Origin of the sequence: Floridaenema evergladense BLCC-F167, assembly GCF_041929205.2 — a bacterium.
GTDB lineage: Bacteria > Cyanobacteriota > Cyanobacteriia > Cyanobacteriales > Aerosakkonemataceae > Floridanema > Floridanema evergladense.
The window spans coordinates 10,001-67,671 of the sequence record NZ_CM171625.1 but is presented as its reverse complement, the minus strand read 5'-3'; the positions used below and the strand labels follow the sequence as shown (position 1 = coordinate 67,671).

53 protein-coding genes (2 of these 53 running past the window's edge) are annotated in these 57,671 nt (G+C 39.7%); 25 read left to right on the top strand and 28 right to left on the bottom strand.

The window, feature by feature from the left end; genetic code table 11:
• The 4 genes from ACE1CA_RS00320 to ACE1CA_RS00305 form a co-directional block, all read left to right on the top strand.
• On the top strand, positions 1-1,496 hold the end of the coding sequence (locus tag ACE1CA_RS00320; protein ID WP_486517599.1) for a CHAT domain-containing protein. The gene continues 9,334 nt to the left of window position 1, outside the view; only the last 1,496 of its 10,830 coding nucleotides appear in the window; its start codon lies off the left edge, out of view; it ends in the stop codon at positions 1,494-1,496.
• Between the two features lie 250 nt (positions 1,497-1,746).
• Positions 1,747-2,715, top strand: coding sequence for a cytochrome c oxidase subunit II (locus ACE1CA_RS00315; RefSeq protein ID WP_413276943.1), 969 nt, complete (start codon positions 1,747-1,749; stop codon positions 2,713-2,715).
• 158 nt (positions 2,716-2,873) lie between these two features.
• Complete coding sequence (gene ctaD / locus ACE1CA_RS00310) at positions 2,874-4,559, top strand: cytochrome c oxidase subunit I (RefSeq protein WP_413276942.1); 1,686 nt, start codon at positions 2,874-2,876, stop codon at positions 4,557-4,559.
• A 144-nt stretch (positions 4,560-4,703) separates the two neighbouring features.
• Complete coding sequence (locus ACE1CA_RS00305) at positions 4,704-5,327, top strand: cytochrome c oxidase subunit 3 (protein WP_413276941.1); 624 nt, start codon at positions 4,704-4,706, stop codon at positions 5,325-5,327.
• 36 nt (positions 5,328-5,363) lie between these two features.
• Here ACE1CA_RS00305 and ACE1CA_RS00300 read toward each other — a convergent pair whose 3' ends face one another.
• Both ACE1CA_RS00300 and ACE1CA_RS00295 read right to left on the bottom strand, forming a co-directional pair.
• Positions 5,364-8,513: an EAL domain-containing protein gene (locus ACE1CA_RS00300; RefSeq protein ID WP_413276940.1), complete on the bottom strand. Its 3,150-nt coding sequence runs from the start codon at positions 8,511-8,513 to the stop codon at positions 5,364-5,366.
• 971 nt (positions 8,514-9,484) lie between these two features.
• Complete coding sequence (locus ACE1CA_RS00295; protein WP_486517598.1) at positions 9,485-9,613, bottom strand: hypothetical protein; 129 nt, start codon at positions 9,611-9,613, stop codon at positions 9,485-9,487.
• Positions 9,614-9,672: 59 nt separating this feature from the next.
• Between ACE1CA_RS00295 and ACE1CA_RS00290 the strand changes: the two genes are divergently transcribed.
• Positions 9,673-11,091, top strand: coding sequence for a beta strand repeat-containing protein (locus tag ACE1CA_RS00290; protein ID WP_413276938.1), 1,419 nt, complete (start codon positions 9,673-9,675; stop codon positions 11,089-11,091).
• Between the two features lie 288 nt (positions 11,092-11,379).
• Here ACE1CA_RS00290 and ACE1CA_RS00285 read toward each other — a convergent pair whose 3' ends face one another.
• From ACE1CA_RS00285 to ACE1CA_RS00275, 3 genes are all read right to left on the bottom strand, one after another.
• The gene (locus tag ACE1CA_RS00285) at positions 11,380-12,822 is read right to left on the bottom strand and encodes a DEAD/DEAH box helicase (RefSeq protein WP_413276937.1); all 1,443 of its coding nucleotides are present in this window, start codon (positions 12,820-12,822) and stop codon (positions 11,380-11,382) included.
• A gap of 107 nt (positions 12,823-12,929) precedes the next feature.
• The gene (rimO, locus tag ACE1CA_RS00280; protein ID WP_413276936.1) at positions 12,930-14,267 is read right to left on the bottom strand and encodes a 30S ribosomal protein S12 methylthiotransferase RimO; all 1,338 of its coding nucleotides are present in this window, start codon (positions 14,265-14,267) and stop codon (positions 12,930-12,932) included.
• A gap of 488 nt (positions 14,268-14,755) precedes the next feature.
• Positions 14,756-14,995, bottom strand: a complete 240-nt coding sequence (locus tag ACE1CA_RS00275) for a hypothetical protein (RefSeq protein WP_413276935.1) — start codon at positions 14,993-14,995, stop codon at positions 14,756-14,758.
• 133 nt (positions 14,996-15,128) lie between these two features.
• On the opposite strand from ACE1CA_RS00275, the gene ACE1CA_RS00270 reads away from it, so the two are divergent.
• Positions 15,129-15,944, top strand: a complete 816-nt coding sequence (locus ACE1CA_RS00270; RefSeq protein ID WP_413276934.1) for a protein kinase domain-containing protein — start codon at positions 15,129-15,131, stop codon at positions 15,942-15,944.
• A 5-nt stretch (positions 15,945-15,949) separates the two neighbouring features.
• Complete coding sequence (locus tag ACE1CA_RS00265; protein ID WP_413276933.1) at positions 15,950-18,562, top strand: protein kinase domain-containing protein; 2,613 nt, start codon at positions 15,950-15,952, stop codon at positions 18,560-18,562.
• Between the two features lie 85 nt (positions 18,563-18,647).
• On the opposite strand, the gene ACE1CA_RS00260 is transcribed toward ACE1CA_RS00265, so the two are convergent.
• Positions 18,648-18,995 carry an NfeD family protein gene (locus ACE1CA_RS00260; protein WP_413276932.1) on the bottom strand — a complete coding sequence of 116 codons (348 nt, stop codon included), beginning with the start codon at positions 18,993-18,995 and terminating at the stop codon, positions 18,648-18,650.
• Between the two features lie 130 nt (positions 18,996-19,125).
• Positions 19,126-20,088, bottom strand: coding sequence for an XDD3 family exosortase-dependent surface protein (locus ACE1CA_RS00255; RefSeq protein ID WP_413276931.1), 963 nt, complete (start codon positions 20,086-20,088; stop codon positions 19,126-19,128).
• A gap of 214 nt (positions 20,089-20,302) precedes the next feature.
• On the opposite strand from ACE1CA_RS00255, the gene ACE1CA_RS00250 reads away from it, so the two are divergent.
• Positions 20,303-20,710: a hypothetical protein gene (locus tag ACE1CA_RS00250; protein WP_486517597.1), complete on the top strand. Its 408-nt coding sequence runs from the start codon at positions 20,303-20,305 to the stop codon at positions 20,708-20,710.
• Between the two features lie 23 nt (positions 20,711-20,733).
• On the top strand, positions 20,734-22,605 hold the full coding sequence (locus ACE1CA_RS00245; protein ID WP_486517596.1) for a tetratricopeptide repeat protein: 1,872 nt from the start codon (positions 20,734-20,736) through the stop codon (positions 22,603-22,605).
• A 178-nt stretch (positions 22,606-22,783) separates the two neighbouring features.
• Here the strand turns inward: ACE1CA_RS00245 and ACE1CA_RS00240 are convergent, their stop codons facing one another.
• Positions 22,784-23,323, bottom strand: coding sequence for a glycine-rich domain-containing protein (locus ACE1CA_RS00240; RefSeq protein ID WP_413276929.1), 540 nt, complete (start codon positions 23,321-23,323; stop codon positions 22,784-22,786).
• Between the two features lie 209 nt (positions 23,324-23,532).
• Between ACE1CA_RS00240 and ACE1CA_RS00235 the strand changes: the two genes are divergently transcribed.
• From ACE1CA_RS00235 to btpA, 4 genes are all read left to right on the top strand, one after another.
• Complete coding sequence (locus ACE1CA_RS00235; protein ID WP_413276928.1) at positions 23,533-25,158, top strand: NB-ARC domain-containing protein; 1,626 nt, start codon at positions 23,533-23,535, stop codon at positions 25,156-25,158.
• Between the two features lie 334 nt (positions 25,159-25,492).
• Complete coding sequence (locus tag ACE1CA_RS00230; RefSeq protein ID WP_413276927.1) at positions 25,493-26,596, top strand: Gfo/Idh/MocA family protein; 1,104 nt, start codon at positions 25,493-25,495, stop codon at positions 26,594-26,596.
• A 235-nt stretch (positions 26,597-26,831) separates the two neighbouring features.
• Complete coding sequence (locus ACE1CA_RS00225) at positions 26,832-27,947, top strand: NAD-dependent epimerase/dehydratase family protein (RefSeq protein ID WP_413279998.1); 1,116 nt, start codon at positions 26,832-26,834, stop codon at positions 27,945-27,947.
• A gap of 120 nt (positions 27,948-28,067) precedes the next feature.
• Positions 28,068-28,919: a photosystem I biogenesis protein BtpA gene (gene btpA / locus ACE1CA_RS00220; protein ID WP_413280071.1), complete on the top strand. Its 852-nt coding sequence runs from the start codon at positions 28,068-28,070 to the stop codon at positions 28,917-28,919.
• Position 28,920: 1 nt separating this feature from the next.
• Here btpA and ACE1CA_RS00215 read toward each other — a convergent pair whose 3' ends face one another.
• From ACE1CA_RS00215 to ACE1CA_RS00190, 6 genes are all read right to left on the bottom strand, one after another.
• A complete protein-coding gene (locus tag ACE1CA_RS00215; RefSeq protein ID WP_413279997.1) occupies positions 28,921-29,694 on the bottom strand; it encodes an SGNH/GDSL hydrolase family protein in 774 nt (257 codons plus the stop codon).
• A gap of 148 nt (positions 29,695-29,842) precedes the next feature.
• Positions 29,843-30,223, bottom strand: coding sequence for a hypothetical protein (locus ACE1CA_RS00210; RefSeq protein WP_413279996.1), 381 nt, complete (start codon positions 30,221-30,223; stop codon positions 29,843-29,845).
• 201 nt (positions 30,224-30,424) lie between these two features.
• The gene (locus tag ACE1CA_RS00205; protein WP_413279995.1) at positions 30,425-31,405 is read right to left on the bottom strand and encodes an ATP-binding protein; all 981 of its coding nucleotides are present in this window, start codon (positions 31,403-31,405) and stop codon (positions 30,425-30,427) included.
• 48 nt (positions 31,406-31,453) lie between these two features.
• Positions 31,454-32,689, bottom strand: a complete 1,236-nt coding sequence (locus ACE1CA_RS00200) for a DUF445 domain-containing protein (protein WP_413280070.1) — start codon at positions 32,687-32,689, stop codon at positions 31,454-31,456.
• A gap of 92 nt (positions 32,690-32,781) precedes the next feature.
• The gene (ubiE, locus tag ACE1CA_RS00195) at positions 32,782-33,480 is read right to left on the bottom strand and encodes a bifunctional demethylmenaquinone methyltransferase/2-methoxy-6-polyprenyl-1,4-benzoquinol methylase UbiE (RefSeq protein WP_413280069.1); all 699 of its coding nucleotides are present in this window, start codon (positions 33,478-33,480) and stop codon (positions 32,782-32,784) included.
• A gap of 2 nt (positions 33,481-33,482) precedes the next feature.
• Positions 33,483-34,427, bottom strand: coding sequence for a response regulator (locus ACE1CA_RS00190; protein ID WP_413279994.1), 945 nt, complete (start codon positions 34,425-34,427; stop codon positions 33,483-33,485).
• A gap of 232 nt (positions 34,428-34,659) precedes the next feature.
• Between ACE1CA_RS00190 and ACE1CA_RS00185 the strand changes: the two genes are divergently transcribed.
• Positions 34,660-35,748 (top strand): RuBisCO accumulation factor 1, encoded by a 1,089-nt coding sequence (locus ACE1CA_RS00185; RefSeq protein ID WP_413279993.1) that lies wholly within the window; start codon positions 34,660-34,662, stop codon positions 35,746-35,748.
• 245 nt (positions 35,749-35,993) lie between these two features.
• On the opposite strand, the gene ACE1CA_RS00180 is transcribed toward ACE1CA_RS00185, so the two are convergent.
• Together ACE1CA_RS00180 and ACE1CA_RS00175 are read right to left on the bottom strand one after the other, a co-directional pair.
• On the bottom strand, positions 35,994-37,649 hold the full coding sequence (locus ACE1CA_RS00180; protein WP_413279992.1) for a glycosyltransferase family 39 protein: 1,656 nt from the start codon (positions 37,647-37,649) through the stop codon (positions 35,994-35,996).
• Positions 37,650-37,653: 4 nt separating this feature from the next.
• The gene (locus ACE1CA_RS00175) at positions 37,654-39,054 is read right to left on the bottom strand and encodes a serine/threonine protein kinase (RefSeq protein ID WP_413279991.1); all 1,401 of its coding nucleotides are present in this window, start codon (positions 39,052-39,054) and stop codon (positions 37,654-37,656) included.
• Positions 39,055-39,423: 369 nt separating this feature from the next.
• On the opposite strand from ACE1CA_RS00175, the gene ACE1CA_RS00170 reads away from it, so the two are divergent.
• Positions 39,424-41,700, top strand: a complete 2,277-nt coding sequence (locus tag ACE1CA_RS00170) for an ATP-dependent helicase (RefSeq protein ID WP_413279990.1) — start codon at positions 39,424-39,426, stop codon at positions 41,698-41,700.
• A gap of 13 nt (positions 41,701-41,713) precedes the next feature.
• Here ACE1CA_RS00170 and ACE1CA_RS00165 read toward each other — a convergent pair whose 3' ends face one another.
• The 5 genes from ACE1CA_RS00165 to ACE1CA_RS00145 form a co-directional block, all read right to left on the bottom strand.
• Entirely contained in the window at positions 41,714-42,115 is a 402-nt protein-coding gene (locus tag ACE1CA_RS00165; protein WP_413279989.1) for a helix-turn-helix domain-containing protein, read from the bottom strand.
• 373 nt (positions 42,116-42,488) lie between these two features.
• Positions 42,489-42,812 carry a hypothetical protein gene (locus ACE1CA_RS00160; protein WP_413279988.1) on the bottom strand — a complete coding sequence of 108 codons (324 nt, stop codon included), beginning with the start codon at positions 42,810-42,812 and terminating at the stop codon, positions 42,489-42,491.
• 134 nt (positions 42,813-42,946) lie between these two features.
• The gene (gene biuH, locus ACE1CA_RS00155; RefSeq protein WP_413279987.1) at positions 42,947-43,636 is read right to left on the bottom strand and encodes a biuret amidohydrolase; all 690 of its coding nucleotides are present in this window, start codon (positions 43,634-43,636) and stop codon (positions 42,947-42,949) included.
• Positions 43,637-43,719: 83 nt separating this feature from the next.
• Positions 43,720-45,105, bottom strand: coding sequence for a hybrid sensor histidine kinase/response regulator (locus ACE1CA_RS00150; protein WP_413279986.1), 1,386 nt, complete (start codon positions 45,103-45,105; stop codon positions 43,720-43,722).
• Between the two features lie 126 nt (positions 45,106-45,231).
• The gene (locus ACE1CA_RS00145) at positions 45,232-46,437 is read right to left on the bottom strand and encodes a TetR family transcriptional regulator (RefSeq protein ID WP_413279985.1); all 1,206 of its coding nucleotides are present in this window, start codon (positions 46,435-46,437) and stop codon (positions 45,232-45,234) included.
• A gap of 198 nt (positions 46,438-46,635) precedes the next feature.
• Between ACE1CA_RS00145 and ACE1CA_RS00140 the strand changes: the two genes are divergently transcribed.
• The 3 genes from ACE1CA_RS00140 to rpsU all read left to right on the top strand — a co-directional run bounded on the left by ACE1CA_RS00140 (position 46,636) and on the right by rpsU (position 48,451).
• Positions 46,636-47,484, top strand: coding sequence for an acyl-CoA desaturase (locus ACE1CA_RS00140; protein WP_413279984.1), 849 nt, complete (start codon positions 46,636-46,638; stop codon positions 47,482-47,484).
• A 347-nt stretch (positions 47,485-47,831) separates the two neighbouring features.
• Positions 47,832-48,158, top strand: a complete 327-nt coding sequence (locus ACE1CA_RS00135; protein ID WP_413280075.1) for an RNA-binding regulator — start codon at positions 47,832-47,834, stop codon at positions 48,156-48,158.
• 104 nt (positions 48,159-48,262) lie between these two features.
• Positions 48,263-48,451: a 30S ribosomal protein S21 gene (gene rpsU / locus ACE1CA_RS00130; protein ID WP_073594016.1), complete on the top strand. Its 189-nt coding sequence runs from the start codon at positions 48,263-48,265 to the stop codon at positions 48,449-48,451.
• A gap of 4 nt (positions 48,452-48,455) precedes the next feature.
• On the opposite strand, the gene ACE1CA_RS00125 is transcribed toward rpsU, so the two are convergent.
• The 5 genes from ACE1CA_RS00125 to ACE1CA_RS00105 all read right to left on the bottom strand — a co-directional run bounded on the left by ACE1CA_RS00125 (position 48,456) and on the right by ACE1CA_RS00105 (position 53,140).
• Positions 48,456-49,166 (bottom strand): ROK family protein, encoded by a 711-nt coding sequence (locus ACE1CA_RS00125; protein WP_413280076.1) that lies wholly within the window; start codon positions 49,164-49,166, stop codon positions 48,456-48,458.
• A 108-nt stretch (positions 49,167-49,274) separates the two neighbouring features.
• Positions 49,275-50,201, bottom strand: coding sequence for an ABC transporter permease (locus ACE1CA_RS00120; protein WP_413280077.1), 927 nt, complete (start codon positions 50,199-50,201; stop codon positions 49,275-49,277).
• Positions 50,202-50,283: 82 nt separating this feature from the next.
• On the bottom strand, positions 50,284-51,369 hold the full coding sequence (locus ACE1CA_RS00115) for an ABC transporter permease (protein WP_413280078.1): 1,086 nt from the start codon (positions 51,367-51,369) through the stop codon (positions 50,284-50,286).
• Positions 51,370-51,401: 32 nt separating this feature from the next.
• A complete protein-coding gene (locus ACE1CA_RS00110) occupies positions 51,402-52,613 on the bottom strand; it encodes a BMP family ABC transporter substrate-binding protein (protein ID WP_413280079.1) in 1,212 nt (403 codons plus the stop codon).
• Positions 52,614-52,744: 131 nt separating this feature from the next.
• The gene (locus ACE1CA_RS00105; RefSeq protein WP_413280080.1) at positions 52,745-53,140 is read right to left on the bottom strand and encodes an allophanate hydrolase-related protein; all 396 of its coding nucleotides are present in this window, start codon (positions 53,138-53,140) and stop codon (positions 52,745-52,747) included.
• 5 nt (positions 53,141-53,145) lie between these two features.
• Here ACE1CA_RS00105 and ACE1CA_RS00100 point away from each other — a divergent pair, with 5 nt between their 5' ends.
• The 6 genes from ACE1CA_RS00100 (at position 53,146) to ACE1CA_RS00075 (ending at position 56,177) form a co-directional block, all read left to right on the top strand.
• Entirely contained in the window at positions 53,146-53,832 is a 687-nt protein-coding gene (locus ACE1CA_RS00100; protein WP_459563682.1) for a cysteine hydrolase family protein, read from the top strand.
• Positions 53,833-53,885: 53 nt separating this feature from the next.
• Positions 53,886-54,092: a hypothetical protein gene (locus ACE1CA_RS00095; RefSeq protein ID WP_413280082.1), complete on the top strand. Its 207-nt coding sequence runs from the start codon at positions 53,886-53,888 to the stop codon at positions 54,090-54,092.
• Positions 54,093-54,110: 18 nt separating this feature from the next.
• Positions 54,111-54,308: a 50S ribosomal protein L35 gene (gene rpmI, locus ACE1CA_RS00090; protein ID WP_413280083.1), complete on the top strand. Its 198-nt coding sequence runs from the start codon at positions 54,111-54,113 to the stop codon at positions 54,306-54,308.
• A 100-nt stretch (positions 54,309-54,408) separates the two neighbouring features.
• Complete coding sequence (gene rplT / locus ACE1CA_RS00085; protein WP_413280084.1) at positions 54,409-54,762, top strand: 50S ribosomal protein L20; 354 nt, start codon at positions 54,409-54,411, stop codon at positions 54,760-54,762.
• The gene (locus ACE1CA_RS00080; RefSeq protein WP_413280085.1) at positions 54,759-55,622 is read left to right on the top strand and encodes a transporter substrate-binding domain-containing protein; all 864 of its coding nucleotides are present in this window, start codon (positions 54,759-54,761) and stop codon (positions 55,620-55,622) included. The genes rplT and ACE1CA_RS00080 overlap by 4 nt, the downstream gene beginning before the upstream one ends.
• A gap of 27 nt (positions 55,623-55,649) precedes the next feature.
• Positions 55,650-56,177 carry a tetratricopeptide repeat protein gene (locus ACE1CA_RS00075; RefSeq protein ID WP_413280086.1) on the top strand — a complete coding sequence of 176 codons (528 nt, stop codon included), beginning with the start codon at positions 55,650-55,652 and terminating at the stop codon, positions 56,175-56,177.
• A gap of 155 nt (positions 56,178-56,332) precedes the next feature.
• Here the strand turns inward: ACE1CA_RS00075 and ACE1CA_RS00070 are convergent, their stop codons facing one another.
• Both ACE1CA_RS00070 and ACE1CA_RS00065 read right to left on the bottom strand, forming a co-directional pair.
• Positions 56,333-56,605 (bottom strand): UPF0175 family protein, encoded by a 273-nt coding sequence (locus ACE1CA_RS00070; RefSeq protein WP_413280087.1) that lies wholly within the window; start codon positions 56,603-56,605, stop codon positions 56,333-56,335.
• Positions 56,606-56,619: 14 nt separating this feature from the next.
• A complete protein-coding gene (locus tag ACE1CA_RS00065) occupies positions 56,620-56,979 on the bottom strand; it encodes a helix-turn-helix domain-containing protein (protein ID WP_413280088.1) in 360 nt (119 codons plus the stop codon).
• A 288-nt stretch (positions 56,980-57,267) separates the two neighbouring features.
• Between ACE1CA_RS00065 and ACE1CA_RS00060 the strand changes: the two genes are divergently transcribed.
• On the top strand, positions 57,268-57,671 hold the 5' portion of the coding sequence (locus ACE1CA_RS00060; RefSeq protein WP_413280089.1) for a hypothetical protein. The gene runs 343 nt beyond the window's last position; 404 of the gene's 747 nt are visible here — the first part of the coding sequence; it begins with the start codon at positions 57,268-57,270; the stop codon falls past the right edge of the window.

Here is a 57,671-nt window from a genome sequence, read left to right as displayed (position 1 = left end):
AAGATTTTCCAAGTAATCCAGACAATCCAGGTAATCCAGACAATCCAGGTAATCCAGGTAATCCAGACAATCCAGGTAATCCAGACAATCCAGACAATCCCATAACCAATGAAATTACACAGGTAATTCAACAACAGGAAAATATTTCTGAGCTACCGAGAATTCCCGTTACTCAAGTTCCTCCAGTTCCCATCGATCCCATATTAGGAGTAGCAGAAGATAAATTTTCCCAAGAATTTACAACTTATTTTGGTTTACCAGTTACTAATAACATTAAAACTTTGGAAGAAATTCGCGATCGACTGCGGCGTAACGAAGCAGAAACTGGTGTAAGATCGGCAATTTTCTATATCATTTTTAATCGGGGAGAACAAGCAGGAGAAACACTTGTTACCTGTCCTCCTAGTAGAACAGAAAATAATGAATCAACAGCCGAAAATTGCCAAGAAAAAGATAGCGATCGCGTCGAATTATACTTAATCACACCGGAAGGAGAACCAGTACGTTTTCCCATTTCTAATGTTACCAAAGGACAAATAATTGCCTTAGCTAGACAATTGCAAATGGAAGTAACCGATCGCACAAAATTAAACACCGACAGTTACTTAGCTCCCGCACAAGAACTCTACAAAATATTGATTGCTCCGGTGGAAGGTAAATTACAAGAACGGAGAATAAAAAACTTAATTTTTATTCCTGATGCAGGTTTGCGATCGTTACCATTAGCAGTTTTACATGATGGAAAAGGATTTATTCTCGATCGCTACAGTATTTCTTTAATGCCTAGTTTTAGTTTAACTAATCCCCAGTTTTATAACTTGAAAAACTCTACAGTATTAGCAATGGGAGCCTCAACATTTAAAGAACAAGCTCCCTTACCAGCAGTACCAGTAGAATTATCTACTATTGCTAATCAACTATGGTCAGGAGAAATTTCCTTAAACGAAGCTTTTACCGTAAATAATCTTAACACTCAACGCAATACTGGCAAATTTGAAATCGTTCACCTCGCCACTCACGCCGAATTTAGACCAGGAAATCCCAGCAATTCTTACATACAATTTTGGGATGAAAAATTAGGATTAGATCGAGTAAGAACCGTCAAATGGAATGACCCACCTGTGCAATTATTAGTATTAAGTGCTTGTCGCACAGCTTTAGGTGATAAACAAGTAGAATTAGGTTTTGCCGGATTAGCAATTCAAGCTGGAGTTCAGTCAGCTTTAGCCAGTTTGTGGTACGTATCCGACCAAGGGACATTAGCATTAATGTCAGAGTTTTATGAACAATTAAAAACTGCTCCCATTCGCGCCGAAGCACTCAGACTTGCTCAATTAGCAATGATTAAAGGAGAAGTAGTCGTAGATAATAACGAACTAGAAGGCATCGGAAAAGCAGGAATTTCTTTACCCCCGGAATTGAGACAACCAGGAAAACTTAACTTTTCACATCCCTATTTTTGGTCAGGCTTTACTTTAATAGGCAACCCTTGGTAAGTCGATGTATTGTACATTACAAATATAATTTTGGCATCAGCTTTTAGGAGGAATTGCAGAAAAATCTACCTTTTGATTCTCCACATTTATTGGCTCTTGCATTACCTTGTTAACAGACCAAATAGCAAAACAGGTGATAGCTTGTCTACAATCAAGACGGAATCATTTACTGTTTGAGCAGCTTAAAACTCTATTTGGTTCATAGTAAATCAAACAAACTAGGCAGTAGTGCAAGCAATTATAACTACCCGTGAAAATACCAAGTAACATTACTACATTGATTGCCGGAATTATACTGACCCTCGTCAGTCTTTGGTATGGTCAAAATCATCACCTACTGCCAGAAGCGGTGTCAGAAGAAGCACCTTTGGTGGATGGTTTATTTAATATGATGATGACCGTTGCTACAGGTTTATTTCTGATAGTTGAATGTGTTTTAATTTACAGCCTATTCAAATTTCGGAAACGTCCCAATGACCCTACAGATGGGCCGCCAGTTCATGGTAACGTACCTTTAGAAATTCTCTGGACGGCAATTCCAGCAGTAATTATTCTCATCGTTGGAATCTACAGTTTTGAAGTTTATAACTCAATGGGTGGCTTAGATCCAATGGCGGCTCATGGTACTATGGCGCATCATAGCAAGAAGATGCCAGGAGCAGCGATCGCAGCCACCCTACCCGACAAAACAAACAATCAATTAGCTTTAGGTGTTGGTGCTTCCCCAGACGAACAAGGTACAAATCCAGATTTAAACATTAACGTTACAGGTTTGCAATTTGCTTGGTTATTTAATTATCCTGAAAGTGGTGTTACCTCTGGCGAATTGCACGTTCCCATAGGTCGTGAAGTCAAACTCAACATTTCTGCAAATGACGTAATTCACGCCTTTTGGGTACCGCAATTTCGCCTCAAACAAGATGCAATTCCCGGTAGAGAAACTCAACTACGATTTACACCCAAAATACCAGGTACTTACCCAGTAATTTGTGCCGAACTTTGTGGCGCTTATCATGGTGCAATGAAAACCCAAGTAATCGTAGAAACACCAGAAGAGTTTGATACTTGGCTGCAATCTCAAATCGCTGCTAATCAGGAAAACTTAAATCAAGCAGTAGCAGTAAATCCCGAAAATATGTCAACTTCTGAATTTCTCACTCCCTACGCTCAAGAAATGGGAATTAATTCAGATACTCTGCAACAATTACACATTCATTAAGTAATCGGTAGTGAAAGGGAACAATCTGGCAGCAGGGAGGTAGAACCAACCTCCCACACCTCGTTCCCAGGTTCAACCTGGGAACGAAACACAGAGGCTCCGCCTCTTAGTGCAATATCTCAGAACTACCAACTACCAAACACCAACTAGCAATTCTTATGACACAACTTCAGCTAACAGAATCAGCCAATTTAGGTCATACTGCCGAAATAAAAACTGGTGGTGATTGGCGAAAATACTTTAGTTTTTCCACAGATCACAAGGTAATTGGGATTCAATACCTTGTCACAACCTTTATTTTTTATCTGATCGGTGGAGCATTAGCTTCTGCTGTCCGCACCGAATTAGCTACTCCAGATTCCGATTTTGTCAGCCGAGAACTTTACAATAGTTTTTTTACAATCCACGCCACAATCATGATTTTTCTGTGGATTGTTCCGGCAGGTACTGGAGGATTTGGTAACTATTTAATTCCCTTAATGATCGGTGCAAAAGACATGGCATTTCCTAAACTAAATGCTGTGGCTTTTTGGATGGTTCCCCCTGGAGGAATTTTACTTTTAAGTAGTTTCTTTGTTGGTGCAGCTGGGTCTGGTTGGACATCTTACCCACCATTGAGTTTAATTAATGGTCAAGCGGGTGAGTTGATTTGGATTCTTAGCGTTCTGATATTAGGAACTTCTTCAATTTTAGGGGCGGTAAATTTTCTCGTCACTCTTTTAAAGATGCGAATTCCAGAGATGGGATTGCATCAAATGCCGTTATTTTGCTGGTCAATGTTAGCAACTTCGGCATTAGTTATTGTTTCCACTCCAGTATTAGCAGGTGCTTTAATTCTGCTCAGTTTTGATTTGGTAGCAGGAACGGCATTTTTTAACCCAACTGGTGGCGGCGATCCGATCGTTTATCAACATATGTTCTGGTTTTATTCTCACCCGGCAGTTTATATTATGATTCTGCCGATGTTTGGGATGATTTCTGATATTTTGCCAGTGCATTCCCGCAAGCCGATTTTTGGGTATCGGGCGATCGCATATTCCAGTTTAGCAATTAGCTTTTTGGGGCTAATTGTTTGGGCACACCATATGTTTACCAGCGGTACTCCCGCCTGGTTAAGAATGTTTTTCATGATTGCCACAATGGTAATTGCCATACCCACAGGAATTAAAGTATTCAGTTGGTTAGCAACAATTTGGGGAGGCAAATTAAACTTAAATAGTGCCATGTTATTTGGCATGGGTTTTGTCTCCATGTTTGTCATTGGCGGCTTAAGTGGCATCATGTTAGCCTCTGTACCCGTTGACATTCACGTTCACGATACCTATTTTGTAGTCGCACATTTGCACTACGTTTTATTCGGTGGTAGCGTGTTCGGACTCTACGCCGGAATCTATCATTGGTTCCCCAAAATGACAGGCAGAATGGTGAATGAAACTTGGGGAAGAATTCACTTTGCACTCACACTTATTGGCTTTAATTTGTGCTTTTTACCAATGCACAAACTAGGCTTAGAAGGTATGCCTAGACGGGTGGCAGAATATGACCCCAAATTTGCCACACTCAATTTAATGGCTACTATTGGAGCTTACATTTTGGCAATTTCTACAATTCCTTTTCTGGTAAATGCGATCTGGAGTTGGATGTATGGGACAAAAGCTGCTGCTAATCCTTGGAAAGCTCTAACTTTGGAATGGATGACTAGTTCTCCTCCACCAGTAGAAAACTTCCACGAAGAGCCTATTTTATGGTCTGGCCCTTACGATTATGGCATCGATTTTGAAGAAGTGGAAGAAAACAAATCAGTGGAAGAATTACTCGCTGAAGTCAAAGTAGACGTTGGCTAATACTGAGATAAGAGTACCTTGAGGCAGAGCCTCTGTTTTTCGTTACCAGGTTCAACCTGGTAACGAGATCGCCGGAGGTTCTACCTCCCAGATCTGCAAGATCTGAGTAATAGTTAAAATGACCAATAACCAAATCAGAAAATTATGCAAAGTCCAACAATTGACGAGTCTAAAACTTCTCTAAATTATCATGGTGCAGCTGAAGCAGCTAGTCATCACGAAGCACATCCCGATCATCGAATTTTTGGCATTATTGTATTTCTAGTTGCGGAAGGGATGATATTTTTAGGTTTGTTTGCTGCCTATTTAACTTTTCGCGCCGTTGCCCCTGTTTGGCCTCCAGAAGGTACGCCAGAAAGAGAGTTATTGCTACCAGGAATTAACACTGCAATTCTGATTGCTAGTAGTTTTGTGATTCATAAAGGTGATACTGCGGTAAAAAACAATAATGTGGCAAGTTTAAGAACTTGGTTTTTAATCACTGCCATCATGGGAGTGATTTTCTTAGCAGGTCAAGTTTACGAGTATAGTCATTTAGAATTTGGCTTGAAAAGTAATATTTATGCCAGTACTTTTTATGTTTTGACTGGCTTTCACGGAATGCACGTTTGCTTCGGTATTCTGTTAATTTTGGCGGTGTTGTGGCGATCGCTCAAATCAGGACATTACAGTTCGGAAAACCACTTTGGTGTAGAAGCAGCAGAAATTTATTGGCACTTTGTCGATATTGTTTGGATTGTCCTTTTCTTACTGCTTTATATTCTTTAAATTTTAAATCCCCGACCTTTCCGAGAAGTTGGGGATTTAAATTTGGACTCTAAAATTTTTTTCTAACAATTCTGTAGCAGTTTTTGCATTTAATGGTTTAGAGAAGAAATAACCTTGTCCGTACTCACATCCTAAACTTTTCAATAAAGCTATTTGCTCAATATTTTCTACTCCTTCGGCGGTGACATCCATTCCTAAAGTGTGAGCCAAAGTAACAATTAAGCGGACAATTTCTAGGTTTTCTGAGTCGGAACTTATGCTACTGACGAAAGAGCGATCGATCTTTAAAGTATCAATTGGAAACCGATGCAAATAACTCAAAGATGAATAACCAGTCCCGAAATCATCAATAGCAAAAAGCACTTTATTTTGTTTAATTTTATCTAATAAAGCTGGGACAGTTTCAGTATTTTTCATAATCGCACTTTCGGTAATTTCCAACTTCAAAGTGTTAGGTGCAATCCAAACTTCTCCTAAAATCCCTTCAATTTGTGCAGTCAAATTAGCTTGTTCTAATTGAATCCCGGAAAGATTAACACTCATCGTTAAACTGCGCTGAAATTGCCGTTGCCAAATTCGCAACTGTTGACAAGCTGTTTTTAGTACCCATTGTCCGATCGGAATAATTAATCTACTTTCTTCTGCAACTGGAATAAACTTTGCTGGTGAAACTAATCCTTTAGTTGGATGATTCCACCGAATTAAAGCTTCAAAACCCCTAATTTCATCAGTTTTTAAACAGAAAATTGGTTGATAATATAATTCAAATTCTTGGGATTGATTATCTGATTTTGCGATTAGTGCGATCGCCCTTCTTAAATCAGTATCCAACTGCAACCGAGACAAAGCATGAGTATACATATTTGCCTCAAATACCACTGGAGTCCTACCACCTTTCGCACCGTACATCGCTGTATCTGCTGCTCGCAAAAAGTCTTCTGGACGCTGATAATCAGGTGAATTGCATAAATCTTTACTAATCGCAATCCCAATACTAGCACTAGAAAATATTTCATGCCCATCCAAATTAAAAGGCAAGCTTAACTGTTGATAAATTCGGTTAGCTATTTCCTTAGCTACATTAGCATCCGAAATATCTTCTAATAAAATTGCAAACTCATCTCTACCTAAATAAGCAATTTTATCTGCTGGACGCAAACAATTTTCTAACTGTCGCGCCGTAGCAATTAGCAGTCGATCTGCTATTAAATGTCCCAAGCTAGATTTCACAATTTCAAAGCGTTCTAAGTTGAGAAAAAGCACAGCAAAATTTGGATGCGATCGAGTAATCTCCTGAGAATCCTTCGTTTCTCGTTGTAAAATCTTACCTAAATGTTCTAAAAACCAAGCTCTATTTGGTAGTCCAGTCAACGCATCATAAAAAGCATAGCGCAATCTTTCTTCCTGCGCTTTCCTTAACTCGGTGATATCTTGCACCATGAACAAATGACCATAAATTGTCCCATCAGTTTCCTGAAGTGGAGTATTCTGCCATTCACAAATAATAGTTTTTCCGGCTTTAGTAATATTTTCATTAATGCTATGAGCAGTCATATCTCCTTGACTTAACTGCAGTAAAACGATACCAAAATTAGTTTTAGCTGATTCGGGAACAATGGTAAATATATGTCTTCCCAAAATTTCTTCTTTAGTAAAACCAAAAATTGTTTCCGCAGCTGGGTTCCAATCTAAGAAATGAAAGTCAGGATCGGTAAGGATAAATCCGATCGGCATTCGCTCAATTTGTAGTTGTCTTAATTTCTGCAATCTTTGAGTCTGTTCGTAAAGTTCGGTATTGACGATCGCCATTGCACAACGCTCAGCTGTAATCTCTAAAAGATGTAGTTCTCGTTCATTATACGGATGAATTTGGCACCACCCTAAATGAATCACGCCAATACAATTACCGTTACGTTTGAGTGGTACACCCAACATTGTCCGAATCCCCTGCTCTAGAATGAATGTCAACGAAGTTGCATTCAATACTTCTATAGTAGGCTTATTTATTGTATCTTTAACATAAAGTGGTTCCATAGATTTGGCAATAGTACCTGCAAATCCTTCACCAACAGGCACTTCATAATAAATACTAATTTCTGGATGAACACCTACTCCATTTGTAAAGCGCAAATAACCGTTTTCTTTTAACAAAATTACTGCTGTGTCTGCTGATAAAACCTCCACTATTTGCTGTAACAATATATCTAATAATTGTTTCAAATCTATCGTACTCGGTACATTAGTTGTTGCTTCAGCCAGTGCTGCTAAATCTTCAATATCTTTTTTGAGTTGTTCTAATAGTTGGCTTTTTTCTTCTTCTACCTGTTTATAATCAGTAATATCTCTAGCAATATAAAGTAAACCCAAAGTGTTACCTTCAGAGTTATGGTAGACACTTTTACTAACCAGAAAAATTCGGGATTCAGGTAAATTATTTTGGTTTAAGATAGTAATATTTTGCTCATAAGTTACTGTTTCTCCTGTTGTTAATACTAAGCGATCGCTCTCCCGAATTTGCTGCGCCACTTCTCTAGGAAACAATTCCCAATCATAAGCATTTATTACTTGATTAACCGATTTTCCCAAGAATCTAGCACCTGGTTCATTAATCATCAAATATCTTCCCTGATGATTTTTTACAAACACAGCATCAGTCATACCTTCAACTATAGCCGTCAATATAGTACTACTGTCTTCTGATAATTCTTCTTCTCCTTCTACTGAATTATTATGATTATTTATCTCTTGAACTGTGCCTTGATAGTACAATACTTTTCCAAAATTATCTCGAACAGCACAGGCATTTTCTACTACACAAATAACGGTTCTATCCCGGCGGTAAATTTCAAACACTTCTCCATAAACAGTACCATTATTATATAATTTATCGATAAATTTTTCCCGTTTTTGATAGTCAACATTCAAAATTTGCCAACTACAATTAGCAATTACTTCTTCAGGATGAGTATACCCATAAATTTCTGCTAAAGCCAGATTAGCATTGATATAATCACCTGAAGGCAATACTTGATAAATTCCTTCGATCGTATGATTAAATAAGTTATAGTACTCTTGTTTACTTTGTTGCAATTGTCGCTGCAAACGACTAGTTGAGTAGTAAAGTAACCAAGCAGTAAAAACTACAAAAGTCCAATCTGCCAATATGTGTAAGTATCTTAAAGCCAAACTGTTTTTTACTAGCAAATTGAACAATTGTGAAGTCGATGAAAACCACAAACTTGATAAAAAGGAATAAATGAAGATTAATTTGCCGACTTTTCGGGGGTTTGCTTTAAAATTAATTCCTAGTAACATAAGTAATTATCAGACTTACAGAATAATGTGGTTACGTTGCTATAATTGAACTTGTCTTTAGTGAGATGGTAAATGCTATGCCTGTAGCTATGTTAGTTATAGTTTTAATGATTAGTGGTGCTTTTTTCACTCAGGTTTTAATATTCATTCCTTCAAGTCTCCTCGATTTATTTCACATTCCCACTTGGTTGCTATTAACAATTATGGTAATTTTTTTCTCATGGTTCCTAGCTGAGTAATATCTGAATATATTGTTTATAGCAATTAAATCTAACTTTTAGTGTGAATTTAGTTAAGTATAATTGATGTATAACTAATAACTAATTTTTTCAAGAATTATAAATTTTTATAAACCAGCTATGCCACCTCTGATTTGTATTCTAGTAAACACTCAAAATCTAGCTTACTGTTGGACTTGTATTTTATAAAATTGAAGAGCTTTTTTGTCCAGCTATTTGCCTGTTTTTCACTTATTGGTTACAACACTCAGATATTGATTGAAGGCAGAAGGCAGCTGAAAAAAACTAAACACCCTTACATTCTATAAAACTGCCGTAATTTTGATAAAAGTTAAATCTTTATTGTCTGTGATTATAGTAACCAAATCAACGATCGAGAGATTATATTTACAGTAAATTTATACTTAGACGTAAATTCATAAATTCTTCATAAATATTCTCCGTATTATTGCATATTAACCGCTGCTAAATAATAATAGTAGAGGTACTTACTGAAAACGAATATGCTGCTAATTTTTCTGCAAAAGAAATTTAGTTAAAAGTTAGACAGTAGGTATTCTGGACATTTAAAGCAAAATATCGGTTATCAGTTCGACCGATTACTCATAAAAACTCAAAAATCGTCAGCATTGCTGGCGATCGCAGCTTGTCATGAGTATCTGTTAATTCCCTAGACTTGGTATTGCCGATCGCAGGTATGCAAAATAACCAAGAACCATGTCTGTAACTCAAATTCAATTCTATTGCCGGAGTTTAATTCAACTTTTTGAAATATTTTGGAGCTATTTTCTATGACGACCACCTTAACAAACACAGGTTGGACTGGACTTGCAAATGGTTTGTGGAGTGACGGAGCTAACACCGTTCTCGATGCGAATGGGGGCTTTATTGTCCTCAGTGGAACTGTCGCAGATACTCGGAGTGGCGGCGACTCCCTCCAAGGAAGTGGTGGGTCTATCGGACTCAACATTTTTACTGGTGCCACCCTCCAGAAAACAGGTACTGGCAGGTTGAGCGTGACTGCCATTGGTGCAGATACTGGTATCAATAACGATGGCACTTTCCAAACTGTCGATGGCAATGAATCCCTTTCGGCAACTGGTGAGAATTTTGGTCTCAAAACTGGCGCTGGTTCCATCCTCAAGTTAGGCAATGGCGCGAATACCATCTCTGGAACTGCAACTAATACCTTCTCTGCCATCTTTGGTACACCCAACTATTACGGAATATTCAACCGAGGTACCATTGAAACTGGTCTTGGCAGTGACACTATCACTGGCATTGCTGGGGACATTGGCATCAATAACAGTCGTGGTGCCATTATCAGAACAGGCAGTAATGCTGAAGCCAGAGATACCATCACTGGCACGGGTGGGTTCATTGGTATCAATAACGAAGGCATCATCGAGACTGGTGATGGCAGAGACACCATCACTGGGAATGGCAATGGGATCAGAAATGCTGGTAATGCTGCTATTATCCGAACCGGAAATGGTAACGACACCATCACTGGCAGTGTAACAGGCGGTGGATTCTACGGTATCATCAACGACGGGCAAGCCAAAATCGAGGCTGGCAATGATAATAAGAAAATCACCGGAAGCGGATCTGTTGATGGCATCCTGAACCGATTTGGCAGCACCATCCAAGTCGGAACTGGTACTAACACAATTTCTGGAACGGGCGGTAACAGTGGTATCAACAACGCAATTTCCACGATCGTCACTGGCGATGGCGCTGATACCATCACTGGTACTGCAACTGGAACTACAGGGACTGGCATCCGTAATGAGTTCGGTAGCACCATCCAAACTGGAGGTGGTACAGACGTTCTGACTGGCAGAGGAACCGTCGGCATCTATAACGACGGCACCATCAATCTCGGTAATGGTAACAATACGGTCGCTGCCTTAACATCCGCTGGGACAGTAGGAACCATTACTGGCACGGGTAATATCATTTTCGGCACTGACCAAGACCGTCTCCGGGGTTTTGGCACTGGCAATTTCTCTGGTGGAGGCGGTACAGACATCGTGGAATTACCAACAGGAAGTTATACCGTTGGTTCTGCAACCGTTGGTGTTGATACGTTTGTCACCTTTACATCTGGCGGTATCACTATGAACGTCACCGAGTTTGAAACTTTAAGAATTGGTAGCAAATCATTTAACGTCGCCAATCTAATCCCTAGTACCATTGTTACGGGTTAGTCAGGTGATTTCATGAATACCAAATCCGGGTGAGCTATCCCCTTGGTGTATCAAAAGGCGATCGAAATCCCCAGTACACAAACTCTCGTCCCTCTGGACTAAAGAATAGCAGGAGTATTCGAGCCGGATTTGGTAGCAGATAGTAACTTTTTAGATCTACTGAGTTAATAACACAAAAAAACCTGCTTTTGCAGGCTTTTTTTTATTCCAGATTTGGGTCTGGGATTCAGGCACGTTGTTGCGCTTTAGCGCAAAGAGCGCTAAAGCGCAACAACATACATTTCTGAGTTATTTCTTGCTTTCGAGTTCTACTTTTGCTGGTGCAGCAGGTTTGCTCCGCTTCAGGAGAGGTTTGGGTTTACCATTAATTGCAGCTTCATCTTCAGCGCTGTAATTTTCTGACTTCATCCAAGCGGGACGAGTTTGATCGTAAGCCATTTGTAGCGCTGCTGCTGCGATCGTATGCACCTCATACTCTTCACTCAGTTTAGCCACAATTGGCAAGAAAGAAGCCATCCGTTCCCCCGCCAATGCTTCCCGCACTCGGTCTTGCAATTTTTCCAAGTGACGTGATTCAATTTGAGAACGAGTAGGAACTGAAGCAATCTTCAAATTTTGTCTAACGTGCCGTTCAATTAACCGCAATTTCCGCCGATCCAAAGATTGAATCAAAGAAATCGCTGTTCCTTCCCGACCCGCACGACCTGTCCGACCAATGCGGTGAACGTAACTTTCCACACTATCGGGTAAGTCATAGTTAATCACATGAGTCAGATGATCCACATCTAAACCTCTAGCAGCAATATCAGTTGCTACTACCCAACGAACTTGACGCTGACGGAAGCGGAGTAAAAGACGTTCCCTTGCTTGTTGGTTGAGGTCGCCGTGATATTCATCTACACTATGACCAGCTGCTTGTAATTGGTTAGTCAGTTCAGCCGCAGCTTTCCTAGTCCGAACAAAGATTAAAGCAGATTCGGGGTCTTCCATTTCCAAAATTGGTAGGAGTGCCTTAGCTTTTGTCCATCCTGGGGGCACCATGTAAGCTACTTGGTTGATTTGCTTCGGTGCAGCTTTGGGTTGTTCTACTGTAACAGTGATTGGCGATCGCAAAAACTTAGTAATCAACTCGCGAATCATTGGTGGCATGGTAGCAGAGAAGAAAGCTGTTTGCCGTTCGGCAGGTACTTGCTTGAGGATTTTTTCCACATCATCAATAAAGCCCATGCTCAACATTTCGTCAGCTTCATCCAATACTAACCAGCTAACTTGGTTCAGTTTCAAATCTCCCCGTTCCAACAAATCAATTACCCGTCCGGGTGTTCCCACCACAATTTGCACCCCTTGTTGCAAACGACGGATTTGCCGTTCAATTGCTTGACCACCATATACTGGCAATACCCACAAATTCCTCGCTTCCTTAGAGGGAAGTTCGCTAGTAGCACCACTAAAATCACGAATCGCATTTCCCACTTGTAATGCTAATTCGCGGGTAGGAGTCAAAATAAGTGCTTGTACTGCTTTTTGACTCAGGTCAATTCTTTCCAAAATCGGTAAAGAAAAAGCAGCTGTTTTACCAGTTCCCGTCTGAGATTGTCCTACCACATCGCGCCCAGCTAATAAATGTGGAATTGCTTGAGCTTGAATTGTAGTTGGAGTTACCAGACCCAATTTTTCTAAATGTTGGACGCGAGTTTCTGAAAGACCTAAGTTTTTGAAAGTTATAGTCATGAATTTGCTTTTACTTTGATAAGTTGTTTAAGTTGATAGGTGTTTTTTCGCTAAGAACTAATGGCTAGTTACCACTAGTCCTGATTGTTAGCCATTAGCTATAGCTATTAGCTAGTCCTGTATCCATAGAGGTCGTATATATCTGCGTCTGTAATTTTCACCGGGACAATAGAACCCAGTGCGGCGTTACCCGTGACGTAGACTAATCCATCGACTTCTGGCGAAAATCTAGGTGAGCGACCGATTAATTCCCCTGTTGCGGGGTTTTCCTGCTCAATTAATACATCTACTATTTTCCCGATTGATTGCTGATTCTTTTTCTGAGAAATCGGTTGTTGAATTCGCATCAGGATGTCCCGACGCTCATCCATCACAGATTGGGGTAATTGATTCGGCAAACTATACGCTGGGGTTCCTTCTTCTGGAGAGAAGGTGAATACACCTACATGATCGAACTCGTGGCGCTGAACAAATTGTACTAGGTGCTGGAAATGTTCCGACCTTTCTCCTGGAAACCCAACGATAAATGTTGTCCGTAAGATGGCCTGTGGCAGCGCCTCTTTAATTCTATCAATGATTGCGTCATTTACTCGCCCTTGCCAAGGACGATTCATGGCCCTCAAAACTTCGGGATGAGAATGTTGTAAGGGAAGGTCTAGATACGGTAAGACGTTTGGTGTTTCCTGAAAGGCTTTAATTACCTCTGGCGTTAATCCGGTAGGATAGGCGTAATGGACGCGAATCCAAGGTATTTCTACTTCTCCCAAAGCTCGCAGTAGTTCTGCTAACATTGGTTTTCCGTAAATGTCCAATCCGTAGTTAGTGGTAATTTGGGAAATCAGGATAATTTCTTTTACGCCTTCGGTAACTAGTCGCTTGGCTTCGGCGACGATCGATTCTATTGTACGCGATCGCTGCTCCCCTCTTAAATGGGGGATAATACAAAACGCGCAGCGGTAATCACACCCTTCGGCTATCCGCAAATATGCTACTGCTTCTGGTGTGGTGCGGTAACGGGGAATATTTTCATCAGCGATAAAAGTCGGCGCTTGGGAAATTTCGGTAACTTTTTCTCCTTGCTGTACTTGCTGAATTACATTGACAATCTTGTGATAATCACCAGTACCGACAACGGCTACTGCTTCCCCTGTTTGGTTTTCCTGTTTTTGGAATCCCGTAAGTAGCTCGTTTTGGAAGTGTTGCGCCATGCACCCGGTGATTACTACCTTTTTGCCAGTCTCCACCAATTCAGCAATGGTACGCACGGATTCTTCCCGTGCTGCTTGGATAAAGCTGCACGTATTAACAATCACGTAGTCTGCTAATTCTTCGTTGCTGTCAACTTGGTATCCTGCTTGTACTAACAGTCCCAGTATATGTTCGGTATCGATGCGGTTTTTTTCACATCCTAGATGAGTAATTGCAATCGTTGGCTGTTGGCCCATTGTGTAAGGCATTTAGCGAGTTGGGAAGGTTCGTTCGTTTGTCGCATAAGCATTCCGACTTTTGTTTTGGCAAACTCTGGTCTTTATGCTTGGGATGCGATCGACAACGGAGCGATAGGTCGTTCCTTTTCACAGGCTACTACAATGAGCAAGCTGATTCAGCCCACAGGCGCTCGGGCATACTTTTTGGAGTAGCCTGCGTCCTGCGCGATCGCATCTAGGTCAGTACTTGAATCGTAGCGCAAAATTAACATTCTCAACATATCTAAACAAAAAATTTTTTTCTGCTTTGATTAAACAAGGGCGTAAATCGCAGTAAATCAGAAATAAACCCAGTAAAAAAGATAAACTTTGATTACAAGAGCGTTAAAAACTTAAAATTATTTATTTAAATCGTTATCACTCTAAAATGCTCTGAAATAGCCGAAAATGTTTTGTAAATTTATTTTGAATTTTTCTCGAAATTAAGGTAATTTTTAAATCCTGAGCTACCAAATCCAGGTAAAAGGAGTTACGTTGGAAGAATTTTGCTCAATAGTATCCTCTTTCCTTTGTCCCCTTATCCCAGCATCCCCAAATACCCGCACCGCCGCGTCTTCCTTGGGACTGGTATTGTGAGAAATTCTATGCCACACTGTTTTATAGGTAGGTATATCGGCGTATTTAAGGCGATCGCTACCGGACAAATTTAACTCAGCTTGGGAAATTTTGTTACGTAAAATACACAAGCTGACTCAAAAATATGTTCATTAATCACCTCGCTTGTCAAAAACTAATTGTTAACAAATTAAGAGGAAAACAACTCAATTTATAAAGCTAAATTAATTACCGTAAATATATAAAAATGATTCAGTGATTGTGATGGTTAAAGCTGAAAATATAATTGGTGGACGTTACCAAATAGTTAAATTATTAGGCAAAGGCGGATTTGGCGAAACATATTTAGCCGAAGATCGGCATCTTCCTGGTTATCCTAAATGTGTGGTCAAGAAATTATTATTCCGTTATTGCGACAAGGCTAAACAATTATTTGAACGAGAGGCACAAGTACTTTACCGTTTGGGAGAACATCCCCAAATTCCCTTTCTATTTGCTTATTTTGAGGAAAAACAATACTTTTACTTAGTTCAGGAATTTATTGATGGATTAGAGCTAAATCAAATCATTCAAGAAGGGAAAAGCTTGCCAGAGACGCAAGTCATTTCCTTAATGCGAGAAGTTCTGGAAATTTTAGTATTTGTGCATCAAAATAAAATAGTTCATCGTGATATTAACCCTAAAAATATAATTCGTCGCCACAGCGATCGTAAATTAGTATTAATTGATTTTGGTGCAGTAAAAGATGTGTGTCAAGTTGACGCTCAAGGACAAACACAGCTAACTGTTGCTGTAGGTACTCCCGGATACATACCTGACGAACAAGCTAACGGTAAACCCAGACTTTGTAGCGATATTTATGCTCTAGGAATCATGGGAATTCAAATGCTTACAGGAGTCCATCCAATCAATTTTCAAGAAGATCCAAATACAGGGAGAATAATCTGGAGAAATCAAGCCAAAATTAGACCAGCATTAGCCAATATTTTAGACAAAATGGTACATAACGACTGCCGTCAACGCTACCTTTCGGCAGTAGAAGCTTTACAAGATATAGAAATTTTAGCAACTTCTGGATAGATGTAATGATTGGGGAACTTATTCGGGGGCGCTACTTTTTATACAAGGAATTAGGTAGGGGAGGATTTGGTGAAACTTTTCTTGCTAAAGATCAATGGCAACCTCAAACCTCGCCTTGTGTTGTGAAAAAAATCATGCTTCCTTCTAATGAACCAGAAGTTTTAGAGAAAGCAAGAATGCGATTTGAACGGGAAGCGGAAGCGTTGAAAAAGTTGGGTACACATCCACAAATTCCCCTATTATATGAGCACTTTGAAATAGATGAAGAATTCTATTTAGTCCAAGAGTATATTCAGGGAAATCCTTTAAAACAAGAAATTAAAGAGGGAGAATGTTGGAGTGAACTTCAAGTAATTAATTTGTTAAAAGAAGTACTAGAAATTTTGGAATTTGTCCATCAACAGGGAATTATTCATCGGGATGTCAATCCTAAAAATTTAATTAGACGTAAGTTAGATAATAAATTAGTATTAATTGATTTTGGTGCGGTTAAAGACAATTTAGGTGCATCACCTCGGAGTATAAAAAGTACTATGACGGTGGGTACTCCGGGTTATATGCCGAACGAACAAGCTGGTGGTAGTCCTAAATTATGCAGCGATATTTATGCTGTGGGAATGATAGGAATTCAAGCACTTACTGGATTACCAGTTCATCAATTAGAAGAAGATCCTGAGACATCAGAAATTCTCTGGAAGCAGCAGGTAAAAATTAGTAAAGCGCTAGAAGTTGTGTTAGAAAAAATGGTGCGTTCTTATTTTCGCGATCGCTACCAGTCAGCAACCGAAGCATTAACAGCTTTAAATAATGTACCAATTCCCAAATTAGAAGAGTTACCACCGCCAGTAAAACCGTCAGAGTTAACTAAAAAAACTACCTTACCACTACCACCAAACCCACCTGAATTAATTAAGAAATCCCCCTATCCACCATCAGAAAAACCGCAGCAACCTCCGAAAAATATTACTCCTAATTCCAGGTTAATGGGTAGATATGAAATTATTCGATCGTTGGGAAGTGGAATGTTTGGTAAAACTTATTTAGCAAGAGATGAGGATACAAAGAATAAACCGTTTTGTGTTGTTAAAAGATTTCAGCTGAAAAACACTGAAAAGCTAGTTTTGCAAACAGCGAGAGAGATATTTAAAACTCAAGTACAGAACTTATATAATCTAGGAAAAAACGACCAAATCCCCACACTTTTAAATCATTTTGAAGTTAATTACGAGTTTTATTTAATTTTAGAGTTTATTCCTGGCAATAGTTTAGCAAAAGAGTTAGTAGTTGGTCAAACTTTATTGATGGGAAAAGTTTATGAATTGTTGCGAGAAGTTTTGGAAGTTTTAGCAATTTTACATAAAGAAAATATAATTCATGGGAATCTGAGTAGTCAGCATTTATTGAGAAGAGAAACAGATGAGAAATTAGTTTTAATTGATTTTGGTATGATTAAACAGATTAATAGTATAACTAATTCTGCTCAATCTATCTGGGAAACGAGTAATTCGGGTTATGTTGCACCGGAACAAAAACAAGGAAATCATAAGTTAAGCAGCGATGTTTATGCTGTAGGAATGATGGGAATTCAAGGGTTAACGGGATTACCGTCGAGATTGATTCAGCAACAGATTAGTGATGGTAAAAATGAGTTTAATTGGCGCAATCTTTGGCAGGAAAAAGTTCCCGAAATTATTCCCGAAATGGCAGATGTTTTAGATAAAATGATATCTCCTGACTGGCAAAATCGTTATGAATCAGCAACAGAAGCATTAAGAGCTTGGAAAAAGTTATCAGATGGTTGGTTAGGAATAGGTAATACTTTATGTTTTAAGAAGAAGTTTGAGGAAGCGATCGCCTCCTACGAGCAAATTTTAAAAAAAATGCCAGAGTTTTATCGAGCTTGGCATCAAAAGGGAAAAGCGTTATTTAAATCGGGAAAATACCAGGAAGCGATCGCATCTTTTGAAGAAGCAATCAAAATTCATCCCAAGTACTATAACTCTTACTACGAAATCGGTAATGTATTAATGAAATTGAATCAGTATGAAGCAGCAATTAGTAACTATGAAAAGGCTATACAAACTAAGATAGATTTTGCCGAAGCTTGGTATGCTAAGGGGATGGCTTGGTATGCTTTAGAAAAGTATGAAATGGCGATAAAAGCTTACGAAACAGCCTTACAAATTCAGCCAGAATACTACGAAGCTAAATGTGGGATTGGTGATGCTCAAGCTAAATTACAACAATTTTCAGTAGCTTTAACAGCTTATGAAGATGCTACTAACATGAAAAAAGTTGGTTGTCACGAAGCTTGGTATGGAAAAGCGCAAGTATGGGAAAGTTTATCTAACTATGAAGCAGCACTTAAAGCCTATCAAAAAGCCACAGAAATGAAAGATAGATATCATGAAGCTTGGTATAGTAAAGGTAAAATCCTAGAACAATTAGCAGATTACGAAGCGGCAATTCGTGCTTATAAAAAAGCCATTCAAATTCAACCAAATTTTACCTTAGCAGTGGAAAGTTTAGGGCGTTTAGAAAATCGTAATACACCAAAATGGTTGAGATACTTTAACAAGTTTTCCAACCCTTTACGAAAAAACGATCCTGAAGTTTAAATGTTTGCTACAAATTGTAGAGACGTTGTATACAACGTCTTTTAATATACAAAGTCTCTACGATCTTTGTTAAGGTTAGCGCAAATTAAAGTGAATATGCTGGTACGACAAACAGAGTTAATTCATATCGCGCTTTTACTAAAACAATTTGACCAGCGATAATAGGAACATCGGCTTCCGATCGCGCTTTCCAAGAACTTCCCTGATAAAAAATTCGTCCTGAACCTCCAGCTGAAATATCAGTTTCCGCTAAACCTTCTATCGGTTCTTTAAGAAGGGAAAGTTTAATTTTTTGTACAGCAATAAGTTGATTATTATGGTCATATTTAAATTCTAAACGTTCATCATCGCGCAACCGACTGACATCAAAAACAATTGGTTCATGTTGCATAAAATTAGTTGCTAAAGCGCCTTTTCCAAATACTTTATTCATTGGTGAAATTTCTCCATAAAAAACAGAAATCTAAAGAAAAAACCAAATAAAATAGAGCTAAATTAGCAGCTATCTCATTTGGTTTACCCAAAGGAGATTGATTGGCATGAAAATGAACAGCAGTTGAATATTAGCTAACTTTGAACTGCTTACCTAAGCGGTTAGTGCCAAAAACTAAAGCCATGATTCCTAAACTTAAAATAGTAGATGGTTCAGGAACTTTTTCTGGTGCTTTGATTACTTTGGTAGTGCCTTTAATGGCGATCGCATCATTGTTACATTCCAAAATTAAAGTAGCAAGATAATCAGCTTGAGGAAGTAAGGATTTAGCAAACTTGAAACCAAAAGTTTGACTACCAACAGCAGGAAGAAAAGCTGGACTAAATCCCGCAGCACTTAGCTGAGAACTATTTAAAAGAGTAATGTCACCAATTTTAGTTCCCGAAGCAATAACGTTAGGAATTAATGTTTGTGGCAGATCCCAATCCCCAAGAGAAGTATAGGGAGAATAGTAGCGATCGTTCCAAGCTAATTCACCCGTTGCTGCATTTCTATTTGTGCGCGGAAGCACTCCGTTTATATTATGATTGTAAAAATTTGACCAACCACCGTTTTGTGCCACTACGCTGACAGCTTTTACATTGCTATAAACACCTGTCCTAGATACTTTTGAATCGTTACCAGCAGCGAAACGAATCCCAAATAAACTACTCGCATCATTAGCAGCTTTAAAGTTACCTAAACCGGAGAAATCAAATAATAAATCTCCCCAACCAATGTTGCCATTGCTAATAGGAAAGCCACTATCAAATGGGCCAGTATTCCTTCCAGCGATCGGTAAATTAGAATTAATTGCTACCCAAATACTGTCACTATCTACATCATCTTTAATTGCCATGCCATAAATTTCATAGATAGTACCACCCGCAATAATTCCACCACGACCATCTCCGGCAAGACTGTCATAATTGGGATCGCTAACATAATTCCAACCGTTGTGTAAAGTGCCAGCTGAAGCTACTTGTCCAGTAACAGAAATGAAACCGTAAGTGATAGCAGCAGCTACGAGATTTCTAACTTTTCCGTGATTCATGGGAGAAACTTTTCAACCTAAAAAGACTGAACAATAACTGACTCATGCTTCGACTGACCTGATATATTAGTCAGGCGTTACAATGGGGACATAAGTAATTTAGGCTCAATTTCTATGCACTTTGCCAAGAACTGAGCAATTACAGGATAATATTACGTAAGGTTGGATGTCAACATTTTTGCGTAGAAACTGAATAATTAATGAGAAACTAAGCATGGCGGTTACACTGAGAGCTTCTAAAGAAGGGTTGGAAATGGTCGATCGCGCCAGACGCAAACGCGGTTGGGCAAAAGCTGAGGCGGAATGGTGCAAGGTAGGGGAGATTGCACCAGCCAGCTTGAAACGGTTTTGGCGGGGAATGTTGATCAAAAGAGATACCTTCATTGCCATTTGTCAGGCAATAGGGATGGACTGGCAGGAAATTGCCGATTTGCAGGAGATCGACGAACAACCAGAGACTTCCAAACTTACGGAAATTACGCAAAAATTACTCACTAATACTCAGTCGCCAAAGACCATCTACCAAAATTTACCAGCCAGGGATTACAACACCTTTGTCGGTCGGCAAGCAGAATTGAAAAGGTTATTGGAACTGTTTCTTACGAACATTCAGCACATTTAATCAGTGTGGATGGGATTGGAGGTGTGGGTAAAACCACTTTAGTTTTAGAAGCAGCTTATCGATGTTTAACTGCTACTAATAGAGAAGATAATGCCGCAAATTTTCCAACTTTTGAGGCGATTATTTTCACCTCTGCCAAACAGAATTATTTAACTTCTGCTGGCCCTTTGCAACGATTAAAAAGGGATAGTCAATTACGGGATATTTGTCGGGCGATCGCAAATACTTTAGAACGACGCGATATCACCCATACTGATGCAAAAGACCAACTAGAATGCACTAGAGAATGTTTGTCACGACAGCGCACTTTACTCATAGTTGACAACTTAGAAACTATTGAAGATCGAGATAATGTATTGGCATTTTTGTACGACTTACCAGCTACAGTTAAAATCGTAATTACCACTCGCGATCGCGCTTTGTTTGTACCCATTCGATTAAATTCCTTACCAGAAACAGATAGCTTGCAATTAATCGAAAATCAAAGTTTAGAAAAAGGAGTAATTTTTTCCTCAGAAGAAGCTAAAGAACTTTACCAAGTAACTAGCGGTATTCCAGCAGTTATTGTTTATGCAATTGGTCAATTAGCTGCTGGTTATATCTTGAAAGATGTCAGCGCAAAAATTACCCAAGCTACAGGCGACGTGGCTCATTTTTGTTTCCAAAATTCAGTGACTCCCTTAATTGGAGAACCTGCTCATTTTGTATTAATGGCATTAGCGATGTTTTCCCAAGCTGCTACTAGAGAAGCGATCGCTTTTGTCGCTTTATCTAACGCCGATCCTATTGCCACAGCTGACGGTTTAGCAAGATTACAACAGTTATCTTTAGTTAGTCAAAGAGAAGGGCGTTATGATATGATTCCCCTGACTCGGAGATATGCGATCGCCCAAATTGCCGCCTATCCTGAATTTGAGAAAGAAGCTAGAGAACGTTGGATTGATTGGTATCAAAAATTTGCTCAAGAATGCAGTCGGGATTGGAAAGAATGGCACATTGAAAATGGAAATTTAGAGGCAGAATGGGAAAATTTGCAAGCTGTTTTGGAATGGTGCATTGTCCACAACAGATATTCAGATTTTCGGGAAATCTGGCCTCATATTAAAGGGTTTATTCATGTGCGTGGTTATTGGGACGATCGCTTAACTTGGAGTAATTGGCTAATTCAAGAAACCGAACAAAGATGCGATTGGTTAGCCGTCGCTGAAGCCATGTTAGAACGCAGTAAAACCCTATGTTTCATGGGTCAACCCCAACAGTTACAAGAAGCTGATTTACTGTTAACTAAAGCCTGGGAATTAGTGGGAAAGACTCAGCCAAATAAAGGAAATTCAAGTTTAAATTTTCCTCTAACTTTTGACTTGGGAATTAGTATTGCTGTATTGCGAATTCGGCAACGGAGATTTGCCGAAGCACAAGGATGGTTAGAACAGCAAAAGAAACTTTTAGAACAAGCAGAATCAGCCGAGAAAAAATATCCTAACTTTTGGATTCATATCTTCTATTACCAAGCAGAAATTTGTTACAAAACTGGGAATTACCTAGAAGCTAAATCTCTTTATCAACAAGCGCTTTCTTTAGCTGAATCAGTTTGGTGGTTGCGATCGATTATTTACACCCAACATTGGTTAGCTGATGTAGAAATTGCTTTAGGAGACTTAACAGCAGCCCGAAAACTATTAGAAGAAGGTCTTCCCATATCTCAACGCTACAAAGATCAACGTTGTACCGCTTGCTATTACAGTTCTTTAGCTAAACTAGAACAACTGTGTGGAAACTTACAAAAAGCTCGTGAATGGACAGAATTAGCCTTAAAAGGTTTCGATAATTTGGGGATGAAACCAGAAGTCGAAGAAATGCAGGAATTGTGGCAAACAATTAATCACTCAAGTTGATAGTGATTAATTCTTTCGGAGTTCCCCCCTTGAGTAAGGGGGGTTAGGGGGGATCTCAGGCTGTGATTACTAGGTTTAGATCCCCCCAACCCCCCTTATTAACAGGGGCTAAGAAACAGGCAGAATTGAGCAATAAATATTGTAGAGACGTTTCATGAAACGTCTCTACAGATATAGCCTAAACTACCTCATCGAAAGAGAAGTTAACATGAGGGCGTTGTTGCCTAGAATTACCTCTACGTAAAACGCAACCAGAAGGTTTTCCCGTAGCGCGACCTTGCAAAGTACAAGCTTTTCCACTAGCTATATTCTTGTTTAATTCATCAATATCAGTAGCAAAATGTTTTTGAAAAAGTAGTTTGGTTCGAGCAAAATCTTGCTGCCAATTTTGCCGATCGCCTTTCCCCCGCAAACCATAGTAAGGGAAATGATGAATAAACTCCCCGAACAACATTTGACAATCAGCAGCATACTTATCAGTATCTAAAATATGCTGATGCCAAACTTGGTCAATTTCTGCTGTCGGAACTATTGGTTGATTGGGATAAAGATAAATCAAAATCAGAAACATTAAGTAACGAGCGATCGCTTGCTTAGTCCTTACCTTCGTCCACCCTAAACCCTCATCCCGGTGCATTAACTTATAAGCAATTGGCCCTAAATCTAGGCTTTTTAGCTTTTGACGAAACTCCGTATGTTGGCCTGATAAAGATTTCACAGTTTTGCTCCTCTGTTTTGGTAGATTCAGATTTCATTAATTTCATTAATTTCACAATAAACCAGGATTTTTGTACTGTCAACATGAAATTTGTGAATTTTGTATGAAGAAGTTAAAGGTAACAGAGAAGAAATGCTAGTTTTGGCTTTCTCCTTGCTTTCTGACCTTCTCCGATATAATATTTTTATTGGGTATGAAATCACAAAAATATGCGTTCTGATGAATTCACGGAAAAGTGGCAGAGTTTGACTGCCAAACCCAGAAGCGTACTCATGCTGCTGCTGGAAGGGAAAAGCGATGAAGAGATTGCTACAACTATAGATGCAAAACTGCCGACAATTCGCAAGCATATCCAAATGTTATGCGATCGCTTTGAAATTCCCCGTGAAATTGACAGCATTAAACGCAATCGTCGCGAAGATTTAATTGCTCTGTTTGCCGAACACAAACCAGAGTTGGTCAGTCAAAGCATTGTCCCTAGCTGGGATAAACTCTCTCCTGTTAGCAAGCAACTCCCGAGTTCACAAAATTCACAAATTACTCAAGATTGGGGAAACGCACCAGATGTATCAGTTTTTTATGGTCGTCAAACCGAACTCGCTACCTTGAAAAAATGGATTATTGATAATTGCTGTCGCTTAGTGGCAATTTCCGGGATAGGAGGAATTGGCAAAACAGCGGTTGCTGCGAAGTTAGCGCAAGAAATACAGAACGAGTTCGAGTATCTAATTTGGCGATCGCTACGCAAACCGCGATCGCTCAAAGAACTGATTACTTCACTGATTCAATTCTTATCTGGACAACCAAAAGTAGATCTACCTAACGATGAAGATGAAATTATTTCGCAACTACTGGAATATTTAAAAAAATCCCGTTGTTTAATTATTTTAGATAGTTTAGAATTTATCTTAAAAACCAAAGAATTTGCCGGATTTTATCACGAAGAATATCAAAATTATAGCAAACTTTTTCAAAGAATCGGCACGGAACGACATGAAAGCTGTTTATTGATTACTAGTCGAGATAAACCCAGAGAAATTGCCTTACTTTCTGGGGAAACTGGTTTAGTTAGAGATTTAACTTTAGAGGGATTGCAACTAGAAGCCGCTAAGGAAATTTTACAAGAAAAAGGCTTATCTGGCGAAAAGTACTGGAATCAATTAATCAAGTATTATCAAGGAAATCCTTTAGCTCTGAAGATGATAGCTACTCGAATTAAAGACCTACTTCAGGGTAACGTAGAAGCATTTTTTAAACAAGGTTTATCCTTATTAACCCTTGATTTTGAAATATTTCTAGAGGAACAGTTCGCTCGATTATGGCCCTTGGAGTTAGCGATAATTTATCAACTGGCAATTGAAGATGAACCGATCGCAATTTCTTGGCTATTAGAACATACTTGGTTAAGCGAATCACCGGACGAATTACAAAACGCCATAGAATCTTTATTACGACGCTCATTAATCGAAACGACAAGCAATGGCTTAACCACTCAGCGAGTAGTTATGGAATATGTTAATAAGCGTTTAATTGCGGAAATTATCGACGAAATTAACCAAATAGAACAAAACAAAACTATTCAAGGTATCAAGATTCTCAAAACCTATAAACTGCAAAAACATCATCGATCGCAACAGCCAGAGGAAACAGCTACATCAACTATAATTTCAGCCTTGAAAAAGCGACTCGGTAAAAACGCAATTAATGAAAATGATTTTCGAGAACAACTACAGCAAATTCTGTCTATCCTGGCAACAGATTCCGGTTCAGAAGTAGAACATATTATTGAGAATATTAATTATTTAACTGCTCAGATATTGCTGACAAATAACTAAGCCTAAAAGTCTGAATTTTTTCTAAAGAAAATAGGTATCTTCCGCTTTTAAAGTAGACAATATCTTTAAGAATATTGATTATTTAGCTATTAATTTAAAGCTTCTGTAAAGATCTCTGAACAGGGCTTTCAATCCCTCCTCACCCTATGATAGAAAATAATCGATACATGACATTATAGTTATCCACAGATTCAGTTTACTTGGAGTTAGCCTCTTCACTCTGGAGACTTTGAGCGATGAGTCATAGAAGCTAATCGGGAATTGAAACTGATGCTGGAATCTCTAGGAAAAAACGGGCTGTAGATTTAATGTTTTAGATTTTGAGGACAAACAGATGACATTGAAAGTAGCCATTGCTGGTGCGGGTCACATTGCTGAAGTTCACGCCAGAGCCGTCCAAGCGCAGGGAGGTCAGATAGTAGCTGTAATTGAGAAGTTTGCCGAGCCAGCTGGTAGATTCGCGCAAAAGTTTTCGATCGCCAATCAGTACACCACTATAGAAGAAGCACTGACTAATGCGAAGTTCGATGCGTTGATTATTGGGACACCGAACTTCCTGCACGCACCGCAAGCGATCGCCGCACTCAACGCCAAAGTACCAGTGTTGGTGGAAAAGCCGATGGCGCTCAATGCGATCGAAGCCGAGCAGGTCTTGGAAGCAAGCTTAAGAACTAACGTAGTGCTAATGGTGGGACACTGTTGGCGCTTCGATGAAGAAACACAATGGCTGAAAAAGCGCACCAGTAAATTAGGCAGAATCATCCGTACCAAAGGATATGGCATACATACTCACTGGGGACCCGGAGGTTGGTTTACCCAGAAGGCGCTTTCTGGAGGCGGCGCGATCGCAGATATCGGGATTCATGCGATCGACACAGCACGCTTCTTGCTCGGAGATCCCCAACCCATCAGTGTATTTGCTCGTATGGGTACGTATTATCAAGACTCCGAGGTAGACGATACCGGAATCATCATCGTTAATTGGGATAATGGTACGACTTCCTACATCGAATCAGGCTGGCGACAACCATATAGCGATGGCCCACAATCCAGCACCCAACTCTATGGCACAAGAGGATTTGGTCAACTTTTTCCCACTCGGTTGTTGCTGCCTAACCTGAACCCAGAAAACAATCTGGTTAAATTGTTACCGTCACGCCTGAGATCCAAGCTCAAACTGAGGAGAAGCGAAGTAGTGGAAATTGAATCTGGATTTAAGTTTCCCCGTCAAGACCACTATCCGCAATCGATGTACGATCGCCAAATGGCACACTTTTTTGAGTGCATTCAAACCAACCGCACACCGAATCCAGGAGGAGCAGAAGGTTTAGTCAACATGAAAATAGTAGATGCAGCATATCAAAGTGCAACAACTGGGCAAGTAGTACAGTTGCATTCGCTGCCGAGTCTGACGCTCCCAGCAATGACAACCTATTGAGGAGATGGGGAGATGGGGAGATGGGGAGATGGGGAGATGGGGAGATGGGGAGATGGGGAGATGGGGAGATGGGGGGATAGGGGGATGGGGGGATGGGGGGATGGGGAAGTTTAACTCAAAACTCAAAACTCAAAACTCAAAACTCAAAACTCTCTAACTCTCCCCACCTCTTCTTCCCTGTTCCCTTTTTTAATGAATTAATGTTGAGTCATAAGTTACAAAGTGCAGGAAGATAATGCGAATTGGAATAGTTGGAGCCAGTGGATTTGTTGGCAATCGAGCAGTGGAAATGCTCAATGTCGAAGGAACTTCAGAAGTTCGCCCGATCGTACACTCTCAAAGTAGCGTAGAAAAACTAGCCCACCATAAATTAGATTGCCGGATTGCTAATTCCTTTAGCCAATCATCCTTAGAATCCGCCTTTAAAGGATGCGACGTGATTATTCAGTCGATTCTCGGCACCCCAGGGCTGATTAGGGGTACTGTTGAACCCACTTACAAAGCAGCCGAAAAAGTCGGAGTGCGCCGGATTATTTATCTCAGTTCGATGATCGTCCATACCTCGGCTCCCGCACCTGGGACAACTGAAATTACTCCACCAATTACAAATCAACCTAACTTTCCCACGCATATTGCCAAAATCGATGCAGAACGCACGCTATTACGATTGCACCAAACCGGATCGGTTGAGGTGGTGATTTTTCGACCGGGGATCGTGTTTGGGCCTCGATCGCGTTGGGTGACAGAATTAGCCGATCAGCTAATTCAGGGTAGGGCTTATTTGATTAATGAAGGTAAAGGGATCTGCAATAGCGTCTATATTGATAACCTAATTCATGCAATGCGGTTAGCTATGACGGCAAAAGAGGCAGATGGGGAGGCATTTTTCGCAGGCGATCGCGAACGGGTAACTTGGTTAGATTTTTACCGTCCCTTTGCCGAAGTTTTTGGGGTCGATCCAACTCAGCTGCCATCACCTCCAGTTCCACAATTCACCCATAGTCGGAAAAAGCAATTGATCGGTTCGATCCGCGAATCAGTATTTGTGCAAAAAACTTTAGCCGCGATCCCAGAGGATTTTAAACAAAAGTTGAAGCGGTCAAAACCTAAATCAGCGCAGCCAGCACCAGCACCAGAGCCAGCCCCAGTAGTCCCAGCCGTGATTCCCAAGGGAGAACCAGTGGTGACAGAGATGATGTCAATCCTACAACAGTCTGATTATAAATTACCCTTTACTAAGGCAGAGAAACTATTGGGCTATGAACCTATTGTTTCTTTCTCCGAAGGCTGCCATCGTTCGGTTGAATGGCTTGCCGGGATCGATCGCTTTAAGCCTTTCCTGAAAAAATAGGATTACCACAAGCCTGGTAAAATAGGTTAGATAAATCAAGAGTCAGTAGTCAGATAAAATTTATTGACTAGTGACCAACTACCAGGACGCATTAACGAGTCCGAAAAAAGCAAAAATAACGTGGACTTGAAGCAAATTTTTAGGACACCAAATCCGATTATTGGAGTAGTTCATCTATTGCCACTACCCACTTCCCCCCGCTGGGGAGGCAATTTAAAAGCAGTGATCGATCGCGCCGAACAAGAAGCCACAGCCTTGGCATCTGGCGGTGTCGATGGGATTATGGTGGAAAATTTCTTCGATGCGCCTTTCACCAACAGCCAAGTAGATCCAGCGGTAGTCAGCGCCATGACTTTAGTTGTCGATCGCGTGATGAACTTGGTGACATTACCAGTGGGAATCAACGTTTTGCGGAATGATGCTCATAGTGCGCTGGCGATCGCCAGTTGCGTCAAAGCTCAGTTCATCCGCGTCAACGTCCTTACAGGCGTAATGGCTACCGATCAAGGATTAATCGAAGGACAAGCGCATCAACTACTAAGATATCGCCGAGAATTAGGCAGCGATATCAAAATTTTGGCAGATGTATTAGTTAAACACGCCAGACCTTTAGGTTCGCCCAATCTCACTACAGCAGTACAAGATACGATCGAACGAGGTTTAGCTGATGCAGTAATTTTATCTGGTTGGGCTACGGGTAGTCCTCCCAGTTTGGAAGACTTAGAGTTAGCTAAAGCCGCAGCCAGCGACACACCAGTATTTATCGGTAGTGGTGCGAGTTGGGAAAATATTTCTACTTTGATGCAAGCCGCCGATGGCGTAATAGTTTCCAGTTCTCTAAAACGTCACGGAAAACGCGAACAAGCTGTCGATCCCATTCGAGTCAGTCAATTTGTGGAAGCTGTGCGACACACCGTTTCTGGGAAACTTCAACCCCACCCAATATCGTCAATAAAACTGCATTCTCCTTGAGTTAGACAGACTGCGACTGCACCTGATTATAAGAGAGCGGTTGCAGTGCTTTTTCAATTGCAGTTTCCGCCAGTGCAGTCATTATTTGATACCCTTTAGAGTTAGGATGTAATCCATCATCTGCTAACTCTGCTTTTAACATTTCCTGCGGATCTAGCATTTGGCTGTAATAGTTGAGATAAATGTGATTATGCTCCAGACAGTAACGCTGTAACCAATCGTTGAGAGTGCGGATTTTAGTAGGTAGATGGTTTTGCGATCGCGCGATCGAGCCATAATCGTGAATGGGTAGAACAGAAGCAAAGATAACTTGAATTTGGTTAGCTTGAGCGAGTTCTGCCATTGAAGCATAATTATCCTCAATCATCGACAATGTAACCAAACCTGTGTTACCCGCAATATCATTTATTCCAGCTAAAATTATTACCACTTTTGGTTTCAGACTAATCACATCAGCACGAAAACGAACTAGCATTTGCGGCGTAGTTTGTCCAGCAATCCCACGATTAATATAAGGTTTGTCAGGAAAATAGTTACCTAAATCCCAAAATTCAGTAATCGAATCCCCAAAAAATACGATTCGATTTTCATTATTTTTTGCAGGCGAAAGTAAGGCGTTAGCTTGGTGATAATATTTTAATTGTGCCCAATCAGTTAATCGATCGCTCAGTTTGGCAAGTTTTTCTTGGGGAAGCACAGACAAAGCTGGAGAAATCAAGTGGAATAAAATCCATTCTTTGATGACAACAATTGCAATCCGAAAAGCAAGTTTCATGGTTTCAATAATGTTTATCTTAATATTTACACATTATTCGTCTAAAAATAGCTTTTTGTTGCAAAAATACCTTGCTGGCAATTTAGCAAGGTACAGAAAGGCTTGGTTTTCATTCAATTAATTTCCCAGCGATTGTGGTTTGTCAAAACTATTGATTAAGTTGATTCTGTGGCGAATTGTTGGGATTGGTGAGCCTATTATCTCTTATCCCGCCATTCACTCCAGGATAAAGCGGCGTTCCCGCTGGGTTAATGTTGTTGTTGTTTCTATCAATAGTGATTTGAGTGCCATTAGGATAGTAGTAAGTTGTAGAGCCATCTGAACGAGGAACTGCAACATTAGGAGAAATAACTCCAGAGTTAGGCGTAGAAATCATTCCATTTCCATAAACACGGGTTCCGTATGGATAATTAAGCCAATTTCCAGAACCATATTGTCGATTTGATGAGTTGCTTGTTTGAGCCTTGACATTTGCGGCACTCAAACCACTAATCGCTACTAATACTAAAATTAACCATTGGTATTTCATAACTGCACCTGTTGATAGTTAATACCTAATTAAGATCTTAGTAGTTCCAGTTCAAATATTTTATCTGTCTATTTGTCTATTCCTATTTGCTGGTGTTTGCCTGGAGTTATTTATTGAGGTGATAAAAACGAAATGATATTTAGTGGCGATCGCTACAGCTAGAATTAACAACCTCAGTAATTATAGATAGATAACTTTTATTCACGGATAAATAATAGTAAAAGTAGTTCCTCTTCCGGGCGTGGAATTAGTAGTAATCAACCCTCCTACTTTATTCAATTCTGTACGAATTATGTCCATCCCAAATCCTAAGCCAGCCCTTAAATCTCGCTCATTTTTGGTAGTAAAATCTGGATGGTAGAGGAGTTCGTACAGATCTGCTTGAGAAATAGTTTGAGATTGAGAAATTGTAATTAAACCCTTTTCAATTGCTTTGGTTTTCACTCGATCGATATCAATTCCAGCGCCATCATCAGAAAATGCGATCGCCGTCTGATTACCTTGGTAAAAAATACGAATCTTAATTTGACCCACTGGAGATTTACCTGCTGCTTGCCGTACTTCTGGTAATTCTATTCCATGAGCAATAGCATTATTAATTAAATGAGTCAGTAACCTGCGGAAATGTTTCAGAAAATATTCAGAAATTAGGTTTTCTCCCCCCTCAATTGTAACTTCTGCTTGCTTACCATACTCAGCAGCAGCTTCTTTTACTGCACTATATAGAGGAAAGATTTGGGCTATTTCTATAAAAGGTACATGAGGATTGATTAATAGTTTTAGCTGTTGCTTAATAGATTCAAAAACAAGTTCAATTTTTAAAACAATTTGATTAGAAACTTCTTCCCTCAGTCCAAATGTTGAATCTAGTTCGTTTACCAACAAATATAAAGCATCAAAAATTTGCATAAATAATGATTCTAATTGTTGGTCAAATTTGACCGGACGATCTCTGACGATTTCCAGATATTTTCCTAACTTATAGGCGGTTTTTTCAATGCTTTTGATATTTAGCACTTCTGCTCCAACTTTGAGTGACGCGACAGCACGCAGTATTTGATTTAGCGATTCCGCGTCTTTCGCCACTTGCAAATTTAGCAACCCTTTTTCAATTACATAAAGGTGGTCTTTGGCATTTTCGATAAACTCTTTGATGAATTCTTGTCGATCGTCTGACTGCATAGTAAACTTTAATCCTGCAAAACTTTAAGTGATGTACAGAATTTTACACTATTGTTGAATAAACAAAATTACTGTTTGAATCGAACCAACAATAAAACCTAAAATTCCGCCTAAATTGACGATCGCTTGCAATTCATTCCTCACAATTCCTTGAATTGCTAACTCTAAATCTTTCGGAGAAGTTGCTTGCACTCGTTGAATAATTACTTGGTCAATATTTAAAATCGGAATAATTTGTTCCACAATATTTTCTAAATCTCGCTCTAAGTAACGTTCTAAAACTAAAGCTAATTCCTTACTTACAACTGTCAAAGAAGAATTAACAACTGGAGAATTCCTTAATCTATTTAAAATAATATGAGTAGTACCTTCCCAGTTTATGGAATCACTTAAACCTTCCATTAATTCTACACCACGTTCTTGCACGTAACTGCGAATACTTTCGCGCATAGTTTTACGTAGTTGACGCACTGTAGAAATCGGGAGATTTTGCAAAGATATATTTTGTAACCATTCTTGCAACCGCTGTCTAACTGCAAAAGATTGAGTTAATTCAGATAAACGCTGATTTGCTTCTTCTTTTTCATCAAGACAATAAGTTCGTAAACGACTTAAAGTGTTTCTTAAACCGAATAAATTGGCAACTACCCAATAGGTTCCGCTAGTTTCACCACGAAACTTTTCATCCATTAGTTGAATGTTGCGATCGGTCAAAAAATCAATTATCGCCACCCGCAATACTTCGGGAGGCAAAACCACTTGTAAAAGCCAATCCGCTAATTGATTTGCTTGTTGTTCGCTGAGTTGAAATTCTAATAAAATTTGGTCAAATATTTGATTTAATTGGGGTTCTAAAAAATCTTCCCGACGCGCTAAAACTTTTAACAATCTGGGTAAAGATTGACCTAGTAAATCGCGGAGGATTCCCGCAATTACTTTAACAGTTTTATCTTCTTTATCTGCTGATTGCAATTGATCTAAGGCTAACCGCAACAGCCAGAGAATTACTCCTTGAACTCGTTCCGTTTCTAACAGACGACGCGCCAAATTTTGTAATTCTTCGGGTGTTAATAGTGACCCCATAATAGTATCAGAAACTCGCCTTGCCAAGCGTTCCTGATTGGCAGGAATTAACCCTGGTGTAAAAGGTAGCCTTTGTTTACCTATATACTTAGCTTTATAGGGACGAAACAGCATTTTAATGGCTATATCGTTGGTGAAATAGCCAATAATTGCACCAAGAATGGGAGGACTAATATAAAGCCAGAAATTAGAGAGATTCAAGTTAGTGGTAATTGGTAGTTGGTAGTTGGTAGTTGGTAGTTGGTGCAAACTCTGAGTTTTGACTGACTAGCCAACACCCTATTACTTTTATTCTATTTTGTAATTCGTAAAACACCCATTGTCCCACCAGCTATCTGATAATGAGTAGCAGTGGTAAATCCGGCTTGTTGAGCTAGGTTTACTTGCTGTTGACCTTGGGGAAATTTGTCTAAACTAGGGCTAATATAAGCGTATTCTTCTGTTAAACCGAAGTGTTCAGCAGCAGTGACTACGACATTTTTAAGATACCACTGCTGGAAGTTTTGCATTACGGGATTATAAGGACGATGAAAGTCGAGAATTGCGGCAGTTGCTCCGGGTTTGAGAATGCGGTACAATTCGCGCAGACAACCGGGAATGTCAGTAACGTTACGCAATCCATAACCCATTGTGGCGCAGTCAAAATAATTGTCGGGAAAGGGAAGTTGGAGAACGTCTGCTTCTACCCAGTCGATCGCCAATGGTGGATAATGATTTTGCACCCGTTGTTTGGCTATAGCTAACAATCCCGCAGAAAAGTCTACGCCAAACACTTGACCAGTATTTCCCACCTGACGCGCTAAAATTTGACTGAGATCGCCACTTCCACAACACAAGTCTATACAAGTGTCGCTAGTTTTCGCTTGACTCCATTTCACTGTCATCAGTTTCCAAACTCGATGTTGTCCCAGACTTAACCAATCGTTGAGATTGTCGTAAACTGGAGCAATATTGTTAAAAATGGTTTGAATTTCACTGGCGCGATCGGTCATCATTAAGCAGCTTTGGTACTGGTGAGAACTAGTGCAACTTGTTGAGCAGAAAGATGAATTAGTTTAATTTCATCTTCTCGCAATTGGCAAGGATTTTTCCATTGCAGGGATAACACTGCCATTACTCGATCTCGGTAAATAATCGGCACTATAATATGTGCTTGAATCCCAGATGCTGCGTAATGACTGACTTCTGACAAGTTAGCATCTGCGGGGACGTTTACCGATCCTTGTAATTGCTTGTTTGCGATCGCATCTTTCGCCAATGGATCTTCTGCTAACCAATTGTCGATCGGACTATCCGCACTGTAAATACCTTGAGCCGAATTTAAAGAATTGTTTTCTACTAGTTGCAAAATACAACCATCTGCGGCAAAATTTTCCCCAAAAGCTTGAGCGATCGGTTGTAAAGATTCCTCTACCTTGGTCGCTGATTGGGCTACTTGGACTATAGTAGAAAGCAACGCCATTTGTGCATTCGCACGGCGCAATTCTTCAGTTCGCTGTTTTAGTAATTCGTAAGTCTCAGTAGCACGTTGCACTACTCCTTTGAGTTCTAAGGGGTCCCAAGGTTTAGTGATATACTTATATACCTGTCCAGAATTGATGGCATCTACTAAGTCTTCTATATCAGTAAATCCAGTGAGAATAATTCTTACAGTGTCGGGGAATTGCGGTACAGTTTTACTCAAGAATTCTGTCCCTTTCATTTCTGGCATTCTTTGATCGGAGATAATAACGGCGACTTCGCCTTCAGTTGCTAATACCTCCAATGCCTGAATCCCGCTTTCTGCTTTGAGAACTTGAAAATCTCGTCGGAAGGTACGATAAAGCAAATCTAAATTATCTGGTTCATCGTCTACAACCAACATTTTGGCTTTTTTACGTCTCTCTGAACTCATAAGTTGACGAATTATGCTCTCTAGTTCTGGAATGGTATTTTCCATAAGACTTGAATCTAATTTTGGCAGTTAATGTAAAATTCGCGATCGCATATCTCTGAATCGTAACAATTTTTGCAGTTAAACTAAGCGATCGTTCCAGAGAATTCAGAATTTTTAATTAACTTGCTCTGTTGTAAACTGGAGTTTTAGCAATTAGAGGTGAGTTTAGGAGATAATCTCATTACAGTAGAAGAATTAACTACAAAACCCGCCCCTACATTTACCATTTGTTATTATGACTGATTTCTCTTCAAATACTCCCAATCCTAACTCCCAACCAACTGATGTCGATGTGGATGGTTTACTGCTGAGTCTCCGCCGCAAGGAAGGTTCTTGGGTGGAGTGGGGACAAGCTTGCCAAAGTCTGCAAAAAGCAGGTTTAAGTTCCCAAAAAATTTTTGAGGAAACAGGTTTTGAGCCAATTCACCAAAATCAGGTGATTGTAGCGGCTCAAGTATACATTAGCATGGTAAATGCAGGTGTGTCGGAAGAGGTGCGATCGCATTTCGAGAAAACCGGAAGCGACTCTTTGTACGAGTTTCGCATCCTCACCCAACCGGAAAGAGCAGCAGCAGCTACGTTCATGTTAGCTCATGGGTTGAATTCTGAAGATGCCAAAGAAGTAGCGAAGGCGATGAAGGATTTTTCCCGCTTAAGAGTTCCGCCTACTGGGTTTAGCAATCATGCTGGTGATGCGATAGCTTATCATTATTGGAGGTTAGCACGTCAACAGTCGGATTTACAAGAGCGATCGCGTTTAATTGCTAAAGGTTTAAGATTTGCTCAAACTGATGCGGCGAGACAACAAGTAGAAAAGTTGCTAATTGATTTTAGCGTTACTCCCAAACGTCCGGCTCCGATTTTACCTTTTTACAGGTTGGAAATCGAGGAACAAATGCCTCGCTTGTTACCTATTGTCGGGAAAATGCCTCTGTCGGTGGCGGATTTAAAAGCGGTGCCTTTGGTTGAGGAAATCGGCCCTTTCCGCATGGTACAATTTTCCGGTCAAGGTGCTTGGGTGGCTGTTCCCGGTTGGCAAGTTTTGTTGAAGGCGGAAGATCCTGTGGCGCTTTTGTGCGATCGATCTTTGCTTCCTAATCAGGATTCTAGCTACAAGGAAGAGGTTTTGGTGGTGATCGATCGAAGTCAACGAGAATGGGACGATAGCAGTTATTTCGCTTTCGCACAAGGGGAAGTTTTACAATTTCAATGGTTTGAAGAGTCGCCAGAAGAATCTTTACTCGGTAAGCTGATTCTTATTTTGAATCCTAAGCGCATTTTAGATGAGGATTTGACTAAGGATGTTTGGCAAATTGATGAGTAGTTATTTGTTATTTTGTCTTTAGACTTCTGATAAATGTTCCTTTAGTACGCAGATGAACACAGATAGTATATGTTAAGTTATCTGTTTTTGCCTGAGTTCTTTTTTTAGTACGCAGATGAATGCAGATGAACGCAGATGAACGCAGATGGTATATGTAAGTTGTCTGTTTTTGTCTGAGTTCTCAAATATCCTCAAAAGCTGATTTATACTCCCTCCGCATTTTCCAAGACATAATTCAGCATTTATTAATTACACTTGTACTTTTGATATGGTACGCCGATTCGGTAATAAGCAGATGAATTTTTGGTACAGTTAGTTTGTGAGGAAATGGCTAATTTTTCTGGGTAGTTGTCTCTTTTTAATCCAGGTGCAACTACCCATAAGTTTAAGGGAAGTTTTGACGATTTGGGTAATTTAGTGAGACTTTCCCAAACTGTTTTATAAGCGGAAGTTGCTGATAAAAAGGCGAATTTTGGACAAGTTTCGCTGTTATTTTGACAAAGTTTTGGCTGGAATTTGTCGATTCCTAATGCAAAACTTAGTCCTAATGCTATATCTTGCGTGTCTTTATATGCCATTACTACCATTACCGGAATCGATCGTTCTTGCAGCATATTCTTTGCTACTCTTTGCGGATTATAAGGTTTTTCAAAGGCTAATCCGTTGACTACGAAAATAGAACTAATTAATCCGGCTAATATTAGGTAAGTTATGGTCGATCGCTTTTTTTCCCCATCTCTCACCACTAAACTACCAGCTAATAATGCACAAAAACTCGGATAATATACAAAATTATAACGGGGTGCAATCGTAATATCTTTACCTAAAATGTAAATAATAACGAAGAATTCTAACAACACAAATATTGTAAAGCTTCCTAATGTTAAAGTCGCTAAATGTGTCTGTGGATTTCGCCAAAGTTGTTTGATTCCTTGAACTACTTGCCATCCTAACCAAATCCCAAAAATTAACATTAATATTCCCAGTGGAATGGCAACCCAAAGCGATTGACTTTCTACTGGCAAAATTATTACCATTAATAGCCAACCTAGCAAAGTTTGAGCTAAAGGAATAATATGTTGTGGTTGCGATATCCAGTCAGTTTCAGGACGGTTAGAATGTCCTAAAAATATTGGTAGCCAAGGCAAAAAAAGTAGGAAAGGTAAGAGAGAAAAACTAGCAGAAATTAATAAATACTTGGCTTTTGGTTTGGCTTGATAAAGTAATACTAAAATTGTGGCGATTTCCGCAAGGATGACTAAAATAAAAAAGTAGTGAACGTAAAGACCAATACTGTTAATTATTACCCAATTTAACCAAACTAATAACCGTCTTTTTTGCTGAAAAATGTCTTGTTGAATTTGAATTAACGTGATTAATGAAAGGGTAATCAAAAATAGTGGTAATGTGTAATGTCTTGCTTCTTGGGAAAGGTAAACTGCGAAGGGAGAAACCGCCATTACAGCTGCACCAACTAAACCCGCAGATTTGCTAAAAGCGATGCGATTGAGGTAATATATGGATACGATCGCACCCACACCAAACAACGCCGGAAGCGATCGCAAAACCCACACTAAACTATGTTTAACTGGACTATTTAAAGCCGTCTCTACCCAAGCGTGCATTAAACAAAAAAACACAGGTGGATGGGTAGAATATTTAATAATATTTTGCGCTATTGCTGGACAATTAGTACCAGGATTTAATGTGAAAATTTCCCGAAAACTCTTTAAGGGTAACAAAACATCTAAAGGAATATTTTCGTAGGTTTTTCCCAGGCTAAATAAAGCGGTAATTACTTCATCTAGCCATAATGGTTTTAGTTCTAAATCCCAAAATCTTAAACTTGTTCCTACAATGAGGACGATCGCTAAAATGAGATAATGTCGAGAAAATTTCATTCCTTTACCTTGGCAAAATCGAAGGCGGTAAAGGTTTTCTCAGAAAAGTAGCAACTTCCTGCAATAACCACTCTTTTTCCAAAGGAGTTAAACCACTACCAAAACGATGAATCCGAACTCCTTCAATTAAAGCACAGGCTGTGGTTGTTTGCGGACTTTTGTCTTTCCACTTAGCAATCAACTCATCTTCTGGACGAACAAAAGTATTTAGTTCTACCTTTTCAATATGCTTAGTTTTCCCTTGAATTTGATAGAACAAGCCGAGAAAAGACCATTTTATTTTAAAGTTTTGGCGATCGATTTCCAATTGCGTGCGCCCCAGTAATTTAAAAATAGTATCTTTCAGTTTATTTAACCCAAACATCAACATAATAACCGAAAACAAGGGAAAAATCCAGAAGAATAAGCTAATAAATGTGAAATAGTGAAATGAAAACAGGAAATATGCGGCAATTAGCGAAATCAAGGCACTAATAAAATTATGAAAATCCCAGTATCCCCAACCAAGTCGCGGAATTTCTACTACTAACTTTCTTTCATTTTTAGTAACAGCAATTCGACTACCGATCGGACGATGACGTTTCGGTACAAGCACTCCTTGTCCCAATAATACACTTAAAGCTTCTTTAGCCGATCCAAATCGATCTTCTACTGCTGGTTCTAACAATTTTTCTAACCAATCACCTAATTCTGGGGAAATTATTGTTTGAGAACGAAAGTTAATTTTTAATTGGCGAGTCGGGAATTCTGAAGGCGATTTATGCGTAATTAAAAATAACAAAGTTGCCCCTAAACCATATAAATCTGTGGCGGGATAACCTTGTCCGCGAAACTGTTCCGGTGCCATATAACCATAAGTTCCCACTACTGTACTTCCGCCACTAAAGGTAGTTTGGTAAGTGGTTTTTACCGCACCAAAATCTACTAAAAATATCCCGCCTTCTTGACTCCGAATAATATTTTGTGGCTTAATATCTCGGTGAATAACTGGTGGTGTTAATCCATGTAAATAGGTGAGAATATCTAAAAGTTGGCTGGCTAATTGGCGAATTTCACTTTCTGTGGCGTGCCATCCACTCTCAACTAAGGAATAAAGCGATCGCCCTTCTACCAATTCTTGCACTAAATAAAAGCTGTGATTGTTTGCCGTTTCTACCGGAAAATAATCTAAATATTTCGGCAAACAAGGATGATTTAAATTAGACAAAACTAATGCTTCTCTTTCAAAAAGTTCTACGGCTTTCCAGTCTCCTACACGGTTAAGAGACAGCGCTTTAATTGCTACCCTACCTTGGGTTTGCAAATCTTCGGCTTCGTAGGTTATCCCCATTCCACCTTGTCCCAGGATATTCACAATCCGATAACGTTGGGCGATAATTTCTTCTGGCTGATGCAGCAGTTCCATAGATTTGTTTTGCTGAGGAGTTGTAAACGATTTTAATATGTCGGTCAATGGTAAAGTCACGTTATAAAATTTTACATTCATTAGCCATTGACATATAAAGAACTGTGTGCTAATTGCTAGATGCAATAAAAAAGCACAAAAATTTTTCTGATAACATTCCCAATTTTAAGAAAGTTTCTGGAAAACTGCTAATGTAACTTCAACTGGAAGCTAATCAATTTCGTTTTGTGGTTAAAATTGATGAGTTAAACACAAGTATAAAATTACTTATTGGTCGGTAATTGCACTAAAATTTTGTTTAATAGGCTAATAGCAGAGAATTTCAACTATTAGCCGGAAAAGTTAGTCTTTAATATTAATTTTGCCTGAATGAACCCCAATATAGAACTAGCGCTACAAAAAATTAGAAATAGCCTGCGATCGGGACAAAGACAAATGGCAGACTGGCAATCTGGGCCTTTGGCAGTGTCAGCGGTTCCAGGTGCGGGAAAATCAACGGGGATGGCTGGTGCAGCGGCGATCGCGATCGCCCGTCACCAACTCCACAACCGCAAGCAATTAGTAGTTGTGACTTTCACTCGATCGGCAGCAGCTAATATTAAAGCGAAAATTCGAGAATATTTACGAGAAAAATTATCTTTACCTCAAACAGGTTTTGTAGTTCAAACTTTACATGGTTTAGCATTAAATATTGCTACTCGTTATCCCGATTTATCCGGTTTAAATTTAGACAATCTCACAGTAATTAATGCGAATCAAAGTCATCGGTTAATTCGCGCCGCAGTGGAAAAATGGATTATTGATTATCCGCGACAGTTTCAAGTTTTACTCGAAGGTATACAATTTGATGGCGAAGAAACGGAAAGATTGCGCCGTCAGTCGGTGTTAAGAACGGAAGTTTTACCTGAGTTAGCAAAAACGGTAATTCATGAGGCGAAAAGTTCTGGTTATTTGCCGGGAAAACTTTGGGAAATTAGCGAACAATCAACTGATGGTTATGGGATTTTAGCGATCGCAGCCCAACTCTACCAAAATTACCAAGACTTACTCAAAACCCGTGATTTTATCGATTACGATGAAATGATTTTATCAGCTTTAAAAGTTTTGGACAATCCCAGCGCAAGGCGAACTTTACAAAGTCAAGTATTCGCTGTTTTTGAAGATGAAGCCCAAGATTCTTCCCCTTTACAAACCAGACTTTTAGAAATTCTCTCTACAGATTCAGATAATCCCAATGCACCACCAAATTTAGTCAGAGTTGGCGATCCAAATCAAGCGATTAATTCCACTTTTACCCCCGCAGATCCGATTTATTTTCGCCGTTTTTGTAATAATTGTGAAATGCAAGGATTATTAGCCACAATGGATCGGGCGGGTCGCAGTAGTCAGGTAATTATTAATGCGGCTAACTTTGTTTTAAGCTGGGTAAATAACTCGAAATTAGCAGGAACAGAACAACCTTTTCGCCCGCAAATGATTCTACCTGTGGATATAAACGATCCGCAACCTGATGCTAATCCAACCCCAGTTGGTCGAGGTTTAGAAATTTATCTTCCTAAAGATACTTACCAAAGTGTCAAGTTAATCGGTCAAAGAATTATTGAACTTTTTGCTGAATTTCCCCAGGAACGAAGGTCAGCAGCGGTATTAGTAAGAACTAACGACCAAGGGCGATTTGTGCATCAACAATTAAAGCAGGAATTTGGCACTCAAATCGAGATTTATGAAGTTGCAGAACGCGATCGACATTCTCACGTTCCTGCTGAAGTTTTATTTTTGTTGCAATTTCTCGATCGACCCCATTCCCCCGACTACTTAAAATCCGCCTTAGAAGTATTAGTCACCAGACAATTAATTCCCCCGCAAGATTTGAACGCCCTTGCTAGTTTACCAGAACAATTTCTCTATCCCAGTCCTCTCGATCCACCCCAATCAGAAGATGTCATAAAAGCTAGTAGTTTTTGTCGCAAATTACTCCGCGCCAGATTAGAATTACCCATTTATCAAATGATTACTTTTTTGGCATTAGCATTAAATTACGACCAAACAGAACTAGCCACCGCTGACAAATTAGCCGAAAGAATAGCCAGACAAATTTCCGGTTCTCTTTCCATGAATAACATCCTCAATGCTTTAAGTGAAATAGTCAGTTCCGAGAAATTTGAACCAGTAGACACCGAAGCAAACGAAAGTCAATATACACAACCGGGAAGATTAACAATTATCACCATGCACAAAGCCAAAGGGTTAGATTGGGATTATGTTTTTCTCCCATTTTTACACGCAAATATGATTCCCGGAAACTTGCGAATACCCACCCCAGCCCAATTTTTAGGCAATTTTACATTAGCAGAAGTCGCCCGTGCCCAAATTCGCGCCAGCCTACATAATCCAGAAGTAGAATTACCAGAAATCATGGATGCTTGGCAACAAGCAGGTTATTTAAAAACAGCTGAAGAATTCCGGCTTTTATATGTAGCAATGACGAGAGCAAAACGATTATTATGGATGTCAGCTGCTCAAAAAGCACCTTTTATTTGGAGTAAACCGGAAAATTTACAAGATCAACTCCCTTGCCCAATTTTACCAGCTTTAATGAGTAAATTTCCCCAATCAGTAATTTCTTTATCGATAATTTCCAATTAATTTATAGTTGAATCTATTCAGTAAATATGCTCGGATCTACATGAAAAAACGCTGCAATTTTTCTAGCTTGTTCTGGGGAAATTTTGGTTTGTCCTTGCACAATCTCATCAACCGCAGTTTTTGAACCTAACACAGCTTGTAAATCACTGATGCTTTTACCAGAATCTTCTAAAAGAAACAAAAGCATTGATTCTGGATTATTCTGCTGATTAGGCTGATAATGTTCTTGCTCAAACTTTTCAATTAAAGTAACTAAAAGCTGATATAACTCATCTTCTTCAAGAGTCCGTTTTCGGTGCATTAAATCTTCGACAATACCTAAAGCTTTCTCATTCTCTGCTTCAGTTTTTATCACTCTGGGAAGATAAGTAATTAATAATTGTTTGTAATTTTCTGGATTAAAAGTAAGGGTCATTTTTCCATTGTTCCTCATCTGAGATCTTGCAGCAACGGAGGTAGAACCTCCTTTCACTTCGTTCCCAGGTTGAACCTGGGAACGAGAAACACTTCTTCTCTTCTTTCTTCGCGCTCTTCGCGTCTTACGTGCTACGCACACGCTACGCGAACGCGGTTCAAAAAAAATCTTTTTCACGAATCATTTAGGCTCACTATATTTAAATATATTAAATTTAGCAATTAATCAACCAAAATATGAGAAAATAAACAGGCAAAAGAAAAGTATGTTACCATTCCTTTTGCCTGAAAATAGCTTTAGCCTTTCTTTGTCTATATTCTTTGTAGCATCTGAGCCAAAAAGTTAACTTCATCCATTTGGATCATCCAACTGGTTAATTTTGCAGCAACATCTCATTAGTAATTTTACAAGCCCGATAAACCAGAAAATTGATAGTGGCTTGAGAAGGTGCTTTAAGGACACTTTCCTGATAAACAGAAAGTAAAAACTTAATTTCTTCCCTAGCAATCTGTCTCAACTTTAGCGAAAGTTCAGCAGCTAAAAAAGTGTAAGAGTCTACTGCTTCGGCTAGCAAATCCAAAATTTCTTCCGGGGTAGCATCTTCATATTGTAACTCTCGTTCTGCTAAAACCCCTTGTAACTGGAAATCATCACCTGTTTCAGTCACGATTTTTGAATCGAGCAAATTTTTCATCATTTCAGGTAATTCGTTGACTTACGTTCAACTCCCTACTTTTAAGTTAAAACTTGCTCTGTAAATAAGCCTCATCCTATTGATTCACCTACTTGGGTGATTGACGTAAGTAGCAACAGCAAAATTACTGAAGTCGCTTAAAAGTTTTCTTGAATTACTTTCAGGAATGCTTCTGAGTTGGCGATCGCACCAAACACACCACCTTGCATGGTAATCATTTTCAACGCCGCTAAATAATTGCCGTAGTCGGTTGCTCCAGTACAATCAGATAAGAGCAAACATTCATATCCGCGATCGTTCGCTTCCCGCATCGTAGTATGCACGCAAACATCGGTAGTAATTCCAGTTAAAACAATATTTTGAATCCCTTTTTTTCTCAGCAATAAATCCAAATCTGTAGCGTAAAAACTTCCTTTACCTGGCTTATCAATAATCGTTTCTCCCGGTAAAGGTGCAAGTTCGGGAATAATTTCCCATCCCGCCTCACCTCTAACTAATATTTTCCCACAAGGGCCGCGATCGCCAATTCCCGCACCAATTTGACGACTCCGCCATTGCTTATTTTCAGGCAAATCGGATAAGTCGCTGCGATGTCCTTCGCGAGTGTGCATGATGGGAAAATTCTTGGCGCGAAGTACTTCTAAAACTTTCTTAATTGGCTCAATTGGCGCTCTAGTTAACGATAAATCATAACCCATTTTATCCACATAACCACCAATCCCACAAAAATCAGTTTGCATATCAATTACTAGCAAAACTGTATTTTCCGGGCGTAAATCCCCATTGAAAGGAAAAGGATAAGGTTCAGATTCTACAAAAAGTCCCATATTTAGCACAATATAACATCACTTAAGATGTACAATGTTATTACCATATTATTGGTAGCAAAAACAACTTTTTACCAAGTAAATTAATATAATGGTAAAGCAATTATAAATTCTACTCCTTTTCCGGGAACAGAATTACAAGTTAACTGACCTCCATGTTTTTCTACTACAATTTGATGACTGATAGATAATCCTAAACCAGTGCCTTTTCCTAAAGGTTTAGTAGTAAATAAAGGCTCAAAAAGATGTGCTTGAGCTTCTGGTAACATTCCAGGCCCATTATCATTGATCCGAATCAGGATTTGCTGTTCTTTTTCCTGATGTTCTGTATTGATAATAATTTTACTGGGATTTAGCTCTAATTCCTTGTATGAGTAGGCTTGACTATACTCATCAAAAGCATCAATGGCATTAGAAAGCAGATTCATAAATACCTGATTCAGTTGTCCGGCGTAGCATTCTACTAAAGGTAAGATGCCATATTGTTTAATAACTTCGATCGCCGGACGATTTTCATTAGCTTTAAGGCGATGCTTCAAAATCATCAATGTACTATCAATTCCCTCATGGATATTCACTGCTACTTTAGTGCTAGTATCCGATCGCGAAAAAATTCTTAACGAAACACTAATTTGATTAATTCTCTCCGTTCCCGTTTGCATCGAAGCCACTATACTTGGTAAGTCCTCCACTAAAAATTCTAATTCAATTTCTTCTGCATGATTTTCGATTTCATTACCAGGATTGGAAAATTTTTCTTGGTAAAGCTGTAAGTGTTCTAGCAAATCTTCGATATATTTTTCCACATGAGTCAGATTAACAGCAATAAAATTAATCGGATTATTAATTTCGTGAGCCACACCAGCAACTAATTGACCCAAAGTAGACATCTTTTCTTTTTGGACTAGTTGCACTTGCGCTTTTTGCAAATCATACATTGCTTTAGTCAATTCAGCAGTGCGCTCTTCTACCCGTTTTTCTAATTCCTCTGTCAGCTTTTGTAAGCTGGCTTCAGCAGCAATTTTTTCTTGAATTTCTTGTTTAAGTAGTTGATTTTGCTTCGCTAGCGATCGGGTTAATTTGCGAATTTTTAAATGGGTTTTAACCCGGGCTAATACTTCTTCTTGGCGAAATGGTTTCGTGATATAATCAACTGCTCCTAAATTCATCCCTTTCACTTTATCTACAGGGTCAGAAAGCGCAGTCATAAAAATAATCGGAACTTCATCTGTTAAAGGATTAGACTTCAACCTTTGGCAAATTTCAAATCCGTCAGGTCCCGGCATCAACACATCTAATAAAATTAGATCGGGCAATTCTTCTGTTACTTTACAAATAGCTGTTTCACCATCTCTGGCGATCCAAACGGTATATCCTGATTCTTGTAATAACTCCGAAAGTAACACTATGTTAGTAGGACTATCATCAATGATTAAGATCGTTTCTTTTTCGGGGGATTCAGGCGACATACATTGACTTCCTGTTTTCACTAATGCACTCTATAAGTTTTTAGTACCCATTTTTTCTTTAGCATTAATCATTACCTCTAGCTCTAGGTGGAAACTTGTTACTAATCTTAATGAATTTACTTAATGTTAGATTTTCTGGTCGAGACGGGAAGCTTGTTCTAAGGCTGCTTTTTCCTTAGCTCGATGAACATAAGGCTGTAATTTGCTTGTATCCCAACCAGTAAGAATCGACAAATTTGGTAAATCGATTCCTCGGATTAGCATATCCACGCACCAAGTTTGTTGAGATTGCTCAATGTGGGGAGGCTGTCCTTCTGGGGTGAGTAAATCTGCGGTTAATGCTTGCCATTTCTGGCGTAACTGGTTTTCCGAAAGAGGGTTGCCGTTTTCATTGAGAAATAAGGCTGATTGATTATCTTTACGATTTTTTAACCATTGGGTTAGGGGATTTCGCTGATAGGAACCATAGCGTTTACCCATAATCCATTGGTTAAGGGGAACTTGGCGAATCTTTTCTTGGGTGATTTGTAAAAGTTGCTGATGAGTGTCTTTGATATAGTGCGATCGCTCTAACCTTACCACTTCTGCCGCACTCAATCCAGCCCCAAACAAAACATACATCAACGCATAATCTTGCCACCCGACTTTTTTGGCACGTTGCAGAATTGAATGCACCAAAGCAGCGGGTAAATCAGCAACTTTCTCCACTGAAACTATAGGAGATTGAGGTGCTTGTGAAACTGCACCATGTAAAAACAATGTCACCAAATTCTCTAAAAAATCCTCCCGATTCTGCCAAAGTTCGTGGAACTCACTGGTAAACTCAATTACCGCATATCCTAACAACATTCCATTGAGCAAACTAGCCAGTTTTTCTGCGGGTAAATGAGTCTGCAATTGTCCGGTATTAATTACCGTAGCGAAATATTCCGCAACATACCGATTTGCTTGGGTAAATCCTTGACCTAGCGCTTCCCGATTTTGGGCTGGGTACTGTCCCGATTCTCCCACAACCGATCGCACTACCTCTGGAATTCCTTCCAATGCTTGCAAACAAGCTGTAGCATAATCTTTGAGTGCTTGATAAATACTGCTCGCCTGACTCGCCTGTTGGACTAAATTTTGTCCTAAATTAGTAAATATGCCAGCCTCTTCAATTACAGCTAACAACAAACCATGTTTATTTCCAAACTGGCGGAAAATCGTCACTTCATTCACATCCGCCAATTCTGCAATCTGCTTAGTTGTAGTCTCCGTGACACCCTGAGCCGTAAATAACTCAAGTGCCGCATGAACTAAACGCTGTCGAGTTGAATTTCGTTGAGCCGCCATGAGTAAAATGTAAGTATCACTTGCAAAAAATACAAATCGTTGATAGGCTAAACAATGTAAGTATCACTTGCATTCTCTGCTCCTACTGTAACTACTTTCATAGCAAATGTAAGTTTTAGTTAATGTACATGGGGTTGAGCGAACCAGTTGTGTCTTGCTTGGCACTGGTTCAATTTGGCGTGTTAAAAAAGGAATTTTATGACCTTGGATTCAATAAAAACTGCCTCAGAGGAGCAATCCTTGAAATTAAGTTGGTCGAGTGTGGTGTTTTTTAGTGTGATTCATGCGATCGCGCTTACTGCCCCCTGGTTCTTCTCCTGGTCTGCTTTAGGTGTAACCATATTTCTTCACTGGTTATTTGGTAGCATTGGGATTTGTTTAGGGTATCACCGCTTACTAACTCACCGCAGCCTGCAAGTACCTAAACCTGTAGAGTATGCGATCGCTCTCATTGGCGCACTCGCACTGCAAGGCGGGCCGATCTTTTGGGTAGCCGGACATCGGCAACACCACCTCCACACCGAAGATGTAGACAAAGACCCTTACTCAGCGCGTCGTGGTTTCTGGTGGAGCCATATGCTCTGGATATTTTACCCCCGTCAAGAATTTTTTGATTATGAAAAGTATAAACAGTACGCCCCTGATTTAGTAAAAGATCCCTTCTACCGCTGGTTAAATAATAATTTTCTCCTACTTCAGATTCCCGTAGGGATTCTGCTATATATTCTAGGCGGTTGGCCTTTCGTCATCTACGGAGTCTTTGTCCGAGCCGTCATACTCTGGCATAGCACTTGGTTAATTAACTCTGCCACTCACATGGCAGGATATCGCACATTTGAATCCAACGACAACTCTGGAAACCTATGGTGGGCAGCCATCCTCACCTACGGCGAAGGTTGGCACAACAACCACCACGCCTACCCCAACGTCGCCAAAGCCGGATGGAAATGGTGGGAACTTGACATGACTTGGTGGGCAATTAAATTTCTGCAAGTAGTAGGATTAGCCCGAAAAGTAATCATGCCACCCGAAACCGCAACCGAGTGACAAGAGGACTGGGAGTTGAAGAAGTGGGGGGGGAGGTAGGGGGTAGGGGGAGTTTCTAGTTCTAGATCTCTCCCCATCCCCCCATCTCCCCATCCCCCCATCCCCCCATCCCCCCATCTCCCCATCTCCCCATCTCCCCATCTCCCCATCTCCCCATCTCCCCATCTCCCCATCTCCCCATCTCCACTGCCTTGAGCCATTTTTAAGTTCTGTTTAACTTCCGTATTTTCTCTAGTCCTGTGCTAGTCTATATGAAAGGATTATTTTCGGTGGTCAATCGTTTTATGTCTAAAAGCGTTTCTCCGAATCTAAGTCTCTTCAATGTTTGATTCTGGAGAATCTAGGTTATGTCAATTTATGTCGGCAATCTATCCTACCAAGTTACACAGGATGATCTGACTCACGTATTCGCAGAGTACGGCACGGTTAAGCGAGTTCAGTTGCCTACAGACCGGGAAACAGGACGCTTACGCGGATTTGGCTTTGTGGAAATGGAAACCGAAGCAGAAGAAACAGCTGCGATCGAAGCCTTAGATGGAGCCGAATGGATGGGTCGCGACCTGAAGGTTAACAAAGCAAGACCTCGTGAAGAACGTGGTAATGGCGGCGGTAACAGAGGCGGTGGTGGCGGTTGGGGAAACAATCGCGGTGGTGGAAATCGCCGTAGTTTCTAAACCCTACACTGAAGATTTAATTTTCTAATCTTGAGGGTAGGTAGTTTTACTTACCCTCAAGATTGTGTTTGCTAGGTTGTCGAATTAGTAAAAAAGGAGATGGGATGGCGCAAGTAATTATTGGTGAAAATGAAGGGATTGAGTCAGGATTGCGCCGATTTAAACGCAAAGTTTCTCAAGCAGGGATTTTTCCTGATATGAAAAAGAATCGTCACTTTGAAACTCCCTTGGAGAAACGCAAGCGCAAAGCAATTGCTAACAGTAAGCAGGGAAAGAGGCGTTCTCGTCGTTAATTTCTTAGTCTTCACGCCAAAGAGCAATTCCGCCTAATATCCCAGAAATGTTGGGAACGATTTTCACGGTTGCTGGGAGTTCAAAGCTAATTTTATCGGTGTTGCCACCACCAATATAAAGGTAGTCGTAATTAAAAGCGTGCTCTAAAGAAGCGATCGCTTTTTCTAAGCGACTATTCCATTTTTTCTTACCAATTTCATCTAAAGCAACACGACCTAATTGTTGTTCGTAGGTTTCACCTTTGCGAAAACAATGGTGTCCTAGTTCCAAGTTTGGCACTAATTTACCATCTAAAAACAAAGCTGAACCAAAACCCGTACCTAAAGTAATTACTAATTCTACTCCTTGACCAGAAACTGCGCCTAAACCTTGAATATCTGCATCATTAGCTACGCGCACAGGTTTTGCCAATTTTTCAGATAGGGTAGTTTCTAAGTCAAAGTTAATCCAATCTGGGTCAAGGTTAGCAGCAGTAGCAATTACACCTTTTCGCACTACTCCGGGAAATCCTACAGATACGCGATCGAATTTACCTTGATTAGCAGCTAATTGAGCGATCGCTTCAATCATCGGTTCTGGTTTTGCTGGTTGCGGTGTCTCCACACGACTGCGTTCAGTCAGTGGTTTACCATCTGTATTCAACACCATCGCTTTAATTCCACTACCACCAATATCTATTGATAATGTGGCAATACTTCCATTCTGCTCATTCATAGTTCTTAAATTACGCTTTAATTCAAGTTGCTAATTAGTATGTTGTTGCGCTTTAGCGCTCTCATCAAAAGTGGTAATAAGAGCGCTAAAGCGCAACAACGTACCTACTTAATTTTGCGTTGTTAATGCTCCTGGTACACCGCTGATAGTACGCTTGGGAGAACAGGTAAGAATCATGATTAGCAAAGTCAAAATGTAAGGAGAAGCATTAAACAAGTAATAATAACCTGTCACCCCTACTGATTGTAAAGCAGGACCGATCGCCTGTGCGCCGCCAAACAGCAATGCCGCATACATACACTGTATCGGATTCCAACGAGCAAAAATCACCAAAGCCACAGCCATTAATCCTTGACCGCTAGAAATCCTTTCTGTCCAACTACCCGGATAATAGAGAGATAGGTAAGCGCCACCAATTCCGGCGAGAAAACTTCCTGCAATAATAGCCAACATTCTCACTTTATTTACGGAAATTCCCATTGCTTTAGCTGCTTCGGGACTATCGCCAACGGCGCGAATAAATAAACCCCAACGAGTTGAACGGAAAAACCATTGCATTGCGGGTGCGATCGCTAATCCTAAAATAAATAAAGGACTAATTTGCAAAGCTGCTTTTACCGAAGGAATATCGCTCCAATTTCCTAATTCTAGAGCAGGTAATCGCGGTGCAACTGGTTGAATGAAAGGTTTACCAAAGAAAAAGGCAATTCCACTGCCAAAAATAATCATGGCAATGCCAACCGCCACATCATTTACTTTTGGTTGTTGCACCAATAAAGCATGAATTAAACCCAAAAACATCCCTGCTACACCAGCCATCAAAACACCTAACCAAGGCGATCCGGTAAGATAAGAAGTGGCATAAGCACTCATTGCCCCTAACAGCAAAGTTCCCTCTAAACCAAGGTTAATTTTGCCGCTTTTTTCTGTTAAGCACTCACCCAAACTTACAAAAAGAAATGGTGCGCTTCCACGAATTGTTCCGGCGATAATTGCTAGGGGAACTCCCCACCATCCAATAGTTTCTGTTGCCATATTCCGATTTTAGATTTTAGATGACTGTATAACAAATCCCAGTAGGGGCAATTCATGAATTGCCCCTACCCAATTGGCAAAATTACACTTGACTCGTCAGATTTATACTCGCTTGTTGACGAAAACTAGGTTTAAAAAAGGGCAAACGTCCATAGACTGATTCGCTGTACAAAATCACTAGAAATACAATTCCCTGAAATACTAAAACAGTGGCATCGGGTAAATTATGCGACCTTTGCAGAATCCCGCCACTAGCAAGAATTCCTCCGAGTAAAATTGAGACAAAAATTGCTGCAAGTGGGTTTTGTCTAGCGATAAATGCGACTAAAATTCCACTGTAACCGTAATTAGAATTTAATGATTCATTAGCTCGACCATGCACGGCAGCGACTTCTGCCATTCCTGCTAAACCTGCACAAGAACCTGCTAAAAAACAGATAATTAATGTCAGTTTTCCCACAGGTAATCCAGCGATTTTAGCTGCTCGAATATTCCCGCCAACTGTGCGAATTGCAAAACCAAAGGTAGTTTTTTGAATTAAAAAGTACGCAATTAAACAAGCAATTATGCCGTAAATTAAGCCGTAATGAATGCGCGTTCCGGGAAGGTTTCCCAACATATTAATGTCTAAAATTGGGTAACTTGAGGGTTTATTTAAACTGGTGGGGTCGCGCATTGGCCCACCTACTAATTCGTTGAGAATTGCGATCGCAATATAATTCAACAATAAGCTGCTAATGGTTTCATTAACTCCCCGATAATAGCGCAAAGCACCCACAGCCATAATCCACAAACCACCAGCAATTATACTAGCGATCGCCATGAGGAATTGTACCGCGAAAGCTGGGAGAGTGGCGATCGCTAATCCCATTGCGACAGATGCCAATCCCCCAATTACAATTGCCCCTTCATTCCCAATAATTATTAAACCCAATTGAGCAGGTAAAGCAGTACAAAGGGAACTTAACATCAAAGGTGCGGCTCTAATTAGCGTATTTTGAAAAGAATACCAACTTCCAAATGCAGCTTTATAAATTGAGCCATAAACCTCAAATGGATTTGCTCCCACAGCTGCACAAAATATCCCAAATATGAACAAAGAAAAGATTAATGCAGCTAAAGGAATGCAAATCTTTTCTAATTTTACCTGCCAATTTTGTAATAACACCCTTTCCCCTCCTACCCAACTGGTAAAATTAGTTAACTAGCAATACTACCAACTACACCATCTACTAACCAATTCATTTTTTCCAATTCAATATCCCGCTGTTTGTATTCTTTTCCTGCTGCCAAAATTACTTTACCTGTATTATCTTTTAATTCTCCTTTGTAGATTACCATACTGCCATCCATAAACTTAGCTTTTGCTGCTTCTGCATCTTTTTTGGCAGCTTCACTAACAGCAGGGCCATAATTAGATAATTTACAAAAACCATCTTTTAATCCACCACGCTCTAAATGAGGAATTCCTCCATTCATCAAAGTTTTTCCTTCACTAATCATTTGAACGTATTTACTATAAACGCTCGTCCAATCCCATTCTGCTCCTGTAAGATAACCTTTAGGTGCTAATTGAGCTTGATTAGCATGAAATCCACAACAAAAAATTCCCCGTTTTTCTGCCGTTTCCATTATTACTTTTGGACTGTCTACATGGCAGGTAACTACATCTACACCTTGGTCAATCATACTATTAGTAGCTTCTGCTTCTTTCACAGGTAAAGACCAATCGCCTGTGAAAATAATTTGTGTAGTAATATTTGGTTTAATAGTCTTAGCACCTAAAGTAAAACTATTAACATTTCTCAGTAGCTGAGGAATCGGTTTTGCTGCAACAAATCCTAGTTTTCCGGTTTTAGATGTGTGAGCAGCAATAATACCTGCTATGTATTGAGCTTCATCAATATAACCAAAGTAACTACCAATGTTTTTGGGATGTTTACCTTCTTCGTAAAGTCCACCGCAGTGTAAAAATTGGACTTCTGGGTATTCTTGAGCAACTTTAATAATATGCGGATCGAAGTAACCAAAAGAAGTAGGAAATAGGACGTTTGCTCCATCCTGATTAATCATATTTCTCATGGTTTCTTGGACTGCTGTGGTTTCTGGCACGTTCGCTTCTTCCACAGTTTTTACCCCAGCTATTTTGGCAACTCCTGCTTTTCCTTCCGCGTGGGCTTGATTGTAGCCAAAATCATCTTTTGGGCCAACATAAATGAATCCTATTACTATTGGCTTAGTATTACCGCTGGGAGAATTATTTGCAGCTGGACTAGGAGAATTTGGGGTGTTTTGTTGTGCTGTTGGTGTACATCCAGTCCATAGTTTTGATGTGACTCCGAAGGCAGTAGTTGCCAAAATTCCCCGAATGACTTTCCGTCGATTTAAGTACAATGAATGCTTATTGGTCATGGAATTTTAGATTTTAGATGTGACATTGTTTGTTCAGGCTTAGGTAAATACTTGGTGGTATTTATCGTGCAAATAGATTGAAGCACTGCACAAATAGGGGTTTTGTAATTAAGTATACACTTCTCAGAGAATTATGTTTTATTATGGCTAACATTGGCAATATAAGTTCGCCAATTCCCCCAATCGGTAATTTCCCGCTTACCTTCGCAAATTATTGGTTCTCCTAAAACTCCTAATACTTCTTCGCCGTTGGTAAGGCGTACTTTACCGATACACAAACCGGGTGGTTCTTGTAATAAAATTGTGGTGATTCCTCTGCTTGGGACTGCCCAAACTTCGAGAGCGATCGCACTTCCCCCACTATAAACTCGGATCATAGCTGGATAGCGATCGTCAATCGACCAAAGTCGATAAACTGGTTCTGTAAAAGCTTCTTTAACAAAAGTAGCGCCCACAGCTAAAAGGTTGGGATTTAGTTCTAAACCCCGCATTAAGGTACCATTAACAGCTAGAAGTATAGTATCCATCTATGATGATTAATATTCCTGCACAACCTTACAATTATGAATTGCCAAATTTGAGCAATGTAGCGCTGGTAATTATAGATATGCAGCGCGACTTTTTGGAGCCGGGAGGCTTCGGAGCAGCTTTAGGAAATGATGTTAGCAGACTGCGATCGATTGTACCAGTATTAAAACAATTATTAATAACTTTCCGACAGCTAAACTTACCAATTATTTATACAATTGAAGGTCATAAATCAGACCTCTCCGATTGTCCACCCAGCAAAATTCACCGGGGGAACTGTCAATTAAAAATTGGAGATATTGGCCCATTAGGAAGAATTTTAGTTTTAGGTGAGCCAGGGAATGCAATTATTCCAGAATTAGAACCCTTACCCGGAGAAATTATCATAAATAAACCCGGAAAAGGTGCTTTTTATAATACAGATTTACCGGATAAATTAAGCGAACAAAAAATTACTCATTTAATTTTTACTGGAGTTACTACAGAGGTATGCGTGCAAACAACTATGCGCGAAGCGAACGATCGCGGATTTGAATGTTTATTAATTGAAGATGCCACAGAAAGTTACTTTCCCGAATTCAAACAAGCAACCATAGAAATGATTCGCTCCCAAGGTGGTATAGTAGGCTGGACAACCAAAGCCGAAAACCTGTTACAAGTTCTGCAAAACTTAAGTCTCAGCATTAAGTAATTACGACAATTAACATTAAAAATCACAGAAAAAACTTTCTCAGTTTGGCAGAAATGATTGAGCATTTGAAAATAGGTAAAACTCAGATATTACACCAAGAGGCGGAGCCTGGAGTTTCTCGTTCCCAGGTTGAACCTGGGAACGAGTATTGGGAGGTTCTACCTCCCCTGCTGCAAGAATATAAAAACCCTTCTGCCTTGGAGCCTTCAACTTGGCAGAATAGCCAAAGTAGTGGTAAAATTATAGATTGTGTCGATTAAGTAAAACTTTTACAACCCATGCCAAAAGTAAAAACTCGCAGGTCTGCGGCAAAACGCTTCAGAACAACGGGAAGTGGCAAGATTGTCCGTCGTCGAGCTTTCAAAAACCACTTGTTACATCACAAAACAGCCAAGCGCAAGCGCGATTTATCCAAGCTGACATTAGTAGACGAGCGTGATGAAGATAACGTGCGTCTCATGCTGCCATACTTGTAAGTTGATCATGGTTCATGGATCGTAACCATGAACTATTAAGCCAACTCAATAGCAAATCTCATCCAGAAAATCAAGAACGAGTCACCATTAACAGCTAACCATGACCAGAGTAAAACGCGGTAACGTTGCTCGCCAACGTCGCAAAAAAATTTTTAAACTAGCGAAAGGTTTTCGCGGTTCCCATTCGACATTATTCCGCACAGCTAATCAACAAGTAATGAAAGCTTTGCGGAATTCTTATCGCGATCGCAAAAAACGCAAACGCGATTTCCGTCGCCTGTGGATTGCCAGAATCAACGCTGCTGCCAATATGCACGGAATCAGCTATAGTCAACTCATGGGCAAGTTGAAAAAAGCCAACGTTGACCTTAATCGAAAAATGTTAGCTCAATTAGCCATCCTAGATCCAGAAAGTTTCGGCAAAGTTGTAGAAGTAGCAAAACAAGCTAGATGATAAAGTTGGCAACGGATAATTTAGCAGATGTAACTGAGAGAAATTCTGGAAAAAAAACAGAACCAAAATCAGTTACATCACTGCTCATCCGCTGCTTAATTTTTTCATTTTGTTTATTACAATTTGCCTTGGTTGGTAATGCCGCAGAACTAAAAGAAATACAGCGACGAGGTTATTTAATTGTTGCGGTTAAAGATAACTTACGTCCGCTAGGTTTTCGTGATGCGGCAGGAAATTTGCAAGGATTAGAAATCGATCTAGCAAAGCGATTAGCACAAGAAGTATTAGGAAATTCAGAAGCAATTAAATTTGTGCCAGTGGCGAATCGCGATCGCCTCAGAGTAGTCTTAGAAGGACAAGTCGATTTAACAATTGCCAGAGTGACGGCTACAGCTGCACGCGATCGCGTAGTCAGATTTAGCACACCCTACTACATGGATGGTATCGCCCTAGTTACCAAAGAACCGAATGTGCGGAGTTTAGGCGACTTAACCCAACAAAAAATTGCCATCCTCAAAGGTTCGAGTACCATAGCCAGATTCAGGTTTATTTTACCCAAAGCTCAGTTAGTCGGCGTGGATTCATATCAAGAAGGGCGATCGTTATTAGAATCAAATGGTGCAGTAGCCTTTGCCGCTGACGTTAGCGTTCTCACTGGCTGGGTACAAGAATATCCCGAATACCGTCTCTTGCCAACCCTACTCTCAGCAGAACCCCTAGCTGTAGTCATGCCTAAAGGAATCCAGTACGATGACTTACGGCAAAGGGTGAATGAAGCGATCGATCGCGGAAAAACCCAAGGTTGGTTGCCTCAACTAGCTACCTCTTGGGGACTACCTTGGGATAAAGTAAACAAATAAAGATTGAAACCTGATTTAACTAAAAATATGGAAAGTTTCCTACCAGTTGTCTACCTCTCAATATTAATAGTATTGCTCTCAGGAACCACCTTTGCTATTTTGCGCCAAATCTTCAAAACCCGCAAAGTAGAAACTTCACTTTCCCGCCTACAAAACAAACTGAAAAACGAAAAAGGTACCGCCCAAGAATATTACGAACTAGGCAGCATCTATCTTGATAAAAAACTCTTTGCCCAATCTATTAACGTCTTTCAAAAAGCACTCAAAGAAGCAGAAAATGAAGAATCAGAAAACACAGCCTTAATTTACAACGGCTTAGGTTTTGCCTACTTCGCTCAAGAACAATACGACTTAGCAATTAGACAATACAAAGAAGCATTAAAACTTAATCCCCAGTATGTCACAGTAATTAACAATCTAGGCCACGCTTACGAAAAAAAGAAATTAACAGCCCCAGCATTACAAGCTTATGAAGATGCCTTGAAAATCGAGCCTAACAATCAAACCGCCAAAAGACGCGCCGAAGCATTACGTAAAAGGTTAGTCACTTCATAAGTTAAATGCAAAACACAAGCTCCTTCAGTTACATAAACAGGGGGAGCTTTTGACTAATTGAGGATTAGTTCTAGCTTATCGCGATCGGTGAGGGTTTATAGATCTATTGTGATAATTCTTGTGCGATCGCTAAAGCATTCTGGTAAACTTGTTGACTAATGTGTGAGCCTTGTGAAATTAGTTGGTCTAAAATATCCTTCTAATTCTTCGCGTGTTTGATCTGGAAATGGTGAAATATCGTACTTACTCATTAAGTCGGAAAGTTGCCCTCTATCTATACCTAGAAGTTTTGCTGCTTTTCCAGCACTAATATCAGCGTGCCGCAATAATGTCATTACGTAGGCTTCTTTTGCTTTTTTTTCTGCTTCTAACCGGACTGCTTCAGGTATTTGGGAAATTTCTAAATTGAATTTTACTTCTGTTTCCATTGTTTTCCCGTTAGCTAGGTTTCTTGTAAGACGTTGTGGATTAGTTCTGCTGCTAGTTCTAGCTTATCGCGATCGGTCAAAGCTTCCAGGTCAATAGTAACAACTGACTTGCGTTTGGGGATAGGTGCGGATGGCAGTGCTGTAGGTAATTGTAAGCTTTCGTAGAAATAATCAATTGTTTTGCCGTATATCCCTGCAAATGCAGGTAACTCCCTTTCTGCGTCTACCTTGCGTTTCCCATTTTCAATGGTTGAAAGCGTCTGTTGACTCATAGATATGTTGTAGTGAATTTCCAGCTGTTCAATGACCTGCTCTTGGGTCATACCAAGCAGTTCACGGGTAGCACGAAGACGCTGACCAAGGGAAAACGCCATGTTGAAATATCACAAAATCTTGTACTTACATGAAAATCCTATATTTTTCCTTAAGAAGGCTCCACTAGATAACCTTGTTTAGCTTAAGATAAACTTGTAAAAGAAATTGCTGCAAGATTTTGGTCAGTGATGGCGAAAAGTAGTTTTAAAAGTCTATAAAATTGATTTTTGTTACAACTGCTTAAGTCACTAATTTCACTTATATCAAAGAAGCTTTAAGAAGACAGATTTGATTCTGCCAATTTCGCTTGAGCGTATTCCTATTATCGGTGATGGGTAAATTTATTTATGTCTAAAAAGCTCTGTATTTCTATTTTGAGTTTAACCGCTTTATTAGGTTTAACTGGAGGTTTATATGTAGTTAAAGAAACGATTACGCCTTTAATTGCTAAAGCATATACTATGCGAGTTAATCTCTCTTTAGAGCGTCAACCAAATGAAAGCTATGAAACCATAATTCGTAGAGCCGAAGCAATAGCCAGAGCAGCTGTTCAACGCAGTTTTGACAGTGATATTTTAGTTAACGAAGCTTCTGTTATAGTAACTTGTAACAATAATGGTTTAATAGCACCTATTATCTCTGTAAGGGTCAGTCGTTCTCAATGGAGTAATACACCAAATATCCAGCGATGGACAAGATATTATTCTAATAGTAGAGCTTTACTAGATTTTGATGGAGTTGCTGTTGCCAA

Excerpts from the sequence above, each read along its gene's own strand:
- rpmI (WP_413280083.1), top strand. The coding sequence starts at position 54,111 with ATGCCAAAAGTAAAAACTCGCAGGTCTGCGGCAAAACGCTTCAGAACA.
- ACE1CA_RS00235 (WP_413276928.1), top strand. The coding sequence starts at position 23,533 with ATGCGTTCTGATGAATTCACGGAAAAGTGGCAGAGTTTGACTGCCAAA.
- ACE1CA_RS00210 (WP_413279996.1), bottom strand. The coding sequence starts at position 30,223 with ATGAAATACCAATGGTTAATTTTAGTATTAGTAGCGATTAGTGGTTTG.
- ACE1CA_RS00180 (WP_413279992.1), bottom strand. The coding sequence starts at position 37,649 with ATGAAATTTTCTCGACATTATCTCATTTTAGCGATCGTCCTCATTGTA.
- ACE1CA_RS00145 (WP_413279985.1), bottom strand. The coding sequence starts at position 46,437 with ATGGCGGCTCAACGAAATTCAACTCGACAGCGTTTAGTTCATGCGGCA.
- ACE1CA_RS00095 (WP_413280082.1), top strand. The coding sequence starts at position 53,886 with ATGATTGAGCATTTGAAAATAGGTAAAACTCAGATATTACACCAAGAG.
- ACE1CA_RS00070 (WP_413280087.1), bottom strand. The coding sequence starts at position 56,605 with ATGGAAACAGAAGTAAAATTCAATTTAGAAATTTCCCAAATACCTGAA.
- ACE1CA_RS00140 (WP_413279984.1), top strand. The coding sequence starts at position 46,636 with ATGACCTTGGATTCAATAAAAACTGCCTCAGAGGAGCAATCCTTGAAA.
- ctaD (WP_413276942.1), top strand. The coding sequence starts at position 2,874 with ATGACACAACTTCAGCTAACAGAATCAGCCAATTTAGGTCATACTGCC.
- ACE1CA_RS00270 (WP_413276934.1), top strand. The coding sequence starts at position 15,129 with ATGGTTAAAGCTGAAAATATAATTGGTGGACGTTACCAAATAGTTAAA.
- ACE1CA_RS00190 (WP_413279994.1), bottom strand. The coding sequence starts at position 34,427 with ATGGAAAATACCATTCCAGAACTAGAGAGCATAATTCGTCAACTTATG.
- ACE1CA_RS00135 (WP_413280075.1), top strand. The coding sequence starts at position 47,832 with ATGTCAATTTATGTCGGCAATCTATCCTACCAAGTTACACAGGATGAT.
- rimO (WP_413276936.1), bottom strand. The coding sequence starts at position 14,267 with ATGGGCCAACAGCCAACGATTGCAATTACTCATCTAGGATGTGAAAAA.
- ACE1CA_RS00175 (WP_413279991.1), bottom strand. The coding sequence starts at position 39,054 with ATGGAACTGCTGCATCAGCCAGAAGAAATTATCGCCCAACGTTATCGG.
- rpsU (WP_073594016.1), top strand. The coding sequence starts at position 48,263 with ATGGCGCAAGTAATTATTGGTGAAAATGAAGGGATTGAGTCAGGATTG.
- ACE1CA_RS00290 (WP_413276938.1), top strand. The coding sequence starts at position 9,673 with ATGACGACCACCTTAACAAACACAGGTTGGACTGGACTTGCAAATGGT.
- ACE1CA_RS00100 (WP_459563682.1), top strand. The coding sequence starts at position 53,146 with ATGATTAATATTCCTGCACAACCTTACAATTATGAATTGCCAAATTTG.
- ACE1CA_RS00160 (WP_413279988.1), bottom strand. The coding sequence starts at position 42,812 with ATGATGAAAAATTTGCTCGATTCAAAAATCGTGACTGAAACAGGTGAT.
- ACE1CA_RS00230 (WP_413276927.1), top strand. The coding sequence starts at position 25,493 with ATGACATTGAAAGTAGCCATTGCTGGTGCGGGTCACATTGCTGAAGTT.
- ACE1CA_RS00250 (WP_486517597.1), top strand. The coding sequence starts at position 20,303 with ATGGCGGTTACACTGAGAGCTTCTAAAGAAGGGTTGGAAATGGTCGAT.
- ACE1CA_RS00125 (WP_413280076.1), bottom strand. The coding sequence starts at position 49,166 with ATGAATGAGCAGAATGGAAGTATTGCCACATTATCAATAGATATTGGT.
- ACE1CA_RS00165 (WP_413279989.1), bottom strand. The coding sequence starts at position 42,115 with ATGACCCTTACTTTTAATCCAGAAAATTACAAACAATTATTAATTACT.
- ACE1CA_RS00255 (WP_413276931.1), bottom strand. The coding sequence starts at position 20,088 with ATGAATCACGGAAAAGTTAGAAATCTCGTAGCTGCTGCTATCACTTAC.
- ACE1CA_RS00265 (WP_413276933.1), top strand. The coding sequence starts at position 15,950 with ATGATTGGGGAACTTATTCGGGGGCGCTACTTTTTATACAAGGAATTA.
- ACE1CA_RS00285 (WP_413276937.1), bottom strand. The coding sequence starts at position 12,822 with ATGACTATAACTTTCAAAAACTTAGGTCTTTCAGAAACTCGCGTCCAA.
- ACE1CA_RS00205 (WP_413279995.1), bottom strand. The coding sequence starts at position 31,405 with ATGCAGTCAGACGATCGACAAGAATTCATCAAAGAGTTTATCGAAAAT.
- ACE1CA_RS00185 (WP_413279993.1), top strand. The coding sequence starts at position 34,660 with ATGACTGATTTCTCTTCAAATACTCCCAATCCTAACTCCCAACCAACT.
- biuH (WP_413279987.1), bottom strand. The coding sequence starts at position 43,636 with ATGGGACTTTTTGTAGAATCTGAACCTTATCCTTTTCCTTTCAATGGG.
- ACE1CA_RS00260 (WP_413276932.1), bottom strand. The coding sequence starts at position 18,995 with ATGAATAAAGTATTTGGAAAAGGCGCTTTAGCAACTAATTTTATGCAA.
- ACE1CA_RS00105 (WP_413280080.1), bottom strand. The coding sequence starts at position 53,140 with ATGGATACTATACTTCTAGCTGTTAATGGTACCTTAATGCGGGGTTTA.
- ubiE (WP_413280069.1), bottom strand. The coding sequence starts at position 33,480 with ATGACCGATCGCGCCAGTGAAATTCAAACCATTTTTAACAATATTGCT.
- ACE1CA_RS00080 (WP_413280085.1), top strand. The coding sequence starts at position 54,759 with ATGATAAAGTTGGCAACGGATAATTTAGCAGATGTAACTGAGAGAAAT.
- rplT (WP_413280084.1), top strand. The coding sequence starts at position 54,409 with ATGACCAGAGTAAAACGCGGTAACGTTGCTCGCCAACGTCGCAAAAAA.
- ACE1CA_RS00170 (WP_413279990.1), top strand. The coding sequence starts at position 39,424 with ATGAACCCCAATATAGAACTAGCGCTACAAAAAATTAGAAATAGCCTG.
- ACE1CA_RS00075 (WP_413280086.1), top strand. The coding sequence starts at position 55,650 with ATGGAAAGTTTCCTACCAGTTGTCTACCTCTCAATATTAATAGTATTG.
- ACE1CA_RS00225 (WP_413279998.1), top strand. The coding sequence starts at position 26,832 with ATGCGAATTGGAATAGTTGGAGCCAGTGGATTTGTTGGCAATCGAGCA.
- ACE1CA_RS00215 (WP_413279997.1), bottom strand. The coding sequence starts at position 29,694 with ATGAAACTTGCTTTTCGGATTGCAATTGTTGTCATCAAAGAATGGATT.
- ACE1CA_RS00150 (WP_413279986.1), bottom strand. The coding sequence starts at position 45,105 with ATGTCGCCTGAATCCCCCGAAAAAGAAACGATCTTAATCATTGATGAT.
- ACE1CA_RS00110 (WP_413280079.1), bottom strand. The coding sequence starts at position 52,613 with ATGACCAATAAGCATTCATTGTACTTAAATCGACGGAAAGTCATTCGG.
- ACE1CA_RS00305 (WP_413276941.1), top strand. The coding sequence starts at position 4,704 with ATGCAAAGTCCAACAATTGACGAGTCTAAAACTTCTCTAAATTATCAT.
- ACE1CA_RS00065 (WP_413280088.1), bottom strand. The coding sequence starts at position 56,979 with ATGGCGTTTTCCCTTGGTCAGCGTCTTCGTGCTACCCGTGAACTGCTT.
- ACE1CA_RS00120 (WP_413280077.1), bottom strand. The coding sequence starts at position 50,201 with ATGGCAACAGAAACTATTGGATGGTGGGGAGTTCCCCTAGCAATTATC.